Genomic DNA, 57,371 nt, shown 5'->3' with positions numbered 1-57,371 from the left:
TCTGAGCAGCAACATCTCGCCGCTGTTTCTCCCCTCTCCCTCCGACACCTGGGCCGCGGCGATCGAGCTCGCGGAGGATGGCACCCTCGCGAAGTCCATTGTCGCCTCGCTGGCGCGAATTGGCAGCGGCTGGGCCCTCGGCATCATCATCGGCGTGCCGCTCGGCATCCTGATGGGGCATTTCCGCATCATCCGCGAGATGCTCGAGCCCTATATCGAGTTCTTCCGCTTCGTGCCGCCGATCGCCTTCATCACGTTGGCGGTGATCTGGCTCGGACCGGGCGAGGAATCCAAGGTCGCGCTCATCTTCTATGCGACGGTCTTCATCATCGTTGTCAATATGATCGCCGGCGTGCAGGCGGTGAGTGAGCTGCGCCTGCGCGCAGCCGCGTCACTGGGAGCGTCCCCGCTTCGGACCTTGCTGACCGTGGTCGTCCCCTCGACTGTGCCGTTCATGATCACCGGCGCGCGGCTCGCCATGGGCAACTCCTTCCTGACCGTGGTCTCCGCCGAGATCGTGGCGGCGCAGGATGGGCTCGGTGCGCTCATCTGGACAGCGCGCAACTATGGCCGCACGGAATGGGTCTTCGTTGGCATTATCATTCTCGGACTGCTCGGCTATACCTGCGATCGCTTGCTGCGGATCTTCGCCCGCACATTTCTGAAGCGCTACAGCGTAACCGTGTAGGTCGGAATGCCGCGTCCCATACCCTTGCACATTGACGATCTGCCGCCGAGAACATGGAACACGCGTGTCGCGATCCGCTTCAGCCATTGTGACCCGGCGGGCATCGTCTATACGCCGGTGTATTTCGACCTCTTCAACGGCGTCATCGAGGACTGGTTCGCGGATGCGCTGCAGTTGCCGTACCGGCTCTTTATCCGGGACCGTCGGATAGGGCTAGGCTATGCGCATGCGGCCTGCGACTTCTTCCAACCGAGCGAAATGGGCGACGCGCTCGATGTCGCGGTGGTTGTCGCCGAGATGGGCCGCTCATCCTATCGACTCACCCTGCACGCGATGAAGAATGGCCGCGAGGCGGTGCGCGGCCATTTCGTGACGGTTACGACGGGTATGGACGCGCGCAAGCCCTGCCCTATTCCGGACGATCTGCGCGCGGCTTTGACCGCCTATCAGGCCGCGACGGGATGAAACCCGGCGCTGGATGAGATTCGGCACGCTGGGCGCGGTCGTTTATCGCGACAGCAGGAGCGCGATCGCCGCGGTCCAGGAGAAGCTCCCGCCACCCAAGCCTTCGCCGGTGGTCGGATCAAAATATTCCGCGAAGCCCTGGCTGCTGATGAGGCCGCGCGTGTCGGCGCGGATCGCATCCGCCTCCTCAGTCAGTTCATAAGCGGCGAGCCCCTCGGCGATCATGTAATTGACGACGCCCCAGACAGGGCCGCGCCAGTAGCGCTTCGGCTCGAAGCGCGAGTCGAACGGCGATGTGCTCGGCACCCCATGGGCGACCTTGCCGCGCCAACGCACGATTTCCGCCGCCATGCGCCGGGCCTGGTCGGCACTCGGCAGGCCGGCGAAGAGTGGGAGAAAACCCGCCGAGGTCGAAACGTCGATGCGGGCGCCGGAGATCAGGTCAAGCGGCTGGTAGAGGCCTCTTTCCTCGCTCCAGAGCGCGCTCAACGCCCTGGCGCGCTTCTCTATCCGGGCGCGGATCTCCGCCTTCTCGGCTTCGCTCCCGAAGCGCTCGGCGAGATGCGCCAGATCCTGCTCCGCGCGCTGCAGGATCGCGTTGATGGCGAGATCAGCGACCTTGAAAGGCGCTTTCTCCCATAGAGCGGAGGCATCCCAGCCGGCCTCGCGGAAGATATCGACGAGGTGGATATAACGACGATAGTCATCATCGTGGGGGCGCATGGCCGCGCCCACATGGGCCGTGTCTCGCCGGCGGATCTCCGTCCTGGGCTCGGCCGGCACGCGGGCGAAGGCTTCGTCCCAGGCCGGCGAATTGTCCATCCCGGATTCCCACGGGTGGAGGATGGCGACGAGGCCTGTGCCTTCGGGATCCCGCGCGATGGCCCACCAGCGGTGGGAAGCCAGCGCGGCATGATACAGTCCCTCCGCCCGCTTCGCGGCATCGGCGCCCTTCGCATGGTCGAAGACGAATTTGACGGCGCTAGCCAGCACCGGCGGCTGGGAAATGCCCGATGTCGGCGGGCTATGATGCGTGCCCCAGACATCAGGCCCGGGAAAGTAGTCGTCGCTCGGCGCATGAAAGACGATGTGCGGCACCATACCGTCCGCCCATTGCCCCTCGACCAGCCGCTCCAGCTCCCGCCAGGCGCGTTCCTCGTCGAAGGTCGCCCAGCCCATGGCAACGAAGGCCGAGTCCCAGTTCCACTGGAACGGATAGAGCCGGGAGGTCGGTACGGTGTAACCGCCCCGGTCGTTGGCGATGAGGACATCGCGCGCGGCGGCGGTATCAATGCGACGGGTCATGCTGCTGTCTCTTGTGCAAGCGCCTCACCGGAGGCGGCATCCATCCAAACGATGCGGTTGGGGTCAGGCTTCAGGCCAAGCTTGGTGCCTGACGGGAAGTGAGCGTCCGGCGGGGCGACCACGCGCAGCATCTGTCCACGCGACCGGCCGGTCAGGAGGATATGCGAGCCGAGCGGCTCCGCCACCATGACCTCGAAGGCAAGCCCCTCCTGTGCCTCGCCCAAGGTGAAGTCCTCGGCGCGAATGCCGGCCAGCAAATCTCCCTGCTGCCGAGGCGCGCTGAGGGACAGCCCGTCCAGAGCGATATGGCCCGAGGCCACGGTCACCGGCAGGAAATTCATCGGCGGACTGCCGACGAACCCGCCGACGAAGGTGGTGCGCGGCCGGCTGTAGACGGCGGTTGGGTTGTCGATCTGCACGATGCGGCCGCCGTGCATCACCGCGATCCGGTCGGCAAGCCCCATGGCTTCGGTCTGATCATGAGTGACATAGATCGTCGTGGTCCCGGCCTGCCGCAGCACGGCTTTCAGCTCCGCCCGCATTTCGAGGCGCAGCAGCGCATCGAGGTTCGATAAAGGCTCGTCCATGAGCAGCACCGGCGGCTCGACCGCGAGAGCCCGCGCCACCGCCACACGTTGGCGTTGACCGCCCGAAAGCTTGGCCGGGTAGCGATCGAGATAGGGCTCGATGTGCAGAAGCTCCGCGGCTCGCGCCACCTGCGCCTTGACGCGCGCCTCTCCCGCCTTCTGCATGCGCAGGCCGAAGGCGACATTGTCGTAGACGGTCATGTGGGGAAAGACCGCGTAGTTCTGGAACACCATCGCGAGGCCGCGCTGGCGTGTCGGTATGTCACTGATATCGTGTCCACCGATGATCACACGTCCCGCGGATCGCGTCTCGAGCCCCGCGATGATGCGCAGTAGCGTGGTCTTGCCGCAGCCCGAGGGGCCGAGCAGCGCGATGAACTCGCCGTCGGCAATATCAAGCGTGATCTCGTCGAGCGCGCGCGTCCCGCCGAAGGTCTTGGCGATCTTGTCGATCTTTATGTCGGCCATGGCTGAACCTATGTTTCCGGAGCAAATTCAATCATTTGCTCGTCTATTCCTGTTTCCCAGAAAGTCCGCGGCGGCTGGACCTGCCCTGGCGTCTCAGCGGTTGGCGATGCCCCACATCGCGAAGAGATATTTCCTCACCGCGAAAATGAAGACGATGGACGGCACGATGAGAAGGAAACCGCCTGCGAAGCGGAAATGCAGCGGCGATTCCGCAAGCACGGTGAGGAGATAAGCGGTCAGGGTGCGGTTGCGGACGGTCAGCACCGAGGCGGCGAAGACCTCGTTCCAAGAAATGACGAAAGCGAAGATCGCGGTGGCCGCGATGCCGGGAAGCGCGAGCGGCAGCACGACCTTCATGAAGGCCTGCAACCGGGTGCAGCCGAACACCCAGGCGGCCTCCTCCAGTTCGCGAGGAATTGCCTGGAAAAGGCTGGCCGAGACGAGAGCCGCGAAGGGCAAGGCCAGCGCCGTATGGATCAGGGCGACACCGAAGGCCGTGTCATAAAGCCCGATGCGGATGAAGGCGACGGTCAGCGGCAGCGCCAGGATCGCAAGCGGAAAGGCGCGCGTCAGCAAGATCAGGAGGCGATAGGCGTTCTGGCCAGGAAAGGTGAAGCGCGCCAACGCGTAACCGGCGGGAGCGCCGAGGGCGATGGACAACGCCATGGTGATCGCCGCGGCGATGACGCTGTTGACCATCGCCTGGCCAACGCCCTCCACCTGTAGGAAGAGCTGCATCGCGGCGAGCGAAGTATCCCCCGGCCAGATCGACTTCGGCCAGCGGAACACGCCGATGCGACCACCGAAGGCGCCAAGCGCGATGAAATAGATCGGCACGAGCACCCAGGCGCACAGGGCAACAATGCCGGCGATATAGACCGTGCGGCGTAGGGCGATCATGGCTGTTGCTCCGGCTTGGTCCTGAGCGCCCACAGGAAGACGACCGTCGCGGCGAGCGAGATGACCACGATCAGCATGGCATAGGCCGCGGCCACACCCGTATTCTGGTAGTTGCGCTGCCAGTTGTAGGCCTCGCCGACCAACACGGGAAAATTGGTGCCGCCGATGGCGTAGACCACCGCGAAGACCTCGAAGGCCAGCACCGTGCGCAGGATCAGGGCCGTCTGCAGGCTGGGCTTGAGCAGCGGCAATGTGATCCGCGTGAAGATCGTCCAGGGTCGCGCCCCGAAGACCTCGGCGGCCTCCTTGTATTCCTTGGGGATAAGCTGCAGGCCGGCGACCAGGATGACGAGCACGATGGCGGTTGCGCGCCAGACTTCGGCGACGACCACACCGAGAAACAAGGCGACCGGGGTCTCGTAGGTCAGCCAGGCCGTCGGACCGTCGATGAGGCCAAGGCCATAGAGCGCGCTGTTGAGATATCCCCTGTCCTGCAGGATGGCGAGCCAGACGAGGCCGGCTGCGAGATCGGAAATTCCCAGCGGGATCGTCCAGATCCACAAAGCGACATCGCGGCCGCGCGGCAGCTTTTGCAGCATCATCGCCATGGCGAGCGCCATGACGATCTGGATCGGCACCACCGTCAGGACCAGCAGGAAGGTGTTACGGACCGCCGGGCCGAAATTGATGTCGGACACCATCCGGCTGTAGTTCGCGAGCGACGGCGTCCCGTCTTCCATGAAGGATAGCGAGATGGTCTGTACCAGCGGCACGAGGAACAGCGCCGCCAGGAAAGCGACCGAGGGGGCGAGCAGCAGATAGGGCAAAAGCCGGGATCGCAGCGTCATCATCTCTCAGGCTCGATTGCGATTGACCTCGCGGTCACGATCGATCGTCCGGGCGGCGAAAAGGCAGGCCGCCCGGATTGTCTTGCCCGATTACTTGACCGGACAGGCTCCCTGGCTCGGCGCGTCGGGGGCCCAGCACGGCGCCTTGGTCGCCTCCATCAAGCCCTTGAGAACGCCAGCCTGCGAGGCCAACACCGTCTTGATATCCTCCCCGCGCAGGACGATGCGCTGGAAGGTATCGGAATAGACCTTGTTGAACTCGCCGCCCTTGTCGCCAAGCCCGACCGGGAGCAGGGCCGGCAAGGCATCTTTCGCATTCTGGGTCTTGGCGACACCTTCAGCGATGAGCTTGATGCCGGGCGAAAGGTCCGCCGGCAATGTTGCCTTGACGACCGGGAAGAAGCCGACTTCGGCGGCGGTCTTCACCTGCGTCTCCGGCTTGGAGATGAAGGCGATCAGCTCGGCGGCGCCCGTCGGGTTCGGCGCATTCTTCGGAACGGCGAGGCCAGCGATGACCGGCATGTAGCCGCGCCCCTTCGGGCCGGCGGGCGCGGGAAAGGTCACGAACTCCTCAGGGGCCTGCGTCAGCGCATCCTTGACGCGGGCCACGTGGTCGAACGCAACCCACACCTCCTCGGCGAGCAGCGGCTCCTGCATGAAGTCATAGCTCGTGGAGTTCGGGTTGACGAACTGCCAGAGGCCCTTGAACTTGCCCCACATCGCCTCCGCATCCGCCGATTGGAAGGGCGTCACCACGCCGCCCGTGAAGGACGGGTAGAGATAGCCCTGGTAGAAGCGCGGCATCAGCCCCTTCGGGCCGGCAGGAAAGCCGATCAGGCGCTTGCCCGTCTTCTCCGTGAGCGCCTTGCCCCAAGCCTCGAGCTGGTCATAGGTCAAGGCGTTGATATCGGCGCCCGCCGGCAGATACGGCAGGGCCTTCTTGTTGGCGACCATGATGTAGGTGGCCTGCATCCACGGGATATACATCTGGCTGCTCGTGCCAAGCTTGCCGAGTTCCATGAGGTTGGCCGGGATGCCACGGTCGGCCAGCTTCGTCGCGATATCGTCGATCGGGGTCAGGTCCCCCGATGTGACGAGCGGTTGCAACTCACCGTGCAGCGCGCCGGCGACACTGATCGTGCGCTTGCCCGCCTGCCCCTCGGCCTTCATGCGCACGTCGAAAGCCGGAGGCTCCTCAACGAGATAAGTCACTTTCCCGGGAAAGTCCTTGAGGATGACGCTGCGCACTTTCTGCGCTTCCTCGATGGGCCGCAGCTGTGTCGACAGAAAAAGAATGTCCTGCTGCTGGGCGCTGACCGGACCGGCATTGGCAAGCAGCGCGCCGGTCATGAGCGCGGCGCCGATGAGACCGGTGGATCTCAGACTAATCCCTTTATGAATGGCTCTTGTCAAAGTCATGGGCTCCTCCTCCTGGTTGTCGTCAAAGGCTAGCGGACTTATTACCATTGTCGCGCGGGCGGTCGCGCTAGGCCGCTCCCTCGCCCGAGGAACGGCGCGGCATCTGGATGAGACCGTGGATTTCCGTGAGATCACGGACATCGGTACCACCGAGCCGCGCGAGCACCATGTCGGCGAGACGCGCCCCAATGAGCCGTGTCGGCAGTTCCATGGTGGTCAGGGACGGCTGGCAGTAGGAAGCGGCCGGGATATTGTCGTGGCCCGTGATCGCGATATCCGAGCCTACCGTGAAGCCTCGATCCGCCGCGGCGCGTATCGCGCCGATCGCCATCCGGTCGGTCGAGCAGACGAGAGCTGTCGGGCGCTCGTCCCTCTCGAAGAGGCGATGTGCCAGGGCAAAGCCGCCCTCCTCCGTCGGTTCCGCCTCCGCCGCCATGTCGGTGGGAAGACCGGCCGCCTGCATGGCGCCGCGCCAACCGGCGAAGCGTAGGCCCGCGAAGGTGAGATGGGCCGGCGCTGACAGAAAGGCGATGCGGCGATGCCCGCGCGAGATAAGGCGCTTGGTGAGATTAGCGAAGCCCTCCTCACCGTCGCCGTCGACGAAGGCATAAGGCGCGGTCGTGTCGGTGCGCCCGTGGCACACGAAAGGCACGTCCTTCTCCATCAGATAGGCGATGCGTTCATCCTGATGACGGGTTCGCACCACGATGAAGGCATCGGCGCGACGCCCCTCTACGAGGCGGCGGTAGACCGCCATCTCCTCCTTGCCGGGCCGGGCCGCGAGGAGCATCAGATCATGCTCGTGACGCGCCAGTTCCTCACCGACGGTGACAAGAAGCTCACTGAAGACGGGCTCGTGGAAATGCCCAGGGTCGGTTGGCAGGACAAAGGCAACCGTCTCACCGACGCCGCGTCGCAGACGCCGCGCGGCGGGGTTGGGCCGATAGCCCATTTCCTTGGCCGCGCGCTCGACCCGCTCGCGGGTCGCCGCCGCGACGTCGGAATAGCCATCAAGCGCCCGCGATACGGTCGTTATCGACAAGCCGAGATGCGATGCGAGCTTGCGCAGTGAGGTCATGCGTTCCTTCCACTCGTCGTTCCGCGTGGAGTTGGGATGCGCGACGGAATCCAAAACGTTTTGGAAAAAGCCGCCAAAGGGTCCGTCTTGTCAAGACGCAGTGCAGCAAGCTGTGGACGGGAAGGTCTTCGCGGGTGCGAAAAGGGGCTCCCCGCGCGACATGCAGGGGGCGCGGAATGGCGAGCGAATGTGCACGATGAAAGGCTTACGAGAACCACCCATATTCGCGATCGGATGCGATGTCGCGCGCCCGATGCTGGCATTGGCGTCCAAAAGAAAACGCGGGCCGCTCAGGGCCCGCGTATCGCTTTTTCGAGACGGCTGATCGTCGTCTGGATCGCGGCGCTCAGTCCTGCACCCTACTCATGCGCCTCTGACTGCCAGTTCAGCCTGATGGCCAGGATCGTGCAGATCGCGCCAGACAGCAGATAGGCGCCGGCTGACAGCAGGCCGAAATTGCTGGATAGCAGCAGGGCGACAAGCGGGGCGAACCCGGCGCCGAACAACCAAGCGAAATCCGAGGTTAGCGCCGAGCCGGTGTACCGGTAGGCCGTCGAGAAATTGGAAGCGAGCGAACCGGAGGACTGACCAAACGACAGACCGAGCAGGATGAAGCCGAGAATCATGAAGACGGTCTCGCCGACCGCCCCCGCGTCGAGCAACTGGGGAGCGAAGCCACTGAACGCCGCGATCGCGATCGCCGAACCCATCAAGAGGGCGCGACGGCCGACCCGGTCGGCGACAACGCCCGAGGCCAGGATCGCGACGATGCCGAACATGGCGGCAATCGCCTCGATGATCAGGAAGCGAGTCGGGTTTTCCTTTGTGAACAGATAGATCCACGAAAGAGGAAAGACCGTGACCATGTGGAAAAGCGCGAAGCTGGCGAGGGGGGCGAAGGTCCCGCTGGCCACGATGTGACCTTGCTTGCGTAGCGTTTCCAACACAGGCGACGGTTCGAGGGCGCGGCTCTCGAACAGCTTCGTATACTCAGGCGTCACGACGATGCGCAGGCGTGCGAACAAAGCGACCACATTGATCGCGAAGGCGACGAAGAAGGGATAACGCCATCCCCAGCTGTAGAAATCCTCCGCCGACAGATTGCCGACGAAGAAGGCGAACAACATGCTCGCCACGATCAGGCCGAGCGGCGCGCCAAGTTGCGGAAGCATTGCATACCAGCCGCGCCGCTCCTGCGGCGCATTCATCGCGAGAAGCGAAGCGAGCCCATCCCAGGCGCCGCCCAGGGCGAGGCCCTGGCCGATTCGCAATATGGCAAGCACCCAGACGACCGCGATACCGACCCGGTCATAACTGGGAAGAAACGCTATGGCGACTGTGGAGCATCCAAGAAGGAACAGCGCGATCGTCATTTTCGCGCTTTTTCCGTAGGCACGGTCGATCGCGGTGAATATCGCAGTGCCTATCGGTCGAGCAACGAACGCCAATGCGAAGATCGCGAACGAGTAAATCGTCCCCGTTAAGGGATCGACGAACGGAAATACCAATCGTGGAAAGACGATGACGGACGCGATTGCATAGACAAAGAAGTCAAAGAACTCAGACGTTCGTCCGATGACAACGCCGATCGCGATTTCGCCGGGATTGACCACGCCGTCGGGTTGAGCATGCACCCGCCGCGCGTCTCTCTCCAATGTCGATGACGCAGGCGCCATGTTGTTCGCACCGCTAGCCAAATGTCGTTCCTCGCTTGGCATCCTGCCGCTATCTGATAGCGTTCGCAAGTCTAGTCTGAAGTCGCCTTGTGTCTCATGCCGGCCTGACGGGGCATTGGACATTTTGTCCAATGTCCCTTTTGCTGCAGCGCAGCTAGCGGTGCCGGCCATTGATGGATCTGGCTATGGGTAAGCTTGTGAGCAAACTTCGCCTATTCGCCCTGTTGCCGCTCGGGCTTGTGCTCGCCGGCTGCAACTTTGTGGTCATGAGGCCAGCTGGCGACGTTGCCGAGCAGCAGCGTGACCTCATTATAGCGTCCACGATCCTCATGCTGCTCATCATCGTGCCGGTGATGCTGCTCACTGTCATCTTCGCATGGCGATACCGGCATACGAACAAGGAAGCCGACTACGATCCGGAATGGTCGCATTCCACACAGCTTGAGCTCGTCATCTGGGCGGCGCCGCTGTTGATCATCATATGCCTCGGGGCCCTGACCTGGATGGGGACCCATTTGCTGGATCCTTACCGCCCGCTCGATCGTATCGCGCCTGGCGAGCCGGTGGCCCGGGATGTGAAGCCGCTCGAAGTCGAGGTCGTGGCGCTGGATTGGAAGTGGCTGTTCATCTATCCCGAGCAAAAGATCGCGCTTGTGAATGAATTCGCCGCGCCTGTGAATCGCCCGATCAGCTTCCGGATCACCTCATCCTCGGTGATGAACTCGTTCTACGTGCCGGCGCTCGCAGGGATGATCTACGCGATGCCCGGCATGGAGACTAGGCTCCACGCCGTGATCAACAAGGATGGCGCCTATCAGGGGTTCTCCGCCAATTACAGCGGCGCGGGCTTCTCGGGCATGCGCTTCACGTTCCGCGGGCTGTCCGATGCCGACTTCGAGGCCTGGATCGCGCAGACCAGGGCTTCGAGCGAGAACCTCGGTCGGCAGGAGTATCTCGATCTTGAGAAGCCCAGTGAGAACGTCCCGGTTCGCCGGTACGGCGCGGTCGATCCGCAGCTCTTCGCCGCCATTGTCAACCGCTGCGTCGAACCGGGCAAAATGTGCGCCCATGAGATGATGGCCATTGACGCACAGGGCGGCCTCGGACTTGCCGGCGTCGATTTGATGCGCTTGCACTATGACAAAACAGCCAGGCGCGGTGCGGTCTTCGGCCCGACGCCGACCTATCTCGTCAGCATCTGCTCCGTCGAGGAGGCGAACGCCGCGCTCAATCAGGGCGCCGTCAAGCCACTGCCCATCAAGGGGTCGCCCATCGTCGGCGCCGGCCTGCCCCGTCCTTCGTTCACGCCCGCGCCGTCGCCGCGCGCCTCCTGGCTTCTCGACATGCGCCAGTCGCAAAGATCCTGATCGGCTCGATTGATATGACTGATCCTACTGCGAACCACAGCTTTCTTCTTGGACGTTTCAGCCTCGCCTCGCTGCCGCTGAATGAGCCAATCGTCGTCGTGACCTTCATGGTCGTCGCCTTCCTGGGAGCCTGTCTTCTCGGCGCGATCACCTATTTTCGCCTGTGGGGCTACCTTTGGCGCGAATGGTTCACCACCGTGGACCACAAGCGCATAGGGATCATGTATATGATCCTCGGCATCGTCATGCTGCTGCGCGGCTTTTCCGACGCCATCATGATGCGTCTGCAACAGGCAATGGCCTTCAATGGCAGCGAAGGCTATCTCAACGCCCATCATTACGACCAGATCTTCACGGCCCACGGCGTGATCATGATCTTTTTCGTGGCGATGCCGCTGGTCACCGGATTGATGAACTATGTCGTGCCTCTACAGATCGGCGCGCGCGACGTTTCGTTCCCGTTCCTCAACAACTTCAGCTTCTGGATGACGGCAGGCGGCGCGGTCATCGTAATGATGTCGCTGTTTATCGGCGAGTTCGCCAAGACAGGCTGGCTGGCTTATCCGCCTTTGTCAGGCATCCAATACAGTCCGGATGTCGGCGTGGACTATTACATATGGGCGCTGCAGGTCGCGGGCGTGGGAACGACTTTATCGGGCATCAACCTGATCTGCACGATCGTCAAGATGCGCTGCCCCGGCATGACCATGATGAAAATGCCGATCTTCACGTGGACCTCGCTCTGCACCAACGTGCTGATCGTCGCGTCCTTCCCGGTGCTGACCGCCGTTCTCGTGCTCCTGTCGCTCGATCGTTACGTGGGGACCAACTTCTTCACGAATGACTTTGGCGGCAACCCGATGATGTACGTCAACCTCATCTGGATCTGGGGGCATCCGGAAGTCTATATTCTGATCCTGCCGGCGTTCGGCATCTTCTCCGAAGTCGCCTCGACTTTCTCCGGCAAGAGGCTGTTCGGGTACACGTCTATGGTCTACGCGACCGTGTGCATCACCATTCTGTCCTACCTCGTGTGGTTGCACCACTTTTTCACCATGGGGTCGGGCGCCAGCGTGAACTCGTTCTTTGGCATAACGACGATGATCATTTCGATCCCGACGGGCGCCAAGATCTTCAACTGGCTGTTCACGATGTATCGGGGTCGCATCCGGTTTGAGCTGCCGATGATGTGGACCATCGGCTTCATGCTGATCTTCGTCATCGGTGGCATGACGGGCGTGCTCCTCGCGGTTCCACCCGCCGACTTCGTGCTCCACAACAGCCTGTTCCTCGTCGCGCATTTCCACAACGTCATCATCGGCGGCGTGCTGTTCGGCCTCTTCGCCGGCATGACCTTCTGGTTCCCGAAGGCATTCGGGTTCAGGCTGGATCCGTTCTGGGGCAAGATGTCGTTCTGGTTCTGGGTCACCGGCTTCTTCTTTGCCTTCATGCCGCTCTATGTACTTGGCTTGATGGGTGTCACGCGGCGGCTCAGGGTGTTCGACGATCCCTCGCTGCAGATCTGGTTCGTGATCGCGGGCTTCGGCGCTTTCCTGATCCTGTGCGGCATCCTTTCGTTTCTCATGCAGATCGCCGTCAGCATCATGAGGCGAGACCAGCTGCGCGACACGACCGGCGACCCCTGGCACGGCCGGACCCTCGAGTGGGCCACGTCATCGCCGCCGCCGGACTACAACTTCGCCTTCACGCCCGTCGTGCACGACGGTGATGCCTGGTGGGACATGAAGACACGTGGTTATGAGCGGCCCCTGGAAGGTTTCAGGCCCATTCATATGCCGAGAAACACGCCGGCTGGCGTGTTTCTCGCGGGGTTCAGCGTCGTCCTCGCCGTCGCGCTCATCTGGTATGTGTGGTGGCTCGCGGCGCTGAGCTTCGTCGGCCTCATCGCAACGGCCATCGGCCATACCTTCAACTACAAGCGCGATTTCTACATTCCTGCCGACGAGGTTGCGCACACCGAAGCTGCGCGGACGCGCACTCTCTCCGCGCAGGTGTAGGTCATGACAGCAGTACTCAGCACCGCGAAGGCCGAGCAAGGCGCCACAACCTTTTACCTCGTGGAGGATCACAACCATGAGGAGGGGTCGAGCACCCTGCTCGGCTTCTGGATCTACCTGATGAGCGACTGCCTCATCTTTGCGGTCCTGTTCGCGACTTTCGGCGTGCTCGGCGGCAACCTCGCTGCGGGGCCGGGTCCGAAGGATCTCTTCGATCTTCGCCTTGTCGCGCTCAATACGTCGATGCTCTTGTTGTCATCGATCACATACGGCTTCGCCATGCTGACGATGGCGCAGGGGCGCGTTGCCGCCACGCAGGCCTGGCTTGCGGTCACAGGCGTGTTCGGCCTCGCCTTCCTCTCGATCGAACTCTACGAGTTCGCTCATATGTTCCATGTGGGCGCAACCCCGCAGCGCAGCGCATTCCTGTCATCGTTCTTCGCGCTCGTCGGCACGCACGGACTTCATGTGACATTCGGCACGATCTGGCTCGTCACCTTGATGGTCCAGGTTCACAAGCATGGCCTGATTGTCGCCAATCGGCGCCGCCTGATGTGCCTCAGCATGTTCTGGCACTTCCTGGATGTGATCTGGATCGGTGTCTTCACCTTTGTCTATCTCATGGGGATGCTTCGATGAGCACCGACAGCCGCGCCGCTCACGCGCCCACCCACGACCATGGTTACGCGGAACACGAGACGGGTCCCTCCCACGGCACGTTGCGCAGTTATCTTACTGGCTTCGTGCTGTCCGTCATCCTGACAGCCGTTCCGTTCTGGCTGGTTATGGCCCGTCCCATTGCCAGCAACGAGATCACCGCGGTCGCCATCATGGCCTTCGCCATCGTGCAGATCGTGGTCCACATGATCTACTTCCTGCACATGGATTTCCACTCTGAAGGCGGCTGGACGATGATGGCCCTCGTCTTCACGCTGATCATCGTCTTCATTGCGCTCTCCGGCTCGCTCTGGGTCATGTATCACCTCGATACCAACATGATGCCTGGTCATACGACGGGTCAGACCCCGTGACAGGGGTTTCCGGCACGGCACGCGCTCCCGATGTTCATCATCGGGAGCGCGTGCCTGCCGGCAGCCGAACACCAGCGCCCGCCACATCGGTTCCTCGGTCGACGTGGGTGCTTGCCCTTCTCGCTATCCTCACCGTCATCGGCGTTGCCGGCTTCACGTCCCTCGGCATCTGGCAGATTGAACGGCGCGCGTGGAAGCTGGACCTGATCACGCGTGTCGATGGCAGGATCCATGCCCCCCCGGTTGCCGCTCCCGGGCCAGCAGCCTGGCCCCAAGTCAACACCGCCAACGACGAATATCGCCGCGTCACCGTCACGGGGCGGTTTCTCAATGATCGCGAAGCTCTGGTCCAGGCGGTGACGGCACACGGGGGTGGCTATTGGGTGCTGACGCCGCTGCGCGCCACCGACGGCTTCACAGTTCTCGTCAATCGAGGCTTTGTACCGCCGGAACTGCGCGATGCTGGGGCACGCGCCGCCGGACAGATTTCCGGCGAGACGACCGTCACAGGCCTCCTCCGCATCACAGAGCCAAAGGGCGGGCCGCTGCGCGCGAACGATCCCGTCAACGATCGCTGGTATTCGCGGGATACCGCTGCCATCGCCGAGGCGAAGGGATTGTCCGATACGGCTCCCTATTTCATTGACGCGGATCGTGTCGTGGCATCGCCGTCTGCGCCGGTCGGCGGCTTGACCGTCGTCAACTTTCCCAACAACCACCTCGTCTACGCGCTGACCTGGTTCGCGCTCGCGCTGATGGTGCTGGCGGCAGGCATTTTCGTCTTGCGTAGCGAGTACCGGTTGCGCCGCGGCCTGCCGTCGTAGTCAGCTGACCTGCTTTTTCTCGAGCTTGCGCGCCAGTGTGCGCCGGTGCATGCCGAGCCGCCGTGCTGCCTCCGAAATATTGAAATCCGTCTCCACGAGCGTTTCGTGGATACGTTCCCATTCCAGCGTCTTGATAGACGTCGGACGCACGGTCATTGGAACGGTGGGATCGCCCTCCCCTCGGCCCCACGCGGCCTCAATTTCATCTGAATTGGCCGGTTTCGCCAAATAGTGGCAAGCTCCCAGCTTGATGGCCTCCACGGCGGTCGCGATGCTCGCGAAGCCGGTCAGAACCACGATCTTCATCTCCGGATCATGCTGGTGCAACATCTTCACGCATTCGAGTCCGGAACCGCTGACAAGTTTGAGGTCCACCACCGCATAGGCCGGCACGATCTGCTCCAGGGCGTTTCGCGCGGTGTCAATCCCGTCGCTCACGGCCACCTCATAGCCACGGCGCTCGAATGACTTGCGTAGCGCCTTTGCGAAAGACGCATCGTCTTCAATGATGAGAAGTGAGGGCTTAGCGTCCACGGCTTCCTCCGGATGAAAGCGATGCGATCGGCAATGTGAGAGTGACCGACGCGCCGCCACGGGGATGGTTCTCGGCCTTGACGGTGCCGCCGAGCTTGCGCACGACATTCATGACAAGGAACAACCCCAGGCCGCCGCCCGGCCTGTTCTTGCTCGAGCGGTAGGGCTTTCCGAGTTCCGCGAGAATTCTGTCATCGAAGCCTGGTCCCACGTCGCTGACCGTCAGAACGAAATCGTCCTCGTGCCGCCTGACCGTCACCCCGAGCCAGTTTGGCGAGGCCTCGTGGGCGTTATCAAAGATGTTGAAGATGACCTGTTTCAACGCGGGGTCCGAAATGATGGCCACATCCGGGCTGAAGGCGCTGACGTAGTCGATATGCGTGGGTGAGCGACTTGCCCGCCATTCCCCAACCAGGTCATCGATAAAACCGTTCACGGTCGTTCTGACCGTACCCTCACCTCTGGCCTCGCCCGAAGACATCAGGATACCCGAGACAATCTGCTTGCAGCGTTCGACCTGATTTTGCATCTCGCAGATCTCGTCAAGCAAATCACCTTCCGCCCGAAATTCCGGCATGCGATGCCAGTCATTGAGGATGACCGAGAGCGTCGCGAGCGGAGTCCCCAGTTCGTGCGCGGCGCCAGACGCGAGCAGGCCCATGCGCACGATGAGCGCCTCCTCCGCCGATTGCTGGCGCATCGCGGCAAGTCGTGCATCCCGATCCCGCAGATTGCGATTGATGCGCATCGTGAAGAGCACGAGCAGACAAGCCGCCAGGATGAAGCAGACGAACATGCCCTGGATATGCAGGCTGAACAGTTCATGGCCGTCGCTGCGCGGGATGGGCAGCGGGCGATAAAGGCTCGTGAGTGCGAAGAAGCAGCCGCTGGCGATGGCGAGAAGCGCCCAGACGAGGCGCTCCTCCAGCAGCACGGCCCCAAGTGTGATCTGCAGAAGGTAGAGCGAGACGAACGGGTTGGAGGCACCACCGCTGAGAAAGAGCTGTACGGTCAGGGCCGCGACGTCAAGGACCAGCGCCAGAAACAGCTCCGTATCCGACACTTCCGCGCGGAGGCGGTAGCGTATCAGGCTGCCTATATTCAACAGCACCAGACAGGCGAGCACCGCGACCATCGGCGGGAGCGGCAGTGGTATTCCGAACCAGAACTGGACGAAGAGGATAGTGATGACCTGACCGCATACCGCCAACCATCGAAGGTGAATGAGCAGGAGCAGGTTTTTCTTGTTGGTCGTGTCAAGAACGGAAATTGCCGTCTCCTCGCGGATCACTCAAGGCAGAGGCCGGGCGCTCCCGGCGTTGTGCCAGATTGGCGCTTGCGGTGCACGGCCCACGTGGCCGCCTTATAGGTGATCCGTGGCCAAAGATCGACGTTCGTCGTACCCGTCTCAGCGGATGGTGCCGATCCGCAGCCCGGCCGCGGCGCGTTCCAGCTCCGTGGCGAGCCTCTGTGCGGTCTGTCCCATTTCCTCGAGGCGCCCGTTCTCGAAATAGACGGTCGCTCCATTGATGCTGACTGCTATTCGTACTTTGCCGTCGATAAGAAACGTGGACGCAACACCGCAGGTACCGACGTCACATTCGTTGTAGTCGGACGCGAAGTGACGCTCCCGCGCCGCCGTCAGCTCCCGGCGCAATTGCTCCGCGCTCTTTGGTGGATCCGGGGGCAGCTGTTTCAGGAATCCCTTCCAGTCATCTGTCGGCAAGGCACTGACCAACGCCTTGCCCACGGCGGTCAGCAAAGCAGGCGACCGTTGACCCACGAAGGAATTGATCTGCAATTGCCGGTTTCCGGGTGCCCGTTCGATGACCACAATGTCTGTTCCATCGAGGATCGCGAGATGGATGGTGTCCGAAGTCTGCTCGGCATAGCGGATGAGAAGTGGGCGCAGGACCTCGACAAAGCTGAGGCTGCGCTTCTTCTGTTCGCCGAGCTCCAGAAGCCGGTAGCCGAGCGCGTAGCGTCGCGCCTCGAAGGATAGATAGTGATGCTCAACCAGGGTCGCGAGCAATCTGTGAGCTGTACTGCGTGACATATCGGCGGCCGACGCTATTCCGCCGAGGGTATCCGTGCCCGCCGCAACGAGCTCGATCAATTTGATCGCCTTTGTGATGACGAGGCTCATGGGTGCGCCGACCATGCTCTGCCGACGCGCAGGCCGCCCCTGCCGCTGATCTGTCTCAACACAAGCTCCCCCTCTTTTCCCATTCCACGCTCTTACGACAAACGATCAAGGGGATCAATATTCATCCCAATATTTGGGATGCATCTCCTGACTATTGACATGATAGAATGGATGGTGCGATGCTCCTGCCAACGATGAACTGCTGCAGGGGCTGCGGCCAGTTTGCATAAAATTGGTGCGCGATTGCGCAAATAAAAAGCATAGAATTCTGAATCAGAGGGTCTAATGAAGTCGCGCGTTTATATTGGGCGAGACCGCATATCCAATATGCTTGGGCGTAATTTCTGGAATGAACTAACCTTCCCCAAGATATTCAAAGATAGCGCGGATAGTATTGGTCCTGTTCTCATTGAACGTGACGGCAACCCGTCCATGGTGATCGGAGCATTCGACGCAGCCGCATTCCAGTCGGCGACAAAGGCTATACCCTTTGAGACTTACGCCAGTTACTTCAGCTGGAACCATCCCAAGGGGTATCGTCCTCAATCGTTCACGGAAGCGGTTCGCAGACTGGCCGGAGATGACCTGCTTGAAATCGACGCCGATATGCCAATTGGGCGCTTCGAAGCGCTAGCGCAATCCGGTCCTGCGGCGATCGCCGACCCAACCGCGTTGCACCAGCCGAAAGGGCCTTGCTTCCTATACCGCAAGCGCCGGCAGGATATAGAGGCGCAGTGGTGCGCGACCCGCGACGCCGATGTTCCAGCGCTTACCCCCTTCGTGTCTTCGCTGCGTTTCGGCCCTGAACTGCTCCACGGTATGTCGAGTGAGCCGCTAGGATTCGCTGTTCTCGACAGAATTTGCAGAGAATCCGGCCTCGCCTCGATCTATGTGAGCGCTCCTTTCAACGTGGAGATGTTTACAGGGTTGCCCAGCAGCGTTGCCGAACGTTATGGAATAACGGCTCTTTATACGCCTGGCAGCGACGCTATTCTAATCCTCTCTCCTCAGAGCATCGAGCGCCCGGATTTCGCAGCTGCCGGGCACGCGCCGAGCCTCATGGCGGCTCTCAGCGACAGCCGGAATGACAAGCTTGGTATCGAACGTGAGCATCTCGCCGTTGCGATCGGCCGGTCGCTCTCGGATGACGGATTTACTCTTGCCGATGCAACCTATGCCCTGCGCCGCTGGCAGGACGAACGCGCTGGAACGGACCTGCTTTACTTCATCACCGCTGCGAATGCTGTGCTTCACGGTATCGAGCATGCCAGTCAATTCATGAATCGCAGACTGGCTGGCGGTTTGACGGAGAACGAAGTTGCTGCCGTCTATCATCAGGGCGTGCAGAATTTCGCGACGCTGGTCGGTATGGACGGCCGGGTCCACCCGTATTTCGACATCATCCACTCCGGTGAGCGGACGTTGTTACCCGCCATTGCCGGTGACTATCCGCTCAACAGCACCGACAGAACCATCAAGTTCGACATGGGTCTTCTGGTCACCGATGCATATGGCTGCGTGCGCGGCTGCTCGGATATCGCGCGTAGCGTTTCTCCCGATGCGGACCTGCAAGCCGCCCATGACGAACTGCGCCGCCTTTTGGTCGATGAATTGATCCCTTCAATCCAGAGTGGAATGAGCGGCGGGGAGATCCATGCGAACGGCGTTGAGATCCTGCGCCCGATGACGACCTCCCTCAAGCAGGTCGGCTTGCTCCACGAGGGCATGACGATGGATGGCTACACGCGTGATTGCGGCCATACATTGCAACGACAGACCCTTGCGACCGTTCATTTCCTGCCTGATTTCAAGGAACGGCTGCATACTGGAATGCTCGGTTGCACGGAATTCGTCTGGCCTATCGATGACAAGATCATCGCTGCGGAAGACGGATATTACGTGACAGAGAAAGGCGCGGTTCCTTTCACAATATAATTCACTGCAAAATAAAAGGGGAACACGATGAATATTCTTTCGCCATTCAGGGCGCGATCGCTGGCATTCATGCTGTCGATCGGCGCCAGCGCCTTCGCGTTGTCCGGCCAGGCCGACGCGCGCAGCATCAAATTTGCGATGGGGGCGCCCGTCCTAACGCTCGACCCGGGCGTGGCGGCGGGCACACAGGCGCAGACCGTTCGCATCCAGGTCATGGAGCCTCTCGTGCAAATGAACGCCGAGACAGGCAAGATCGAGCCGCTGCTGGCCGAGAGCTGGAGCCTGGCTGACGATAAGAAGACCTGGACTTTCAAATTGCGCCCTGGCGTCAAGTTCCATGACGGTACGCCGTTGACGTCGGCTGATGTCGTCGCCTCGCTCAGCCGGATCATCGATCCGAAGTCCGGTCTCGGCCGCGCCGCGGATCTCCGAGCGATCAGCGAGGTCACGCCCGTAGACGATCTCACGGTCAAGCTCACGACCGCAGCTCCCTTCGGCGCGCTTCTGCAGGTCCTCGCGCTGGATTCCGCGTCCATCCTGAGCGCTGCCTCGCTTAAGGCGGACGCGGCGAAAATCGGCTGGAATCCCGTTGGCACGGGTCCCTTCAAATATGTGTCGCATCAGGCTGAGCAGAGCGTGACGCTTGCCCGCAATGACGCTTATTGGGGCACGAAGCCGGCGGCCGAAGGCATACAGTTCATCACCGTTCCCGAGGCCGCCACGCGGCTCTCCATGCTTGAAACCGGTGAAGCCGACATCGTGACCGACGTTCCCGGATCAGAGATCGAACGGCTTCAGTCGACACCCGACATCGCATTGCTGAAGAAGCCCAATACCCGTGTCGGCCATATCGGCATCAACGTCAGCAAGCCGCCCTTCACCGATGCGCGTGTGCGCCAGGCCCTGAATTTCGCGGTCGACCGGGAAGCCATCGCGGAAGGTGTGTTGCGTGGCCTTGGTATCCCGGCCGAGACGATCATCGCGCCGCCAGTTTTCGGCTACGCGCCACAGAAGCTCTATTCCTACGACCCGAAGAAGGCGAAGGCGCTGCTCACCGAGGCGGGCTTCCCGAATGGGTTCAAGACGACGATCTGGACGCCGCAGGGTCGTTATTACATGGATCGCGAGACGGTCATCGCGGTGCAGGCCCAATTGAAGGAAATCGGCGTCGACGCGTCGGTGGAGATCGTCGACTGGTCGACCTATCTTGCCGCACTGCGCAAGCCGCAAGCCGAGAACAAGTCCGAGCTCTACATGCTTGGCTGGGAGACGGGTACCGCGGATATCCAGATCATTCTGGATACGGTTTTCGACAGCGCGCGCATGCCGCCCAATGGTTGGGACACCATGTTCTACAAAAATCCAGATGTGGATGCCTTGCGTGTCGAGATCGGTCGCGAGGTGGATCCCGACAAGCGCCTGAAACTGGCGGCTGATGCCCAGGCTCTGATTATGAAAGACGCGCCTTGGGTACCTCTGTACAGCTATATTCAGGTCACCGGATACCGCAAGAATATCACCGGCCTCGAATATCTTGCCACGGATGTCTATCGCCTCAAGAATATCAAGTTCAACTGAAACTGCGGCGGCAGCATCTGAAGGAATGGCCCGACTGACCGCCTTTCGCGCAGCCGGGCCAAGCCACAATGCTCACATGCTTGCGTTCCTGACAGGAAGCGCCCAACTGCCGTCCTGTCAGCCGCGGGTTTAGGAAATCGGGCGGTCGTTTGTCATGGATCTCGCGTCGTTCATCACACGCAGGCTGGTCTATGCCGCGCTGGTGCTTCTCGCTCTCTCGGTCCTGGTGTTCTCCATCCTGCAACTCGTGCCCGGCGACCCCGCCGTGACAGTTGGCGGTATGGGGGCCTCACAAGCGGACATCGAGGTCATTCGCCAGCAGTTGGGTTTTGATCAGCCCGTGTGGTGGCAATTTCTGCGTTGGCTTGGAGGGCTCTTCACAGGTGACTGGGGCACGTCCATCGTTTCGCGCGAGCCCGTTCTGCCTATCCTCATCGAACGCTTTCGCATGACTCTGCTGCTGGCCAGCGCCGGCATTCTGTTCGCGGCGGTCGTCGGCGTCACCCTTGGCGTCAATGCGGCGCTGCGCGCCAATTCGGCATCGGACCTTCTCCTGTCGGTCATCGCGCTGATCGGCGTCTCCGCTCCCATCTTCTGGATCGGCCTCATCCTCCAGCTCGTCTTTTCCGTGCGTCTCGGCCTTCTGCCCTCGACAGGCGCCGGCAGTCTTTCGCATCTCATTCTGCCGGCGCTCGCCATCGGCGGCAACTCGATCGGCATCATCATGCGCATGACCCGCGCGAGCCTTCTGGAGGTTCTGCAGCAGGATTATGTCCGCACCGCCCAGGCCAAGGGGCTCAAGCACCGGACGGTGATCTATACACACGCGCTGCGCAATGCCCTTGTACCGATCCTGACAGTTATCGGCATTCAATTCGCCTATCTCATGGGTGGCGCCGTTCTCATCGAGACGGTCTTCGTCTGGCCGGGCATCGGCAAGCTGCTCGCCGACTCCGTATTCCGTCGCGATTTTCCAATCGTCCAAGGCGCCATCCTCATCATCGGAGCCTTTTTCATCCTTGTGAATACATTGGTCGACTTCGCCTATACGATCGTCGATCCGCGCATCAAGGCGGGCTGAGGGATGGTGGCGCTGATGAACCCCGTCGATACCTCCGCTCATGCATCCCAGGCCCCGCGCCGCAGGCTATTGCGCAAGTTCCTGCGTCACAGAATGGGCGTGGCAGGCCTCGTGATCGTGTTGCTCTATATCGTCGTTGCGCTCTTCGCGCCGTGGCTTGCACCCTGGGGGCCGGATACTGTTGATCTGCGCAACGTGGCCAAGCCGCCGAGTCTCGCGCATCCATTCGGCACCGATCAGTTCGGACGTGATGTTCTCAGCCGCACGATCTTCGGCGCGCAGACCTCGCTTGTTCTGGGCTTCTGCGTTGTCGGTATCGCCACGCTGTTCGGCATGCTGTTCGGCGTGCTGGCCGGATACTATCGCGGGCGAGTCGAGCGGGCGGTAATTTTCATGACGGATGTCATGATGACCTTGCCGAGCATCATCACCGCGCTTGCCGTCGTGACCATCCTCGGCCCCGGCCTCGGCACGACCATCATCGCCATCGCAATCGCCAGCCTGCCGCGCCTCGTGCGCGTCGCCCGCGGCGCGGTGCTACAGGTGCGCGAAATGGACTACATCCAGAGCAGCCGTTCGCTCGGCGCGACGGACCGCGCCATTGTGTTGCGTCATGTGGTGCCGAACGCCCTGTCGCCGGTCATCGTCCAGGCCTCTCTGCTGATGGCCGAGGCCGTGTTGGTCGCGGCCGGCCTTGGCTTCCTCGGTGTCGGCGTCAAGCCGCCGCTGGCCGAATGGGGGCAGATGCTCGCCGAGAGCCGCACGCTGCTGCGCAGCGCGCCGCATATTTCGATCTTCCCGGGCCTCGCCATCATCTTTCTGGTGCTCGGGCTCAACCTCTTGGGCGATGGGCTGCGTGACACGCTCGACGTCCGTACACGATAGGAGACACAAGTGATTGACGAGATGAAGGGGCGCGTGCAGCGCGCGCGCGAACTCGCGAGCATGCGCGGCTTTGAGGGCGTGATCGTCGCCGGACGCGCGCCTGATCGCAATGGCGATCTGGCCTATCTCTGCGGCCATATCCCGATGCTCGCGGGCCATCCCAGCCGCTTTGCGATCCGTGGTCGCGGGCTCGGCCTGCTTTACATCCCGACGGATCCGAAGGCGAATCTCGCGATTGCCGTGACGACGCCGTTCTACGTGCCGGCGCATGGCGTCGGGGAGACCGTGGTCAACCCCAATATCGTCGCAGGCATCACGGCGATCCTGGAGCGCGCGGGCGCGCAGCGCGCAACCGTCGGCATCATCGGCATGGACGTCATCTCCGCGATGACCTTCGCCGAGATGACCCATTACAATCCCGGCGTTCGCTTCATCGAGGCCGATGACATCGTGATGAACATGCGCGCGATCAAAAGCGACAAGGAGCTTGAGGCGCTGCGCCAGGGCTCCGCCTTCGCCGATGAAGTCGGCGCATTGCTGCGCAAGGAGATCAAGCCGGGCGTCACCGAACGCGAGCTCGCCAATTTCGTCATTTCCGAGATGACGAAACGTGGCGCCACCAATGCCTTTGCGACCTGCCAGTCCGGTGTCGAGCGCTCGGGAGAGCCCTTTCTGTTTCCGGCCTTCTCCGATCGCGTGCTGGAGGACGGGGATCTCGTCCACATGGAGATCAACGGTCGCTGGCAGGGCTATATGATCGACATCTGCCGGGCGACGATGGTCGGCCGCCCCACGAAGGATGGCGTGCATCTTCTCGAGACGGTGCTGAAGATGCTCGAGGTCAGCATCGATGCCATCGGCCCCGGCGTTCTCGCCGAAGATCTCGAGAAGATCGCCGACGACGTCGCCGTGAATGCGGGCTTCCAAGGCAAGTTCGCCTTCGGCTATGGCGGTGCTGGCACCTATCTCGGCCATGGCATCGGCCTCGGCGTCGACGAGCCACCGGCGATCTGCAAGGGCGAGAAGACCTTCCTGCAGCCCGGCATGGTGCTGACCATCGAACCCGGCCTCTATCGGACGCCGGCGGGCGGTGCGCGCATCGAGGATGAAGTGCTCGTCACCACGACGGGTGTCGAGGTCATCACGAAGCTCGAACGGCGCTGGTGGGCCTGATCATGTCCCCTTCTCCCGTCAGCCAGGAGCTCGCCGCGCTCCTCGGCGATCTCGTTCGCATCAAAAGCCATTCGGGCGAGGAAGGCGCGGTTCAGGCCTTCATCGCACGCTGGTTTGAGGACAACGGCATCCCGGCCCGCATCGAGCCGGCGGCCGGCGGCCTCACCAATGTCGTCGTCGAGATCAGCGGCGGCGTGCCGGGACCGACGCTCTTCATGGGCGGCCATTGCGATACCGTCACGCCGCCCGATGACTGGAGCATGGACCCCTACTCACCCGTGATCCGCGAGGGACGCCTCTATGGCGTCGGAGCCATGGACATGAAGTCGGGTCTCGCGACGGCGATGCACGCTGTCCGCGATCTCGCGCGCCGTCCCGGTGATTGGGCGGGGCGCGTGATCTTTGCGGCACTTGCGGACGAGGAGGCCTATTCCCGCGGGGCGCGCGGCTTTCTCGAACAGGGACATCTTGAACAGGGACATCTTGAACAGGGTCTTGCCATCGACGCGGCGATCATGTGCGAGCCGCATTTCGACATTCCTTCCATTGCCGCCATGGGCAAGATCAATCTGAAGGTCGTGGTCACGGGGCGCTCCGCCCACGGCTCGCATCCGGCTGACGGTGTCAATGCGGTGACGGAAGCCGCGCGCCTGCTCGTCGCCATCGACGGGCTGGCGCGGCCGACGCATCCCGAGTTCGGCACGAGCACCCACTGCGTCCTGAACGTGAGCTCGGGCACCGGCATCTACGAGATCCGCGTGCCGGACCGTTGCGAGTTCCTGATCAACTGGCATTTCCTGCCGACCGAGACCGCCGAAGAAGCTGTAGCGGCGATCGAGGCGCTGGCCCGCGATCTCCATTCACCGGCACGCTTCGATGTGACGATTGCCCAGCCGCGCTACGACAGCTTCGTGATGGACAAGGACCATCCCTTTGTCACCACTTTCGCGGAGAGCTATCAGCGCATTCTCGACAAGGCACCGCCCTTCACGTTCTGCTTCGGTGTTTCCGACGCCAACATCTTCAATGGCGCTGGAATCCCCACGCTCCTGTTTGGCCCTGGCGGCGCGAACATGCACGCCGCCGATGAATGGGCCGATCTCTCCCAGATGGAAAAAGCTCGCGCCGTCTATCTCGACCTTGCCGAGCATTTCCTGGTCGCTCCGACACAAAGGACTGCGTCATGACCTTCGGCTCCGCCAAACTTCCCCATTCCATCAACCACGTGATGGCGCATGTGGATCACATGCGGATCGACACACCCCGCCGCAAGAGCGGCTCCGGCCAGGATGTCAGAGCCGGCCACTATGTGGTCGATACTCTGAAGTCCTACGGCCTCGATGCGGCGCTCCAGGAATTCGAGACCTTCGACAGCGATCCAGGAGAAGCCACTCTCGAAGTTGTCTCGCCGGACAAGCGCGTCATTCGCGCGCTCGCCTGCGCGCATATCGAGCCAACCCCGGCAGGCGGCTATTCCGCCGAGATCGTTGACGTCGGCCCGGGCGGCGAGAGCGACTATGAGGGCAAGGACGTTCGCGGCAAGATTGTTCTTGCCGAAGTGTCTTACGCTCCAGCGACGCCAGAGAAGGCGCGCATCGCTTCCGTCAAGGGTGCGGCGGGCATCCTCCTGATGAACTGGGGCCGCGACGGCGAGCCGGATATCCCCTGGCGTGGGCTGAAGTCTGTCTGGGGGAACCCTACTCCGGAAACCTGGGAGAATATTCCGCGCCTCTTCGGCCTCAGCATCTCACGCGGTGACGGCCAGGCGTTGCGCGCCCTGATGAAAAGCGGTCCCGTTGTCCTGAAGGCCAATGTCACGGCGCATCGGGAATGGCGCAAGCTCAGCCAGCCGATCGGTTGGCTGCACGCCCCCGACACCGCGCCGGAAAGGGACCAATTTATCATTGTCTCCGGACATCTCGACTCGTGGCTGCCGGGAGTGACAGACAACATCACCGGCGACGCTGTGATGATGGAGATTGCCCGTGTGCTGGCGGCCCGCCGCGCGGAACTGCGCCGCTCCGTGGTGTTCTGCTTCTGGAACGGCCACGAAGTCGCAGAAGCAGCCGGCTCCACTTATTTCGTCGATGCGTTGTGGGAAAAAATCAACGGCAATGCTGTCGCCTATCTGAACATCGATTCCGTCGGCATGAAGGACACCACGGAATTTCATGTGAACGCCTGTCCGGAGCTGCGTGAATTCTCGCGGACCATTGCCGAGGCGGCCGTCGGCGAAAGCGTCCCGATCTCCGTCGGCAATCTCGACAGATTCGGCGACCAGTCCTTCTTCGGCATTGGTGTTTCCTCCACCACCGCGCGCCATGGCTTTTCCCGCGAGGTGATCGAGCGGTATCATGGGGCGACAATCGGCTGGTACAACCATACCGAACACGACACGATCGAGATCGTGGATCCCGCGATCCTCGACAGTGATACCGACTATTGGACACGACTTGTCCATGCCCTCGCCACTACATCGATCCTGCCGCAGCGGTTCTCTCCCCGCATCAAGGATCTTGAACGCCGCTTCAGTCTGATGCTGGCCGGCAAGAAGGACCCCGCCCAGTTGTCGCTGATCCACGAGGGGATCGCCGCGCTCGCCCCGGAGCTCGAGTGGCTCGATGCGCGGCTCGACCAGCTGGCGGCCACGAGGGACACGGACCAGAAGGCCGTGCAACGCGCCAATAGGCTCATCCTGCGTCTCTCGCGCCAGCTCACTTTCATCACCGGCTCGGCAAGCGGCAAATATGAGCAGGACAGCTACGGCATCAGCACTTTACACCTGCCGGTTCCCCTGCTCGGCTGCCTGGATGACTTCCAGAAGGCCGATCCGGATGGGCTGGAGGCGAAGCTCCTGACCACGAAGCTGATGCGCCTTCGGCATACGGTGACGGATGCGCTGCAACTCGCGCGCGCCTTCATAGACGATTTCCGCGCTCTGTCGTGAAGGCTCGCCCGGAGCCATGAACGCTCCGGGCTTTCATCTCTTGAGGGAGGCGGCGGTGGCCCGCAAAACAATCTACGTCCTCAACCCGAGCAGCCGCACGGATACGGGCATCACCGAGGACATGCAGCACAGTCTCAAATGGCTGGTGCGTGAGGGTGGTCCGGACATCCGCTGCCTTACCCTGAGCGACGGTCCGAACGGCATCAAGAACGCGCGCGACAGTGACAGCGCGGCGCCAGCCATTCTTCGTTTCATCGAGCGGGAATGCGCGAAGCCCGAAGTTGCGGGCTTCATCATCGCCTGTTTCTCGGACCCCGCGGTCTTTTCCGCGCGCGAGTTGACGGCGAAGCCCGTGATCGGCATCGGCGAGGCCGGGATGATGGCCGCCCTTGCCCTCGGCGATCTCGTCGGCACCATTGGCGTGTCGGGCAGTAACCCGGTCAAGGGCTTGCGCTTCGCCCGTCGCCTCGGGGTCCGGGAGCGTATCGCCGGCCATGTCGGGCTCGGGCTGGACTATGGGCAGCTCAAGGATCCCGCCGTCGTCGAAGACAACCTGATCAAGGCAGGCCTGAGTTTACGCGATGACCATGGCGCGGATGCGATCGTCTTCGCGGGGGCCGGGCTTGCCCGTTATGTCGCGGCACTCAACGCGGCGACGGGATTGCCAGTGGTGGACCCGACACAGGCGGCGGCGGCCTTGGCGCTGACCCAAGCCGCCCTCTGAACAAGCCACCTCTGAGACGGAGCCGGCCCAGGCGCGACTATCTCAAGGCAGCGTAAAACGAAAGAAGGCCCGGGCCGGAGCCCGAGCCTCTCCCGTCTTCCAATCAGGCTGCTTACTCAGCCGCGCGCTTGACGACGCGGGCCGCGATGAGGTCGCCCGTGGCCTGGTCGATGCTCGTCCAATACCAGATGAACCTCTCCTTGATGGCATCGACAGTCAGCGCATTGTATTGGCCAACGAGCGTATCCACGAGCCGATCCCTCTGCTCCTGGGTGAAAACCTTACGGATCAGGGTTCCCGCCTGGCCGAAATCATCGTCGTCGCTCCGCAGCGTATAGGCTGAGCGTACGAATTCGCCATCCGCTTCCCAGCCCTTGCCCTCCGAAGCGCGTGCCGGATCGGCTGTCGGCCCACCGAATGAATTCGGCGCATAGACCGGTTTGCTGTGGCCGGCGAAGCCATGCCGCATCGGACCGTCCTTGGCATAGGAATGAACCTCCGAGACCGGACGGTTGACCGGCAGCTCGTTGTAGTTCGGACCAATGCGATAACGATGGGCGTCCGCATAGGAGAACACACGGGCGAGCAGCATCTTATCGGGGCTGACATCGACGCCCGGGACGAGATTGGACGGCGCGAAGGCAGCCTGCTCGATCTGGGCGAAGTAATTTTCCGGATTGCGGTTCAGCACGAACTCGCCGACCGGGATCAGCGGATAATCCGCGTGCGGCCAGACCTTGGTGAGATCGAACGGATTGAACCGATAGGTCTTGGCGTCCTCATAGGGCATGATCTGCACGGAGACCTTCCAGCGCGGGAAGTCGCCGCGCTCGATCGCCTCATAGAGGTCTCGGATATAGTGATCCGCATCCGTGCCGGCGATGCGCGCCGCCACGTCGCCATCGATGTTCTGCTCGCCCTGCTGGTTGTGGAAATGATACTTTACCCACACGCGCTCGCCAGCGGCGTTGATCCACTGGTAGGTATGTGACGAGTAGCCGTTGAGATGGCGCCAGGATGACGGCAGACCGCGATCGCCCATGAGATAGGTGACCTGATGGGCGCTCTCCGGCGAAAGCGTCCAGAAATCCCACTGCATGTCGGCATCGCGCAGGTGGCTGCCGGGCAGACGCTTCTGCGAGCGGATGAAATCCGGGAACTTGATGCCATCGCGGATGAAGAACACCGGGGTGTTGTTGCCGACGATGTCGTAATTGCCTTCCGTCGTATAGAACTTGAGCGCGAAACCGCGCACGTCGCGCCACGTGTCGGGCGAGCCGAGCTCGCCGGCCACCGAGGAAAAGCGCAGCAGCATCGGCGTCTTCACGCCTTTCTGGAACAGCGCGGCCTTGGTGTGGCGTGACATGTCCTCCGTAACGACGAGCTCGCCGAAGGCCCCGCCGCCCTTCGCGTGCACCACGCGCTCGGGCACGCGCTCGCGATTGAACTGCGCCAGCTTTTCGACGAGATACACGTCGTGCAGGACGACCGGCCCATCGGGGCCCACGCTGCGGGAATGCTCATCAGACGCGACAGGCGCGCCAGCGTTGGTGGTCGTGAAATTCTTACCCGTCATAGCCTTCTTCCCCAAACAATCGAGCATTAAGGCACGCATCCTAGCGAAGCCCGGGAGGCCTCGATACGTCCTGGAATTTTTCTAAGAAAACTTCTGGCATAGGACGTCCATAGGATCAAATTGCATTTTCAACAATCTATGATAGTTTTTTCCTATTGTGGTGACGATCAAGCAGATGAGATATTTCGACGCCTTGGTCCAGACCCGGCATTTCGGCCGGGCGGCTCAACTCGTGCATGTCAGCCAGCCGGCCTTGTCGGCGCAGATCATGGAACTCGAGGCGGCGCTGGGGACCAAACTGGTCGAGCGCAACCGAACGCGTATTCTTCTGACACGCGAAGGAGAGGCCCTTCTCCCACGCATGCAGCACATTCTCGCCGAGGTCGCCGAGCTTGAGCAGGCGAGCCAGCACAAGCACAGCCCGCTGTCCGGCATAGCGCGCATCGGCGCGATCCCGACTGTCGCGCCTTATCTCGTACCAAGGCTCGTCCCCTATCTTCGGGCCGCCTACCCGCGCATCGAGATCGAGCTGCGCGAGGCTATCACCGACAAGCTGCTCCTGGACCTGGAGGAAGGGCGGCTGGACGCGGTGGTTGCCGCACTCCCCGTCGTGGGGGACAGCCTGTCCGCGCGGCCACTCCTGAAGGACCGTTTCTTCATGGCCATGGCGGATACCAGCCGGGATGTCCTCGCCTCCCCTCTGACAGGGGCGGAAATCGATCCAGGGCGGTTGCTGCTGCTGGAGGAAGGGCATTGTCTACGCGATCAGGCGCTTGATGTCTGCAGCGCCGCACGCCCGAACAACGTGATCAACATCGGCGCGACATCGATGACGACGCTGCTCCAGATGGTGACCCACGATCTCGGGATGACCCTCGTGCCGGAGATGGCCCTCGAGGCGGAGACCGTACACCACCGGCTGCGTGTCGTGCCCTTCGCGCCACCCGAGCCTGCACGTGAGATCGGGCTCATATGGCGGCGCAGCAATCCGCATATCGCCGATATCGACGCCCTCGCCGAGGCGATCATCGCCACGACGCCACGGGTGGGAAATCTGGATCGCGCTTAAGCTCAGGGGCTAACAAACCCTCGCAACTGTGATCGCAGATCGCTACAATATCCGCCCGCATATACTCCCATTATCTCGATAATTAATAAGTAAAAATGCGCTTTTCTCGCATCACGGGATATTTGGCCGTCGCTCAGCGTCGCCTGCATCAATGCGGCACAGCGATTTCAGCAGCACGGCTGTCTGGTGCAGCCGAAGGACCGACCTAGCCACTGGACTCAGAGACGTACATTTCCGTAACTATTGGAATATCGCGCCTTCCATTCCCAGAATGCTCATTGTACCGCGCAGATTGACACATATATGTGGTAGATATTTTTCAGGAATCCGTCATGGATAGGCCAAGCGCAGCTTAGATTACCGCCAAGCCGCGCCTTAACTTTACACGTTCGATGAATGATGTCCGTTCGTCGCGAGTGTCGGATCGAAAGAGGCGTGACAAATAAGCGCGACGGTCCGGAAATAATTCTCCAAGCAGCGCACCGCTGACATCCATCACATTCCGGAGTACATGATCATGGCGCGCGGCACCATCGCCGACTTTATTAATGAGCTCGGCCTATACCATTCAAAAAATCGCTACGATGCCATCAATGCGGATAATCAACTTGGACGCTTCGCTTTGAGCGAAGCCGCCCTCATCGAAATCGGCATGGTCGGCACCGACGGCGATCCCCATAAGAACGATTACGCGGGCGGTTGGACGGGCAAGCACGGTATATACAGCAAAGAGGAATTCCTAAACTCACCCGATGCACAAGACAGGGCCATTCATAACGTCCTGCGCAAGCTGCGCGATGATGCCGGGGATCTTGTCCATTATGATGGCCAGATTGTCGATGGCTACGAAATTAGAATCTCGGGCATCCTTGGAGCCCTCGCGAGTATCGACGCTCGCGAGATCAGGCATTTCATCGCATTCGGCGGAGAGTACAACCCGAAGTGGCCCAACGCACCGCGGATTAGCGAAATCATCCGACGGTTCAATGATTATGACCTGCCATACAAGCTTGATCAGAACCATAACTATACGTTCACAGGCAGCGAGGGTCCTGACGCCATCCACGGTTACGCCGGTAACGACCACTTCACGGCGAAGGGTGGCGACGACACATTTGACGGCGGGGACGGCGTCGACACTATCGTGCTGGCAGGAAAAGTGTCGGAATTCACGATCACCCGCGGGCTCGATACAGCCACTCTCATCATCAAGCGTAAGCTGGACAATGGCCGCGTCGAGCACAAGGAGATGCGGAATGTCGAGTTGGTCAAATTCGCGGACGAGAAGATCGTCGATTTGCGTAATATGCCGCTCGACGCGTGGAACGAAGAGCCCACCACCGAAGCCACGGTGCACATCGCGACAATGCCGGTACCAATTGTAATTCCGCTGGCACCGTCGGGACTGGGTGCGCAAGAGGACGGCATTTCGGTAAAAGATTCAGAAATGGGCATGATCGGCGTGAGGAAAGAAGACGAGCCCAGCGACACGCTCGACATTTGACGATTGCCTCCCCGATATCAACTACTAGCGGTTTCCACCGTTCAGACTTCTCCCTACCAAATCCTCCTGATATCACGGATGGCGATCAGCCCGGCTGGCATTACAAAAATTGCCGCGCCGCTCGATAATCCATCACGCGCTATTCATGCAGAAAAAGCCGCGCTTATTGCATCAAACGACGTGCTCGCCAATCGCATATATATCATAACGATCGCGAGATTTTTTATAGTATCGGAGCTAAGCGATGAGTGACAGCACATTCGAAGATTTTATCAGCGATCTCGGCTTATATCATTCCTCGAATCGCTACGATAACGTCAACAAAACTAACCATCTGGGACGCTTTCAGTTTGGTGAGGCAGCGCTCATCGACATCGGAATGGTGCGGAACGACGGAAAGCCTTTCAACAACGACTTCAGCGGCGGCTGGACAGGAAAACACGGAATTTACAGCCGCGAAGCTTTTCTCGCATCGCACGAAGCTCAAGACAACGCAATCCGAGACTTTCTCGGCAAGCAGACCCATTTCCTCCGCGATTTCATCCACTATGATGGTCAGACCATTAATGACCATCAAATCTCGATTTCGGGACTTCTTGCCGCCGCGCATCTCGCGGGCGCAGGTGGCGTCAGGCGCTTCCTGAAATCGGGCGGCGAGTACAATCCCAAGGATTCTAGCGGCACCGCACTCACCGACAGTCTCGACTGCTTCCATGGCTACGATGTCCCGTATAAGGTCGACGAAAGACGCGACTATACCTTTATCGGCAGTGAAGGGCCTGACACCATCTTTGGTTATAGCGGCAAGGATCTCTTCGTCGCACGGGGCGGCGACGACAGGTTCGACGGCGGAGAGGGTGAGGATACCATAGAGCTGCCAGGCACTCGCCCCGAATTCGCGCTAACGCGTGAGCCGGATTCCTCCATATGGTGGATCAAGCATCGAACTGACGCGGGATGCGACGAATACAAAGTCATTCGGAATGTCGAACTGATCAAGTTCGCGGATGGCGAGATTGTCGATCTGCGCACGCTACCGTCGACTGCAACCAGCCGCGAACCCATCGTCGTGTATGAACCTCATCCGGCAGAAGGATTGGCTGGAGTAGTAACGGAGCCATCTTCAACCCCGATTGACCATGACGTCGTCGAGAGCGCGCCAGTGATGCCTGTCGGCCTACCCGCCGCACCAAGCGCGAGCGACGTCTCAAGCCTCTGAACTCGGACGCTGGAATGGCGTCCGTTGAGGCAGGGCTGACAATCACGTCAAACGCTCGGCGTCATCGCCGTGCGTCATCGGTCATTCGCGAAACAAAGACCTGGGATGCGGTTGTGGAGCGCTCCGTCAGCGTCACTTTCTGGCGGAGTGTTCGTTTGCGTAGCGACCGGCGCCCGTTGCCATTCAACGACGGATCTCTCTCGCTAGCTTGCAGAGATGTCTTCCCGCGTTGCATACGCTGACCGACATATTCTCTGGATATTATTGCATCGGCCGCACATGAATATTGGATGCTTTCGGAGTTTGAGTTATGACTGTCCGTACGTTCAGTGAGTTTATCAGGGATTTTGGTGAATACGTCTCGCAAAATCGCTACGATTGTATCGGCGCGGATTCTCGCTTGGGACGCTTCCAGTTCGATGAGCTCTCGCTCTGGCAAATTGGCCTGATGCGGGAAGACGCCCCCTTCAACAACGACTACAGCGGTGAATGGACAGGAAAATATGGAGTAAACAGCCGGGAGGAATTCCTTGCTTCTCCCAGGGCTCAGGATGAGGCTTTCGAAGACCTGATCGTCAGGCAGCTCCATCTCCTCCAAGATGTACTGCACTACGTTGGTCAAACGATCAACGGACAAGCGATCTCGTTGGCAGGCCTCGTCAGCGCCGCGTCTGTCACCGACGCGCACAAGGTCCATTGTTTTCTGTTGGGAGATAAAAGCCACCCCGATTATCCTGACACCAGTGGCGTTGCGGAGGCCCTCGCTCGATTTCGTGATTATGAGATGCCATACGAGGTAGCGACCCACTCGGCTCTGGGGCTCCACGTCGTGGGAAGCGAAGGCCCTGACGTTATCCGCAGTAACGGAAGCAACTATTTCTTCGAGGCGAGAGGCGGCAACGACACATTTGAAGGCGGTGAAGGCATAGATGCGATCAAGCTGGCGGGCCAGTTGGACGACTTCGTGATTACGCGAGGGCCCGTGCGCGGTGCATGGGACATCAAGCGTAGGCTGGACGATGGCACCGAGGAGCACAAGAAAATCGAAAACGTCGAACTGATCATGTTTTCGGACGGTGAGCACCTCTCCCAACTTGACCTCCGTGAGGTGCCAGCTGAAGCGTCCGCCGAGGAACTTACCCTCGCGATGAAATTGGCCTTGTGGGATTTGACGCCATTTGCTTTCCACGCGCCCACCACCGCCGACAGTGACCAGTTGGAACTGGTCTCCGTGATGGATGATGATCGGCCAAGCGCCGCGCCAGACTTCTAATGTGCGGCGCTCAAAGTCACCGCACACATACCATACGGGAGCGGTCCCGCGTACCAAGCCTAAATGCTCAAATGCGGGTTCGCTAGCCGATAGCTTTTTCCAGAAGGGCCATGGCGCGTGCGCCATCGGCCGCGTTGGGGAACGATACCTGTTCGCCACGTGCCGCGCGCACGAATTCCCCGAGAATCGCGTGATAGCCCTTGTGATCCTCGTTCGCGGCGGCGGTGAGGTTCGGCTCCCAGACGAGGGTGTCCTCGCTGTCGACAAGGCTGGCATCAAGCTTCGACACCTTGAAGGGCGGATGCCGGAAATAGCGGACCTCATGGACGTTGCGCACCTCGACGCGGCGATGGTCGCCCATCACCTGCCACCATTCCATCGGTGTACCGCGTGACTGGTGGGTGCCCATCACCAGGGTTCCAATGCCGCCGTTGGCGAAGAGAAAATCGACATGGAGCAGCAGCTTGCCCGGTTCGATCTCATGGCGACGCGCGCTGATATCCGCGACCCCTCCCATCAGATGAGGCACCAGATCGAAATAGTGAACGCAGTGATGGAGGTAGAAACCGGTATAGTCGACGTCCTTTGCGAAATAGGTCGGCGCCGTCATGTATTGGCCAAGAAAGCTCGCGGTGACACCGAACTCCGCCGAGTGAATGACATTGGCCGCGATGCGATTGGCCGTCGAGTAGCGCTTCATGAAGCCGAGGACCACGGGCACGCCGCGGGCCTTGGCTGCATCCGCGAGTTCCTGTGCCTGGGCAGCCGTGGGCGCCGGCGGCTTCTCGATAAAGACCGGCAGGCCGCGGTCGATGGCGGCAAGGCCGATATCGTAGTGCAGTTGCGGACCGACCGCGAGACCCAGCGCGTCGATATCGTCGCGCGCCAGCAAAACCCGCCAGTCCGTGAGCTGGTTCTCTGGCGCGACGCCATAGCGTCGCCCCGTCGCGGCCAGCCGCTCGCGGGAGGTGTCGCACAGCGCCTCGATAACGACATCATGGCGGGTGAGCTGCGGCAGGAGCATCTCGTTGGCGTGCGTTCCACAGCCAATCCAACCGATGCGAAGGGGGGAGGTCATGTCAAGTCTCACGCGACAGGTTGAAGGAACAGATCAGGCCGTCTGGCGGGCAAAGGCGAGCGCGGCGTTGAGATAGGCGATGCTGGCGGCGAGTTCGCCATCCTCGTTCACAGTGGGCGCGCGCCATTGGGCGAGTGTCACACCGGCCCCCTCATCGGAGCGCCGGAAGGGTTCCAGCACGATCGGCCCGGTATAATTCACATCGCGGATGGCGCGGGCGACGCTTGCCCAGTCGATATGGCCGGCGCCGACGAAGCCACGGTTGTTCTCGTTCGCCTGGAAGTGAACGATCCGCGACCCCGTCTTGCGGATGGCATCGGCGATATCGAATTCCTCCATATTCATGTGGAAGGTATCCAGCATGACACCGACGGACGGATTATCCACCCGCTCGACGATCTCCAGCGCATGCCGGGCCGTGTTGCAGACGTCGCTTTCGAAGCGGTTGAGCGGTTCGACGCCAAAGGCGATACCCTGGTCGGCAGCCCGTTTGCCTGCCTGCTTCAGCCCCGCCACCACCGCATCGACGCGGCGCTTGCGTTCACCGGCGTCGATCGGCGCTGGAGCACGGCCGGCGAAGACCATCGGCGCACCGTAGAGCGGGCCACCGACGATCGTGGCGCCGAGCGCGGCCGCCGTATCGACTGTGCTCTCGAGATAAGCGACGCCGCCCTTGTAAGCCGCCTCATCCGCGCTGGAGAGATCACGCGTCAGATTAACGCGCGCGGCGAGCACGCAGGAGAGGCCGGCGTCGGCGATGGCAGCCCGTGTCTCGCCGAGATCGAGCTCGCCCGGCTCCGGCACGAGCAGTTCCACCACATCCGCCCCCGCCTTCTTCATGCGGTGGAAGCAATCGAAATGATCGCGCGTGAAAGGGCGCGCATAGAACATCGAAATAACACCGATGGCGTTCTTGGTCTCAATCATGATTTCACCGCACCAGCCGTGAGCCCGCCCACGAGCCGCTTTTGCACCACAAGGAAGAGAAGCGTAACGGGCAAGGCAATCAATGTGCCGCCCGCGGTCAGAAGCCCCCACTGAACCGTGAACTCGCCGATGAAGAGCTGCAGCGCGACAGTCACCGTCCGCACCGCCTGCCCGGAAAGCATCATCGCGAAAAGATATTCGTTCCAGGACGTGATGAAGATATAGATGCCCGCTGTTATCAGCCCGGGCAGGATAAGCGGGAGGACCACCAGACGGATCGTCTCCATGCGGCTCGCGCCGTCAATCATGGCAGCCTCATCAAGGTCCTTCGGTATGGCGTTGAAATAGCTCGTCAGCATCCAGATCGCGAAAGGGATGGCGAAGGTGGAATGTCCGACGACGACGCCGAGATAGGTGTCGATAAGGCCCAAGTTCCGCATCATCAGAAAAAGCGGAATGATGAGCAGCACGATCGGAAACATGTTGATGACCAGGAAACCCGTCATCAATCCGGTTCGCGCGCGGAAGCGAAAACGCGAGAAGGCGTAAGCCGCTGGAACGGCAACACCGAGCCCGAGCACGACGGCCCCGCTGGCGATGATCAGGCTGTTCACGAGGCTTCCGGCGAAGGACGTCCTGGCGATCAGATCCCGATAGTGGTCCAGCGTCGCGCTTTTCGGCAAATACTGGACGGGGAAGACCGCGAGCTCTGCCTGCGGCTTGATCGAGGTGAGGATCATCCAGACATAAGGAGCGATCGCGAACAAGACGATCAGCAGGATCGGGATTTCGACTTCGATCAGTCGGCGTTTGTAGGAGCGGCGTTCAATCATCGCGAAAGGTCCCGTGACGCGCGCCGGACGTAGGCCCAGACGACGGCCATGAGCAGGAACGTCAGAATCAGGGCAAGCGCCGCGCCGTAGCCGAATTCCATGCCCGTGTAGGCCCTGATGAAGGCATAGAGCGGCAAGGTATGGGTATCGTATCCCGGCCCGCCTCCCGTCATCACCAGAATGACGTCGAGGGAATTGGCGACCCAGATGGTGCGGAGCAGCAAGGCGGTCGCGATGACATCGGCGATGGACGGCAGGGTAATGGAGAACAGCTGCTGCCGCGGCGTCGCCCCGTCGATCTCGGCCGCCTCATAAAGCTCCTGCGGAACCGTCTGCAAGCCGGCGAGGATCGTCACCGCGAAGAACGGGAACCCCTGCCAGATCAGGGCGAACATGACGGCGTAAAGGGCTGTCGAGGGGTTGGCAAGCCAGGCGATCGGCGTCTCGATGAGACCAAACCGCAAGAGCATGTCATTGATCACACCGACATTGAAATCATACATCCAGGTCCACATCAGCCCGATGATCACGCTGGGCAGGGCCCATGGAATGATCACCAGCGAGCGGGCAAGGCTGCGCCACCAGAAGCTCTGGTTGAGCAGAAGCGCGGTTCCGAGCCCCAGAAGAAACTGCAGGCCCACGACGCCAACGATCCAGATGAAGGAGTGACCGAGCGATATCCAGAAAACCTCATCGGCGAAGATCGCGGCGAAATTGCCGAGGCCGATAAAACGCGCGTCATCGGGCGCATATAGCAGGTAGTCGTGAAGACTGAGCCAGAAAGTCTGAAGGACCGGAACCAGCACGACGGCAGAGGTCACAACCAATGCCGGTAGAAGAAACCACAGGGGGGTGAAGTTGCGCCGCTGTCGCGGCGCAACGGTTTCAGCATAAGATGACGCGATGCTCGCCATTGAATCGATCAGCCGTAAAAGTGCTGTTCAATCGCCTTCATCATGTCGTCAGGCGATATCTGCCCGGTAAGGGCGCGCTGCATGTTGGTCGGCCAGATACGGCCGATGAAATCCGGCGTCTTCGGGCTGTCCGGCAGCGGCCCGGCGATTGAAACCGACGCCCGGCTCGCGTCGACGAAACGCTTGGGAACCCAGTCAGCATTGGCCTTTGAGGAAACGGGCAGCTGTCCGGTGAGCTTCGTCAAGGCCGAGTTATTCTCGCCGGTGGAGAGGAAGCTGATCCAGCGGAAGGCGGCTTCCTTGGCTTTGCTGTTGGCGAAGACCGCATTGGACTCATCACCGAAATAGGTCCAGCCCTTTCCGTCAGGACCGACCGGCACCCGCTTCGCGCTGACCTTGTCGCCAAGCGCGGCTTCAATCTCCGCAGCTGAGCCGACATGGTGGATCATCATGCCCGTGCGGCCGGCCTTGAAGGCGTCCACGATCTGCCGGAAGCTGTCGGTGGCCGCTGAAGCCGGCACCACCTTGTCCTTGGTCGCGAAGTCGACATAGGCGCGATTGGCGGCAAGCGCCTTCTCGCTCACCATGCCGCCCTTCTCAAAGCTGGCGCCGCCGCCAAGAACGAACGGCCCCCAATTGTCGAAGCCACCGGCACCGCCGCGCATGCCAAAGCCCGCGACATCGCCCTTGGTCAAGGCCTTGGCGACCGCGCGGAAATCCTCGAACGTCTCCGGCGCCTTTAGGCCCGCCTGCTGCAGAAGATCCTGGCGATAATAAAGGTAAATCACGACATACTGCAGCGGGAGATAGTATTTCTGCTGCGATCCGCCGCCGACGATCTTCCAGATATTGTCGTCAATATCCTTGCGATCGTCCCATTTGGCGAGGAATGCATCAAGCGGCTCAAGCGCTTTCATCGTCTGCAGCCGGGCCGCCCACGACAGACGCACCATCGCGCAATCGGGTGCGTTGCCGGCCACCAGGGCCGCGAAAAGCCTGGTCTGGTAGTCGTTGCCGCCGCCCCACGGGATAGCCTCCGCCTGGATCTTGATGCCAGGGTTTTCCTTCTCGAACTTGGCGACGAGCTCCGCCGGGGAGTTCTGGGGATTATCGAAATGATACCACCAGCGCACGGTGGCGGCGCCTTGGGCTATCGCTGGCGCGGCCAATGCGGAGCCGAGCGGCGCTCCAAGCGCGGCGGCACATGCAAGCTTGAGGAATTCTCTACGTTCCATAGGTATTCTCTCCCATCCTATTCTTCTTTACTGACCAGGCATCCTCGGATTTTCCCGAGACCCTCCGGATACTTTCACGAGAGGTGACTGTGTTAACTCCGTTCCTTGGGAGCACGGCTGTTACGCGTTCACCTCCGCCGGATCCTCCTCGAGGACGATTGTATCGATATGCAGTCCGAGCTCCTCCGCAAGCCCGGGTCCATCACGGGCCACGAGACGCTCGATCAGGACGTCGTGCCGACGCGCCGTCTCATCGAGCGGCCTGCGGTGCCGCGGCGCCCAGAGCTTGGAGCGATGGGTGTGCATAATGCACCGGGCGAGGATCTGTTCTAGGGCTTCAAGCCGTGACAGCCGGAAAATCGCAAGATGAAAATCCTTGTCGGCCTCGATAAGCTGAAATTCGTCACCCGCTTCCGCTGCTTCATTCATCGTCTCGCGGATCGCCATGATCGCGTCGAGCGAGCGCGCATCCACGTTGCGGGTCGCGCGTTCCGCGCCACGCATTTCCAGACGCCGCCGGAGCGCCAGCATTTCCTCCGCTTCCTCGTCCTCCAGGCGCGTGACGACAGTGCCTCGCCGCCCCGTGCGAATGACCAGGCCATCCTCCTGCAACCTGAGCAGGGCCTCCCTAATCGTGCCCTGACTACAGCCAATTTCATGCGCGAGGCCAAGCTCGGTGAGCACGGCCATCGGTTTCAGCTCGTTCAGCATGATACGCCGCTTGACGATTCCATAAACGTGGTCGGCTGGACGAACGAGTTTAACGGCTGGGTTATTCATCATTATAGATATCGATAATGACATTGAGAACGATCGTCAAGATGCTCGCAACTTGCGTCACACGAATGTGCAGCCCCTCCCCTACCCTCTACGTTTAACGGCTCATGAAACAGGCCGGTGCATGGCCGTCGGCACGTGGCTCGACCGTCGTTGTGCCGCGGTGGCTAACGGGGGAAAGGCATTCTGACGAGGGGAGAGTGGCGCCAGCGCGTTTCCGGAGGCGGATGCCCTCAAGCCTGTACGCGCGCGCGCACCATATGCAGAACTGTTTCCAGATGGTCCCGAATGGCGGCCTCGGCGCGGACGGAATCGCGGTCCGCGAGCGCTGCCGCGATGGCGACATGCTGTTTCTGTAGTTGAGCCACCTCGGCGGCGTTACCAGCGGGGGCCAGCTCACTGTCTGAGTACTCGTAGAATTCCTCTATGAGGTTCGCCAGACGCGTGCTTGCGGACAATTCCCCGAGACTAAGGTGGAATTTTCGATCGAGATTGGCGCGCTGCTGCACGGCCATCGTTGGCAGAGCCTTCAGAATGGCTTCGCATTCAGCGCGAAAAGCCGCGAGTTCCGCGTCGCTCGCGCGCACGCATATCAAACGTGCGGCAGCTCCTTCCAGGCTTTGGCGCAGCACGATGACTTCCGACAGCTTCGAGCTGGTATCCTCGACCACCACCCCTCCACCGGGCAGCCGCCGGACGAGCCCTTCGAGCTCTAATTTGGAAATCGCCTCGCGAACTGGTGTGCGGCTGACATTGAGGAGCTTCGCTATAGCCGTCTCGACCAGTCGGGACTCGACCGCAAAACGCCCCTGCAAGATGGCGCGCCTGAGCTCACGATGGACATGCTTGACCACCGGCTCGCGTTGCACTGCCTGCAAAAGCTCGATCTCATCATTCATAGAGAGCCGAACCCCAATCCTTCGACACCACCGTCATAGAAAGCCATAGCTTCCCCGCCCGTCTCGGGCCAGCCCCAAATTTGAGCCGCCGCGCATGGGTTCTTCATCAAGCCCGTGACGAGAGCTTCTGGATGAACGCGACGAGCCACAATCCAAAGACGGAAATGACGGTCATCAGCGTCGAAACAGCCGCGATTGTCGGATCGATGATCTGCTGGACATTAACCCAGATCTGGCGCGGCAGCGTCGGCGCTGTCAGTTTGGTCAGAAAAAGGCTGAGAATGATGTCATCAAACGAGGCGATGAATGCGAACAGGGCCGCGCTGATGATCGCGGGGCGCAGCATGGGAAAAGTGACATGTCGCAGCGCCCCAAGCGGCGAGGCGCCGAGCCCGCGCGCAGCCCATTCCAGCCGCCTGTCAAAACTGTACAGCGCCGCAGAGATGATCATCACGACATAGGGCATGGCAATCAGAGTATGCGCGGCGACCAGCCCAAAGGTCGTCCCCAAAATCCGCATGCGGACATAGAGAAAATAGAGCCCGACCGCGATGATGATCTTTGGAATGATCAACGGGCTCATGAGAAAGATGCGAACCGCATTCTTACCGGGGAAACTTGAACGCACCAAGGCCACCGAAACCATAAAGCCCAGAACCAGAGACAGAATAGCCGTCAAGGTCGCGACCAGGAAGCTGATCCGCGTCGCGGTCATCCACATCGGATTGGAGAAATATGCTATATACCAGCGCAGCGAGAAGCCCTGCGGGGGAAACTCCATGATGTCGCTCGGCGAGAACGACACAACGATGATGACGACGATCGGCGCGAACAAGAACGCCAGAACCGTGATCGAGAATGCGGCAAGCAGGATGCTGACCGGTGACATGCGGGAAGACGCCGCAGCCGTGCGTTGCGTGCTCATCGCGCGCCTCCCCACATCTTGTCGAGATCGACATATCGATTGGCAAATACTTGTATAGCGACGGATACGATCAGCAGGATCATCGACAAGGCCGCGGCCAGTGTCCAATCCAAGGCCTCGTTGATCTGCAGGGCGATGACCAACGGCAACGTCGTCTGATCTGGCCCGCCGAGCAAGGCCGGCGTGATATACATCCCAACGGCCAGCATGAAAACAAGGAAGCTGCCAGCGAAAACCCCGGGCTTCGTCAACGGGACAAAGATCGCGAAGAAGGCGCGTATGGGCGAGGCTCCGAGATTGCGCGCCGCAAGCATAAGATTGCGATCGATATTGTTCATTACGCTGAACAGGCAAAGTATCATGTAAGGCAAGAGATAATATGTCAGGCCGACAAGCACCGCCGTATGCGTGCCCAGGAACGGGAGAGGCTCGTCTATGAGCTCAAAGCGCATCAGGGTCGTATTCACAAGGCCCTGCCGGCCGAGGATCACCAGCCAGGCATAGGTACGCACCAGTCCGCTGCTCCAGAACGGGATGAGCACGAAGGCCATGAGCACGACCATCCAGGTCTTGTTGAGACCAACGAGCCAATAGGCGACCGGATAGCCGACGGCGAGAGTCAAGACCAGCGTCACCACGCCGATCAGCATCGTGTAGCCAAGAACCCACCAGTACACGGGATCGCTGAAGAATTCCGTGTAACCTGCAAGAGTGAAGCCATCACTCCAGATGCTGCTCCACAGCATCTGGACGAGCGGCCAACCAAAGAAGACAAGATAGAAGATGACGGCCGGCGCCATGAGCCAGGGAAAGCGCCCCTTGAAGCGGCCAGGCCCTCGACCGGCTGCGGCAGGGAGTGGGAACGTGGTGTCCGTCATCGGCTGTCCAACCTCATGGAGATCCGGCGCGCCAGGGCAATACGAAACGCTGGCATCGTTACGTCACAGGCATCCCGCAAAGCCGCTGGCGGCGTCCCGGTCCGGATCGCTCAATTGAGACCCGCGAGACCTTCCGCATTTCCGGATCGCCGGCCATGTCTTTGCTTTGTTGCTGCACTATTCGGGCTGCCGCAGGACCCGCTGAGACAGCCCTAACGAACGGCCATGCGTGCCCAACCCTTGGCAATGTCGGGACGAGCCTTGCTCAGGAAAACGGTATCGATGGGACGTCCGAGAGCAACCGTTTCCGGATTGCCGGGCAGGAGCCTGGCAACATCGGCGGGTATGAACTTATAGGCATCCACATTGATCGGGCCATAGTTGGTCGGCGCGGCAATCTTCGCGAGCACTTCAGGCTGGCACACATAGCCCAGGAACTTCATCGCATTGTCCTTGTGCGGCGCTCCCTTCGGGATCGCGAAGAAGTTCGGGAAGGTGAGGTGCTGGTTCCAGTTGATCGCAACGGGGCGACCAGCGGCGACGAGGGGCCCGACGCGGCCGTTCGGGATGATCGCCATGTCGGCCTCGCCGTCAGCGAGATATTGCGCGACCTGGGCGTAACCATCGGCGAAGATGATGGCGTTGCCGAGCGATTTGATCTTGTCGAAAGCCGCGTTCAAATCAAACGGATAAAGTTTCGCAAGATCCCCGTTGATCGCAAGGGTGGCCTGCTCCACCGGGGGGCGGGTCGCGCCGATCGAGGCTCGCTTGCCCGGGAAGGCCGTGACATTCCAGAAGTCCGCCCACGTCTTCGGGGCCTTGTCCTGCGGGACCTTGCTCGTGTTATAGGCCATCACCATCGCCCACTGGATGATGGGGAAGGCATAGTCCTTCTTCATATCAGCCGGGATTCCGGCTTGGCACTCCGCGGGGATCTTCGACCAGTCGATCTTCTCGAGCAGACCAGCATCCGCCAGGGCGGTCATCGTATCCGCGGAGATATCGACAACATCGGCCTCGACATTACCGGACTCAATCATGACCTTGAGCTTGGCGAAGTTATAGCCGGACGCTTCGGATACCTTGACGCCGCTCTTTTCCGCGAACGGCTTGAACCATTCCTTGCTTTGCGCGTCCTGATAACTGCCGCCGAGGGACAAGACAACGAGTTCTCCGGCGTTCTTGTCCTGTGCGCTAGCCGCACCTCCGCCGACCAGCGCCACTGATAGGGAGATGGCGGCTAAGCCAAGCCTGACACCGCCGGGAATCTGACGTGCTTGCAACATGCGTAAAGCTCCTCTGGATTATGTTTCGTGAACTTATTCGGCGCGGCTTCTTATCTTTTTAGCCACCTTGGTCAGCTCTGAAGAACGACACTGTCACTGGTTTGCCAGCCGATCATCAGTTCATCGCCTTCACCGATACGCATTCCGACACCGCGGTTGGGGCGCTTGACCTTGACCTCAATGCCTTCTGCTATGCGAACGCGGTAGAGAGAAGAGTCGCCCAGGTAGATCTCACCAGTTATCCGGCCCGGAATTTTGTTGGGTAGCGGATCATCCTGCTTGCACAGCCGCAGACGTTCCGGCCGCAGGAAGATGACGGCCGAAGATCCAGCCGGTGCATCCGTCGGCGCGACTGCGACGGAATGGCCAGATATGAGTTCGCAGCGACGTTCTGCGCCATTCTCGCCAAGTGCAACATTCTCGCCAAGACGGCAGGGGATGAAATTGGACTCGCCGATGAAATTGGCGACAAAACGATTCTGCGGCCGCTCGTATATCTCACGCGGGCTGCCGTAACTGGAAATACGCCCGCCATCCATGACCGCGACGACGTCCGACATCGTGAGCGCTTCTTCCTGGTCATGGGTGACATAGATGACGGTGAGGCCGAGCTCGCGCTGAATACCTTTAATCTCTTCCTGCATCTGCAGGCGCAAACGGCGGTCGAGCGCGCCGAGCGGTTCGTCCATCAACACCAGGGAGGGGCTGAACACCATGGCGCGCGCCAGCGCCACGCGCTGCTGCTGGCCGCCGGACAACTGCTGCGGATAGCGCTTGGCCAACGCCTCCAGACCAACGAGCTTCACGAAGGTGGCGATCCGATCGTTGGCCTCCGAGCGAGCAATGCCCCGCATCTTGAGCGGAAATCCGACATTCTCCGCCACGGTCATATGAGGGAAAAGGGCATAGCTCTGGAACACCATGCCCATGTCGCGCTTGTGCGCGGCGACGCGCGTGACCGAGCGACCGTTGACAAGGATCTCGCCGGCTGTGGGGTCGACGAAGCCGGCGACCATCATCAACGTGGTCGTTTTTCCCGAGCCGCTCGGTCCGAGCAAGGTAAGGAACTTGCCCGGCTCCAGATCAAGCGACACACCAAGCACGGCCCCGCTGCCGTCATAGAACTTCGCAAGATCGCGGAGGGAAAGACTGGCACCCTGGGGCATCGTACTCTCGTCATTCATGGTATTCGGACAGGTGAACCGAGCCTGGCGGTCGGTTCAGGCCACCGCTGGCGAGGGCTCGCGCGCGAAGCCGAGATCCGCCCAGGTCTTCGGCTTGTCGACAAGCGCGCCGTATTTCTGCTTCGGCGCATACTGCCCGGCCACGTCGGCGTCGGCGACGAGACGGAGCAGCTGCGATGCACGCGTATGCAGAGATGCGGTGCGGACATCGCGCCACAGGCGCTCCAGCGGCGCGGTCTTGAAGAGCGCCCGGGTCCCGACCATGTCGAACACCTTGGTAATCACGTGGATCGCCGTCTCCCGCGCGGTGTGATGGGCGCGCAATGACGCGAGCGCCGCCTCGCCGAAGCGCTCCTGCTCCCACAGGGCGTTGGCGATGAGGCAGGACCCACGGGATGCCTGGACTTCGCCGGAAAGCTCGCCGAGCGTGACCATCAATCCTTCTTCGTTTTGAAGGAACGGCCTCGCCCTGAGCACCTCGAGCACGTAGTCGAGCGCGCCCTGGGCCGCGCCGAGCAGGTGGAAGGCCTGCGAGAGTTCTAGCGTATAGGGATCCTTCTGGACGAAGTCACCAGGCTCGCCGAGAACATTGTCCCAGGGAATGAAAACGTTGTCGAGCTTGGCGCTCCAGCTCACCGAACTGCGCAGGCCGATGATGTCCTCCCACCCGTGGCGAGAAAACGTGAGGCCGGGGCTGTCCTTGGTCACGATGGACAGCGTCAGCCCGTCCGTCGCGGCATTGGCGCCCGGCGCGATGCTCCAGTAGAGCATGTAGTCGGCAACCGGCGCGTTCGAGCAGAAATGTTTCGAGGCATTGGCAAGGAAGCCGCCCTTCACCGGCGCCATTTCTGCTTGGAAGATCAGCTTGCGTGATGCGTCCTTGCCGGCCGTCTGTTCCTGATGGTTCACCTCGCTGCCAAGCGAGCCCATGATGGCGCCCTTGTTGACGACATCGCCTAGAATGCGGCGCTTCTGCTCTTCATTGCCGAGGCGCGCGACCGCACCGCACTGGTGATAGTGAATGATCAGGTCCCAACCGGTGGCAGCGCATGCGCGCGAGACCTGTTCTGTCACCAGATAGGCGGTCAAATGAGCATTGCCGCTGGCCGGCCCTTCTCCGCCGAATTGCTTGGGAACGGCGAGGTTCAAAAGTCCCGCCTTGCGCAGCAGCGCGAATGTCTCAGTGGGGAAGGCCGCCGCTTCATCGTCACGGCGCGACGCCTTCGCGATGTCCGGCGCGAGAGAACTGGCGACGTCGACCCAGCGCTGTTGCTCTGCGGTAAGGGTGAAAGCCATGACACATCCTTTTCGATAGCGGCGGGTCGAGCGCGCATTGCCGAGGCGCTGTTTTCTGGGAAGCTCGCCGGTTCACTGCATGCAGAATGCAGGACTTTTGGTTCAAGTCAAATCGGAATTGCACGGATCCTGTGCGAAAGCCGCATCATCGGGCGCCTACAAAAGCGGCGCCTCCCGTGATCCTGGAAGTCATCGGTCTGGTATTGCGGCGCTTTTCTAAGTTTTCCCGCCGACGTCCGCGCTCGAAAATTGAGCAATGCGATCGATGAGGCGAACATATGCCTCCTGTCCCCGGCGGAAGTTGTGGAGCCGCAGGAATTCGTTCGGCGCGTGAAAATTCTCGTCCGGAAGCCCAAATCCGAAGATCACCGTGTAGGCGCCGAGTTCCTGACGAAAGAGATCAAGGATCGGGATGGAGCCGCCGGAACGCGTGTAATACGGCTCGCGTCCGTAAATTTCGACGAGCACGTCACGTGCCGCCCTGTTGGCTGGATGGTCCATAGGGATGAGATAGGGCCTCGCGGCATTGGGCAAGATCTTGACCGAGATCTCGATTCCAACAAGCGGCTGGCTTTCGAGGTGCTTCTTGACCGCAAGTGCTACCGTCTCAGGCGTCTGGTCCGGCACCAGGCGGCAGGTGATGACGGCACGCGCGGACGCGGGAATGATGGTCTTGACCCCTGGCCCCGTATAGCCGCCGGAGATTCCATTGATCTCAAAGGTCGGCCGCATGCCGATTCGCTCCCGCGTGGTGTATCCGGCCTCGCCTGCCAAAGCATTGACACCGACCGCACTGCGATAGCGCGGTTCATCGAACGGAATTGCCGCCAGTTGCTGCCTCCCGTCCTCGCTTATCGCGCGCACGCCGTCATAAAAGCCGGGGATGGTTATCCGCCCGGACGCATCACGAACGCTTGCGAGCAGACCCGCGAGGCCCTGGATCGGATTGGCGACGGCACCCCCATAAAGACCCGCGTGAAGGTCGGTCGTGGGCCCCCTGGCCACGACTTCAAGCGCACAGAGGCCGCGCAACCCGACCCGCAGGTCCGCTTCGGTCTCACTCCACTGCCATCCGTCCGCACTGATCGCCATGTCACAGGCAAGGCGATCCCGGTGGAAGGCCACGAATTCCGGCAGGTCCGGGCTCAGGATCTCCTCCTGTCCCTCAAACAGCACTTTCACATTCACCGGCAAATGCCCGCGCGTGCTTAATAATGCCTCCAACGCCAGTATTGGCGCCAGCATATTGCCCTTGTCGTCGGAGGCACCGCGCGCATAGATCCGCCCGTCACGAATGACCGGCGAAAAAGGTGGATCGACCCAGGCTTCGATGGGATCGACCGGCTGCACGTCGAAATGGCCGTAGATCAGGACGGTGGGCTGGCCCGGCGCTCCAAGCCAGTCCCCATACACCATCGGATAGCGTCCGGCGCGCAGCACATCCACATGGCCAAGACCAGCCGCCCGAAGGCGGGAGGCTACCCATTCGGCGGCGCGATCGACATCCGGCAAGTGGGCCGGATCGGCGGAAATGCTTGGAATACGCAGGAAGTCCTTGAGCTCCTCGACGAAGGCCGCCTGATGCGCGCCGAGATAGTGCCGCCAATCCGTCATGTCACAGTCCTCAAGCCGCGTCGTCGAGTTGGCGCTGCAGCACGAGGCTGTCGCGCAGCACCCAGCTTTCCTGGATCTGTCCATCAGCGACCCTGTAGATCCCGATGCCCGGCACCGTCACGGCGCGGCCGGTCGCGGCACGGCCCTGAAAATCCCCTCGGTGAGTGGCGAGCATGGTGTAGCGAACGACGACCTTGTCGCCGTCGACGAGGATGTCATCCAGCGTGAACCGCACGTCGGGGAAGGCGCCGATGAGCGAATCGTAGTTCTTGCGAATGCCCGCCGGGCCAGCGAGCACGCCGCGCGCGCCTGCGTGGTTGAGGTATCCCGACGCGAACAGACTATCGATAGCCTCGGGCTGGCGCTTGTCCCAGACCAGGTCGTAATACTTCAAAATGACGGAGCGGGGTGTCTGGGTCTCGTTCATGATGTTCTCCGGAAGAAACTGATGAAGACAGTTACGGGCGCTTGACAACCGAGCGGCCACAGCTCCACAGTAAGCGCACTGCATGCAGCATGCCATAGCCAATTAGCTGCGGGTATTTTCAATCCTCATTTGGCGACAGCATGACCGCGGCGAAAGTTTCCCCACGAGAGTCTCCTGATGTCCGAACCGTTTTCCGCGCGCCGCGATCAGGCCCGCCACGCCATGCGATCCGCTGGTCTTGATCTGCTTCTTCTTGGGCCAGGTTCGGGCTTCCGCTATTTCACCGGGCGAAACGCGATCGCCACGGAGCGGTTCGTCGCGCTGGCGATTGCGCGCGATGGTCATGATCGCATCTTCACACCACGTCTGCAGGAGCCCCTTTACGCCGGCATTCGCTGTGTGGACACCGTGATCTGGGACGAAGCGGACAATCCCCTCGCGCGGGTCGCCCAGTTCGCACAGGAGGCAAGCGCCAGGACAGTCGCCGTCAATCCCGAATTCTGGAGCGGCTTTCTGATCGCGCTGAAGTCTCTTCTACCGAACATCGCGCTGCATTCGGGCTCGACGATCATAGACGGCCAACGCCGTATCAAGGGCGCAGAGGAAATCGCGGCCCTCGAGGCGGCCGCCGCGCACATCGATGCCGTCTGGGCCCGCTTCTGCGAGGCGACCCCAACCATGGCCGGTCGCACGGAGCTTGAGCTGCGAGCGGACATCGACAGATTGATGCGGCAGGAAGGCTTCAGCGAGGTCAGCTGGGTCGATGTCGGGGCCGGCGCCAATGGCGCCTCGCCTCTTCACCACGGCAGCGATCATGTGATCAGCGCCGGCGAGCCCGTGGTCTTCGACTTCGCGGGCTGCTTCAACGGCTACTACGGCGACATTTGCCGCGTTGCCGTTTCCGGCGCGCCAACCCCGGATTTTCAAGCGATCTATGATGTCGTCCATGAAGCGCAGGAAGCAGCCTTCCAGGTGGTGCGCCCTGGCGTTCCCGCTGAAGAGATCGACGCGGTCGGCCGGCGTATCATCACTGAGAAGGGCTTCGGGTCGTATTTCACCCATCGCCTGGGGCACGGCATCGGCCTTGCGGCGCATGAGGAACCCTACATCGTTGCCGGCAACTCAACGCCGCTCGAAGCGGGAATGGTGTTCTCCAACGAGCCCGGCATTTACATACCGGGGCGCTGGGGGGTTCGCATCGAAGATATCGTTGTCGTAACGGCCGGCGGCGCCCAGCGCCTCACTCAATCGCCCCGCCATCTCGTTCGTCTCGACTGAGCCACCGAAAGTATCGCCATGTCCACGACCAAAGTCTTCGCCTTTCCCCTGGAGGAATATGCCGCGCGCGTCGACGTGTTGCGGAAGCGCATGGCAGATCTCGACGCCGACGTTCTCATCATCGATGAATTCGAGCACCTCGCCTACTTCACCGGGCATATTCCAACGGCGGCGATGTATCAGTGCTGCTTGATGCCAAGGGCTGGCGAGCCCGTGATGATCGTGCGATCACTCGACGGGCCTATGCTCGAAGAGATGAGCTGGACCAGCGACCACGTGTTGTTCAACGACGGCGAAGATCCGATCGCGATCGTCATCGCCGAATTGAAGCGCCGCGGTTATGGCAAGGGCCGGATCGCGGTGGAGACGGACTCCCATATCCTCCTCCCCCAGCGCCTCGAGGCATTCAAGGCTGGCTTGGGCGACGCGACCTTTGTCGATTTCGCCGGCTACATGTGGGAACAGCGGCTGCGGAAATCGCCGCGCGAGATCGACTATCTCAGACGTTGCGCCGGCATTTGCGATGTCGCGACGCTCGCGGGCGCCGAGGCCTCGCGCGCCGGCGTGCCCGAGCGTGAAGTCGCGGCCGTCATCACCGGCGCCGCTCTGAAGGCGGGAGCGGACAATACCCGGCTCCTCCTGATGCAATCGGGCCCGCGTTCCAGTACCCTGCACGGCGGACTGGGCAATCGCATCCTGGCCAATGGCGATATCGTGCATATTGAAATGGTTCCGCATCTGCGCGGCTATACCGCGCGCTCCATGCGCCCTGTCTCGGTCGGGGCGCCCAGCACGCGCCAGCAGGAGGCCGCGCAGGCACTCATCAGTCTGCAGGATGCGCAGTTCAAGGCCATGCGGCCGGGCGCCCATGCCGGCGAGGTCGATGCCATCCTGCGCGACGGCGTTCTGAAGGCAGGCCTGCGCGAGAGCTACACCAACATCACGGGCTACACCCTCGGTCTCGTGACGATCCCGCGCACCAGTGATTTCACCCGCGTCTTCCTGGCGAATTCCGGGTGGATTCTCGAAGAAGGCATGGTCTTCCATATGTATACATGGGCGGAGGGAATGGCCTTCAGCGAAACCATGCTGGTGACGACCGACGGCGCTGAAAGATTGACGCGGATGGACAGGAAACTTTTCGTTTCCTAAACGCTGAACAAGCCGGGACAACGGCCGGCACGCCGCGCCGAGGAAACTGTGGAGCGACAGTATGGACCCTGTTTCTTTTCCCCCGGTCGACAGCGCCAGCTTCCGCCGCGCGCTCGGGCAATATGCAACGGGGGTCGCGGTCGTCACGGGCCTCGGTGACAATGATGAGCGTTTTGGCCTGACCGTCAGCTCCTTCAATTCGGTGTCCCTCGACCCGCCGCTCGTCCTCTTCAGCATTGATCGCTCCGCGCGCAGCCTCCCATCGCTTTTGGCGGCGGAAGGCTATGCGGTGAATATCCTATGTCGACACCAGGACCATCTGTCGAACCGCTTCGCCAAATATGGCGCGGACAAATGGGCGTCTGTCGAGCACGCCCTCGGCCATGCGCGGGCGCCGCTGTTGCCAGATACACTCGCGCATTTCGAATGTGCTCACTACGCCCATTACGATGGCGGAGATCATGTGATCTGTGTTGGGCGGGTGCTGTCATTCTCCTGGAATGAAGCGGAGCGTCCCTTGATCTTCTTTCGCGGTGCCTATCGCGATCTTCATCTTGAGGTCTCATAAGAGTCATTCCGCGAAAGCTGCGGTTGCCGTCCGTCCATTAAACGGCGCTGTCCAGCATGGGCTGCGTGACGTGCCTCCGAAGCGCACGCCGCCATGCGCCGGCCGCCTGAAGGCCAGGGGCGCCTGTGGACAACGCGCGGGCTCGTCAAACACAGATGAGATAACCGTTTCTCGCCAAGCGCCGGCAATCGGCTTATCCCTAAATAGATACCATTTTGCCACGGATTAGACATTTTCGTCGATGTGAGCTATATAGCTTCGACATCGGAAGGATGAGCGACAAAAGTTGCAATCGCCGGGCGGCGATCGCGATCAATTATTACTTACAAGATGGATCATCGCATTCGTACTTTACTGATCTATTTGAATAGATATCGTGGAAATTACATTAAGAAATAACGACAAGTGATTTTCGCAAATAAAAAGACCTTTCTCTGGGAGGGGAACATGGATGATTCGACCATCCGATATCGAACGATGATCGTTGCGCGGCAGCACTGGATATATGCAGCACGATGACATGATTAAAGGAGATGATCCAGAGCAATGACTCGGGATAGCAAGATTAATATTGTAGATTTTGCAAATTTTTCTCGCACTCATGTTGCGGTTATTGGTGGAGGCGCCTGGGGAACGGCGCTCGCCATGACATCAGAACGCGCGGGGCGGTCGGTTTCACTCTGGATACGCGAGGCTGAAGTTGCCGCCGTGACCGCCGAAACGCGTGAGAACGCGGTCTTTCTGCCAGGCTGTTCCCTGCCCGCTTCGATCAGCGTGACGGCCGACCTAGCCACTGCCGCGCGGGACGTCAGTATCGCGCTCCTCGTCGTTCCATCGCAGCATATTCGTGCTGTTGCCGCGCGTCTGCGCGGCGTATTGCCCGACCAGGCCACAGTCGTCATCTGCTCCAAGGGCGTCGAGCAAAGGACCGGCGCGTTGTTGTCGACAGTGGTCGCGGAGGAGCTTCCAGATCATCCCCTCGCCGTGCTCTCGGGTCCCACATTCGCCGCTGAGGTCGCCGCGGGCATGCCGACGGCAGTGACGATCGCATCAGCTGATGCGGCCTTGAACCCGTCGCGTTCCCAGGCTGCCCGGGTGGCGCGCGCGCTTGGCACACGCACGTTCCGGCCCTATGTGTCCGATGATGTCATCGGGGTCGAGGTCAGCGGCGCGGTCAAAAATGTCATCGCCCTCGCCAGCGGCATGGCGACCGGATTGGGGTTCGGAGCCAATACGCGAGCGGCCCTGATCAGCCGTGGCCTCAATGAAATCCAGAAACTTGGCGCTGCGCTCGGTGGCCGCCGGGATACCGTCACCGGCCTGTCGGGCGTGGGCGACCTCACGCTGACCTGCTCAAGCGAGCAGTCCCGCAATATGCGTTTCGGCATGGCACTGGCGGCCGGTCGCTCTCCGGCCGATGTCTTCGAAGGCCGTCCCGTGGTCGTCGAGGGCGTGGACAATGCCGTGTCCGTCACCGATCTGGCGCGCGGGCTCGGCGTCGATATGCCGATCTGCGAGGCCGTTCGCGCCGTCGTCGTTGATGGCCGTCCGATCCCGGACATGATGGACGCATTGCTGCGGCGGCCCTTCAAGGGCGAGCCGACGGATCTCGGCCTATCCATTCCCCATGATGTGAGCGGCATCATAGTCAAGCACATCGCCGGAGCCTGATGCATGCAGGACAATCTGGAAAGACGCCGCCTGGTTCTGGCAACGGACCTTGACGGCACGTTTCTTGGCGGATCAGTGGAAATTCGGGAACTGCTCTATAGTTGGATCAAGAGCAACAGATCGGACATCACACTCATCTTCGTGACCGGTCGGGATTTGCCTTTCGTGCGTGCACTTGTGCGTGACACATCCGTTCCCCAACCGGATTTCGTCATCGGCGATGTCGGCACGACAATCGCGGGCGGCCCGACTATCAAGCCGATCGAGGAATTGGAACGGCCGATCGCCAGCCTCTGGGGCAACAGCGGCGCGCGCGTCATGGCACTCCTCGCGGAGGAGCCGGGCCTGCAGCTTCAGGACACTGCCTTCCGTTACAGGCTCAGCTACTTCTACGATCCGCAGACCCTTTCACCGGATGCCGCCGAGAAGGTGCGCGCGGCGGGCCTCGATTGCCTCCTGTCCGCCGATACTTTCTTCGATGTGCTGCCGCCCGGTGTCTCCAAGGGGCCGACGCTCGTTCGTCTCATCGAGCATCTGCGGCTTGATCCAGGTGATGTCCTCGTCGCCGGTGACACGCTGAATGACCTGTCGCTGTTCGAGACTGGCTACGCCGGAGTAGCTGTCGGCAATTCCGAGCCGGCCCTGCGCGCCGGCATCGCCGATCTCGCCACCGTCCATTTCAGCAAGGAGGCCGGCGCCGGCGGCATTCTCGATGCGATCGCGCGCCGGACGCGTAGCGGGGGGACCGCACCATGAGCCAATCCAATCTCGTCATCGTCTATCATCGCCAGCCCTACGAGGAGATGGTGGAGAACGGCAAGACGATCTACCGTGAGCATGCCAGCCCGAACGGTATCGTGCCGACCTTGAAAAGTTTTTTCAGCACGGTCGACCATGCTTCCTGGGTCGCCTGGAAGCAGATCGATCCATCGCGGAGGAAAAAATTCGACCGTGTTGTCGATATATCCGATTCCTATGGGACCTATACCGTCTCGCGCCTGCCCTTGACGGCGCAGCAGGTCAAGAGCTTCTATCACGTCACGTCGAAGGAAGCGCTCTGGCCCATTCTTCACTCGTTCCCCGAGAAATATAACTACGACCCGGTGGACTGGGCGACCTTTCGTGAAGTGAACCGACTATTCGCGGAGGCCGCGGTCGAGGAAGCGGCCGAAGGTGCGACGGTATGGGTGCATGACTACAATCTGTGGCTCGTGCCGCTCTATGTCCGGCAGATGCGGCCGGACCTGCGCCTCGCCTTCTTTCACCACACGCCTTTCCCGGCACCCAGCATGTTCAACATCCTGCCGTGGCGTGAGGAGATCATCGATAGCCTGCTCGCCTGCGATCTCATCGGCTTTCACATTCCCCGCTATGCGGCGAGCTTTGTTTCCACGACACGCAGCCTCAAGGATGTCGAGATCCTGGAGGAGACGCCGGTCGAGGAGAGCCTGACACCGTGCGGCGCGGCCTTGTCCGAGCCGGTGATGCCGACACGCCTGCGGCACGGCGGCCGTGAGATCCGGATCGATGCCTTTCCCGTGGGTGCCAACGCCTCGTATATTCGCGAGCTCTGCCAACGGGAGGTCACGCGACAGCGCGAGGAGGCCATTCGGAAGGACCTCGACGGCAAGCGTTTCATCATATCCGTGGGTCGCACCGACTACACGAAGGGCACGCGGGATATGCTGCTCGCTTTCGAGCGACTGCTGGAACGGCGGCCGGAGCTTCTGGGTACTCTCCAGCTCCTTGTCACCTCCGTCTCGTCCAACCCCGGCATGGGTGTCTATCGCAACGTGCAGCGCGAGATCGAGCAGATCGCGGGTCGCATCAACGGCCGTTTCGCGACGCTCTCCTGGCAGCCGCTCCTGCTGTCCACGCGCGCCCTGCCCTTCGAGGAGCTCGTCGCGTATTACCGTTGCGCTGATGTGTGCTGGATTACGCCGCTACGCGACGGTCTCAATCTCGTGGCCAAGGAATATGTCGCGGCGAGACGAGGGATGGGGGGCGCCCTCGTCCTGTCCGAGTTCACCGGCGCGGCGGTGGAGCTCTCCAGCGCGGTTCTCACCAATCCCTATTCGACCCGCGCCATGGATGCGGCCATCGATTCCGCGCTCGACATGTCCGAGGACGAGCAGAGACGGCGGATGGATGCCATGTGGAAGAGCGTCGAGAAATATGACTCGACCAATTGGGCAAGACATATCGTGAGCCGTTTCGAATTGCCCCGTCACGCCAACGACGCTCACGCCGTGGCCGCGGAATAGACGACACGACGCCCCTCGTCGCTTGCATCTGCGTCGGCGTCCGGCAGCCTCGCGGACAGCCGGCGGGAAACCGTTTCGCCGATCAAGCATTTACGTTGCAGCGGCGAAGTCAGGTTCAATGGCCGGGCCTTTGCGCGGCCAGGCTTCGACACGATGCTTCAACCCGAGCTGACGGGATAAGATAAAGGAGGATAAGCCATGGAGTGGAAGCGACTTCCATTGTGCTTCGCCCTGTTTGCAGGTCTCGCCTTCGGGACGACCACGCATGGTGAGGCCACCGATATCGCCATTTCCTGCGGCGCGGTCGGCCAGGAGCTCGAACTCTGCCGCACGGGAGCCGAGGCCTGGGCAAAGACAACCGGCAATACGGTGAAGGTGGTCTCCTCACCCAATTCCGCGACCGAGCGGCTGGCGCTTTACCAGCAGCTTCTCGCCGGTGGCGCCTCCGATATCGACGTGTTCCAGCTCGATGTCGTCTGGCCGGGCATTCTCGCGAGCCATTTCATCGACCTCAAGCCCTACAGCAAGGGCCAGGAGGCCGAACATTTCAAGTCGATCATCGACAACAACACCGTCGACGGCAAGCTGATCGCAATGCCGCTCTTCACTGATGCCGGCGTACTCTACTACCGCAAGGATCTTCTCGACAAGCACGGCATCAAGGTGCCCGAGACATGGGAGGACATGACAAAGGCCGCCGAGACGGTCCAGAAGGCGGAGCGTGATGCGGGCAACAGCTCGCTCTGGGGCTTCGTGTTTCAGGGGCGCGCCTATGAGGGCCTCACCGTCAACGCCCTCGAATGGATCGACAGTTTCGGCGGCGGCACGATCGTCGATGCCGAGGGCGCCATCACGGTCAACAATCCCAAGGCCCAGGCAGCCCTGGCGCTGACCCAGCAATGGGTCAAGAGGATCGCGCCCGAGGGCGTGCTCAATTATGCAGAAGAGGAAGCACGCGGAGTCTTCCAGTCCGGCAACGCCGTCTTCATGCGTAACTGGCCCTACGCCTGGGCGCTCGCCAATGGCCAGGACAGCCCGGTGCGCGGCAAGGTCGGCGTGACGGCCCTGCCCCGTGGGGGTGATGGCGGCAAGCACTCGGGCGTGCTTGGCGGCTGGAACCTGGCTGTCTCCCGCTATTCCAAGCACCAGAAGGAAGCCGCCGACCTCGCCATGTTCCTGACCGGCCGGGAGGAGCAGAAGCGACGGGCGGTCATTGCCTCCTACAATCCAACGATGCCCACGCTCTATGAGGATGCGGAGGTTCTCAAGGCCAACCCATTCTTCAAGACCTTGTATTCCACGTTCACGAACGCGGTGGCGCGTCCATCACGCGTGACGGGACAGAACTACAATCGGGTCTCCTACGCATTCTGGGGTGCCGTGCATGAGGTGCTGTCCGGCCAATCCGAAGCGAGCCCCGCCTTGGCGCGCCTTGAGAGCGAGCTGAAGCGCATGAGCCGGCGCGGCTGGTAGCGGGGATGGCCGATCAGCAGGCAAGCCCCGCCTGGCCAAGGGGGATCAGCGATCCGCGTGCCCCGGCGGCCAGGATGGGGCTGACATCGATGGCCTCGGCATCGGCGGATCCCGGGCGAGCGCGCGTCCGAACCGCGTGGATGTTCCTGGCGCCGACGCTGATCGCGCTCGCCGTCGTGGCGGGCTGGCCGCTGGCGCGCACCATCTGGTTCAGCTTCACGGACGCCCGGCTCGACGACCTCACCCGCTATGGCTTCGTTGGGCTCGACAACTATCTGGCCTTCGACGACGGTGAATGGTTCGGCGTGCTCGCCGAGCCGGACTGGTGGAACGCCGTCTCGGTCACACTCTGGTTCACGGTCGTCTCCGTGAGC

General features: G+C 61.3%; 52 protein-coding genes (2 of these 52 only partly in view). 27 read left to right on the top strand and 25 right to left on the bottom strand.

Going from position 1 to position 57,371, the window contains the following annotated elements:
- Both KIO74_RS21890 and KIO74_RS21885 read left to right on the top strand, forming a co-directional pair.
- Window positions 1-688, top strand: the 3' portion of a protein-coding gene (locus KIO74_RS21890) for an ABC transporter permease (RefSeq protein ID WP_213336616.1). 137 nt of this gene lie to the left of the window's left edge; only the last 688 of its 825 coding nucleotides appear in the window; the start codon falls outside the window, past its left edge; the stop codon is at window positions 686-688.
- Between the two features lie 6 nt (window positions 689-694).
- Window positions 695-1,153 carry an acyl-CoA thioesterase gene (locus tag KIO74_RS21885; protein ID WP_213336613.1) on the top strand — a complete coding sequence of 153 codons (459 nt, stop codon included), beginning with the start codon at window positions 695-697 and terminating at the stop codon, window positions 1,151-1,153.
- A 42-nt stretch (window positions 1,154-1,195) separates the two neighbouring features.
- On the opposite strand, the gene KIO74_RS21880 is transcribed toward KIO74_RS21885, so the two are convergent.
- From KIO74_RS21880 to KIO74_RS21850, 7 genes are all read right to left on the bottom strand, one after another.
- Window positions 1,196-2,458 carry an amylo-alpha-1,6-glucosidase gene (locus KIO74_RS21880; protein ID WP_213336610.1) on the bottom strand — a complete coding sequence of 421 codons (1,263 nt, stop codon included), beginning with the start codon at window positions 2,456-2,458 and terminating at the stop codon, window positions 1,196-1,198.
- Window positions 2,455-3,513, bottom strand: coding sequence for an ABC transporter ATP-binding protein (locus KIO74_RS21875; protein ID WP_213336607.1), 1,059 nt, complete (start codon window positions 3,511-3,513; stop codon window positions 2,455-2,457). The genes KIO74_RS21880 and KIO74_RS21875 overlap by 4 nt, the downstream gene beginning before the upstream one ends.
- A 93-nt stretch (window positions 3,514-3,606) precedes the next feature.
- Window positions 3,607-4,413, bottom strand: a complete 807-nt coding sequence (locus KIO74_RS21870; RefSeq protein WP_213336604.1) for a carbohydrate ABC transporter permease — start codon at window positions 4,411-4,413, stop codon at window positions 3,607-3,609.
- Complete coding sequence (locus KIO74_RS21865; RefSeq protein WP_213339129.1) at window positions 4,410-5,261, bottom strand: carbohydrate ABC transporter permease; 852 nt, start codon at window positions 5,259-5,261, stop codon at window positions 4,410-4,412. The genes KIO74_RS21870 and KIO74_RS21865 overlap by 4 nt, the downstream gene beginning before the upstream one ends.
- A 90-nt stretch (window positions 5,262-5,351) precedes the next feature.
- Window positions 5,352-6,680, bottom strand: a complete 1,329-nt coding sequence (locus KIO74_RS21860) for an ABC transporter substrate-binding protein (protein ID WP_502762124.1) — start codon at window positions 6,678-6,680, stop codon at window positions 5,352-5,354.
- Between the two features lie 67 nt (window positions 6,681-6,747).
- Window positions 6,748-7,758 carry a substrate-binding domain-containing protein gene (locus KIO74_RS21855; protein WP_213336601.1) on the bottom strand — a complete coding sequence of 337 codons (1,011 nt, stop codon included), beginning with the start codon at window positions 7,756-7,758 and terminating at the stop codon, window positions 6,748-6,750.
- Between the two features lie 359 nt (window positions 7,759-8,117).
- Complete coding sequence (locus KIO74_RS21850) at window positions 8,118-9,434, bottom strand: MFS transporter (protein WP_213339125.1); 1,317 nt, start codon at window positions 9,432-9,434, stop codon at window positions 8,118-8,120.
- A gap of 197 nt (window positions 9,435-9,631) precedes the next feature.
- On the opposite strand from KIO74_RS21850, the gene cyoA reads away from it, so the two are divergent.
- The 5 genes from cyoA to KIO74_RS21825 are packed head-to-tail and all read left to right on the top strand — an operon-like array spanning window position 9,632 to window position 14,674.
- Complete coding sequence (gene cyoA / locus KIO74_RS21845) at window positions 9,632-10,801, top strand: ubiquinol oxidase subunit II (protein ID WP_213339124.1); 1,170 nt, start codon at window positions 9,632-9,634, stop codon at window positions 10,799-10,801.
- Between the two features lie 14 nt (window positions 10,802-10,815).
- Complete coding sequence (gene cyoB / locus KIO74_RS21840) at window positions 10,816-12,819, top strand: cytochrome o ubiquinol oxidase subunit I (protein ID WP_213336598.1); 2,004 nt, start codon at window positions 10,816-10,818, stop codon at window positions 12,817-12,819.
- A 3-nt stretch (window positions 12,820-12,822) separates the two neighbouring features.
- Window positions 12,823-13,458, top strand: coding sequence for a cytochrome o ubiquinol oxidase subunit III (gene cyoC, locus KIO74_RS21835; RefSeq protein WP_213336595.1), 636 nt, complete (start codon window positions 12,823-12,825; stop codon window positions 13,456-13,458).
- Entirely contained in the window at window positions 13,455-13,850 is a 396-nt protein-coding gene (gene cyoD, locus KIO74_RS21830) for a cytochrome o ubiquinol oxidase subunit IV (protein WP_213336592.1), read from the top strand. Before cyoC ends, cyoD begins: the two co-directional genes overlap by 4 nt.
- Window positions 13,847-14,674: an SURF1 family protein gene (locus KIO74_RS21825; protein ID WP_502762123.1), complete on the top strand. Its 828-nt coding sequence runs from the start codon at window positions 13,847-13,849 to the stop codon at window positions 14,672-14,674. The genes cyoD and KIO74_RS21825 overlap by 4 nt, the downstream gene beginning before the upstream one ends.
- Here the strand turns inward: KIO74_RS21825 and KIO74_RS21820 are convergent, their stop codons facing one another.
- The 3 genes from KIO74_RS21820 to KIO74_RS21810 all read right to left on the bottom strand — a co-directional run bounded on the left by KIO74_RS21820 (window position 14,675) and on the right by KIO74_RS21810 (window position 17,354).
- Window positions 14,675-15,208, bottom strand: a complete 534-nt coding sequence (locus KIO74_RS21820; RefSeq protein WP_291959203.1) for a response regulator transcription factor — start codon at window positions 15,206-15,208, stop codon at window positions 14,675-14,677.
- Window positions 15,198-16,499 (bottom strand): ATP-binding protein, encoded by a 1,302-nt coding sequence (locus KIO74_RS21815; RefSeq protein WP_291978322.1) that lies wholly within the window; start codon window positions 16,497-16,499, stop codon window positions 15,198-15,200. Before KIO74_RS21815 ends, KIO74_RS21820 begins: the two co-directional genes overlap by 11 nt.
- A gap of 117 nt (window positions 16,500-16,616) precedes the next feature.
- Window positions 16,617-17,354 carry an IclR family transcriptional regulator gene (locus KIO74_RS21810; RefSeq protein ID WP_213336586.1) on the bottom strand — a complete coding sequence of 246 codons (738 nt, stop codon included), beginning with the start codon at window positions 17,352-17,354 and terminating at the stop codon, window positions 16,617-16,619.
- A 285-nt stretch (window positions 17,355-17,639) separates the two neighbouring features.
- Here KIO74_RS21810 and KIO74_RS21805 point away from each other — a divergent pair, with 285 nt between their 5' ends.
- The 8 genes from KIO74_RS21805 to KIO74_RS21770 all read left to right on the top strand — a co-directional run bounded on the left by KIO74_RS21805 (window position 17,640) and on the right by KIO74_RS21770 (window position 27,677).
- Window positions 17,640-19,289 carry a M24 family metallopeptidase gene (locus KIO74_RS21805; protein WP_213336584.1) on the top strand — a complete coding sequence of 550 codons (1,650 nt, stop codon included), beginning with the start codon at window positions 17,640-17,642 and terminating at the stop codon, window positions 19,287-19,289.
- A 27-nt stretch (window positions 19,290-19,316) separates the two neighbouring features.
- A complete protein-coding gene (locus tag KIO74_RS21800) occupies window positions 19,317-20,867 on the top strand; it encodes an ABC transporter substrate-binding protein (protein WP_213336581.1) in 1,551 nt (516 codons plus the stop codon).
- A 154-nt stretch (window positions 20,868-21,021) separates the two neighbouring features.
- Window positions 21,022-21,948, top strand: a complete 927-nt coding sequence (locus KIO74_RS21795) for an ABC transporter permease (protein WP_213336578.1) — start codon at window positions 21,022-21,024, stop codon at window positions 21,946-21,948.
- 15 nt (window positions 21,949-21,963) lie between these two features.
- Window positions 21,964-22,833 carry an ABC transporter permease gene (locus KIO74_RS21790; RefSeq protein ID WP_213336575.1) on the top strand — a complete coding sequence of 290 codons (870 nt, stop codon included), beginning with the start codon at window positions 21,964-21,966 and terminating at the stop codon, window positions 22,831-22,833.
- A gap of 9 nt (window positions 22,834-22,842) precedes the next feature.
- On the top strand, window positions 22,843-24,006 hold the full coding sequence (locus tag KIO74_RS32525) for a M24 family metallopeptidase (RefSeq protein ID WP_213336572.1): 1,164 nt from the start codon (window positions 22,843-22,845) through the stop codon (window positions 24,004-24,006).
- 2 nt (window positions 24,007-24,008) lie between these two features.
- A complete protein-coding gene (locus tag KIO74_RS21780) occupies window positions 24,009-25,193 on the top strand; it encodes a M20 family metallopeptidase (protein ID WP_213336569.1) in 1,185 nt (394 codons plus the stop codon).
- On the top strand, window positions 25,190-26,953 hold the full coding sequence (locus KIO74_RS21775; RefSeq protein WP_213336566.1) for a M28 family peptidase: 1,764 nt from the start codon (window positions 25,190-25,192) through the stop codon (window positions 26,951-26,953). Before KIO74_RS21780 ends, KIO74_RS21775 begins: the two co-directional genes overlap by 4 nt.
- Before the next feature lie 55 nt (window positions 26,954-27,008).
- A complete protein-coding gene (locus tag KIO74_RS21770; protein ID WP_213336564.1) occupies window positions 27,009-27,677 on the top strand; it encodes an aspartate/glutamate racemase family protein in 669 nt (222 codons plus the stop codon).
- A gap of 112 nt (window positions 27,678-27,789) precedes the next feature.
- On the opposite strand, the gene KIO74_RS21765 is transcribed toward KIO74_RS21770, so the two are convergent.
- On the bottom strand, window positions 27,790-29,253 hold the full coding sequence (locus KIO74_RS21765) for a catalase (RefSeq protein WP_213336560.1): 1,464 nt from the start codon (window positions 29,251-29,253) through the stop codon (window positions 27,790-27,792).
- Window positions 29,254-29,428: 175 nt separating this feature from the next.
- On the opposite strand from KIO74_RS21765, the gene KIO74_RS21760 reads away from it, so the two are divergent.
- The 4 genes from KIO74_RS21760 to KIO74_RS21745 all read left to right on the top strand — a co-directional run bounded on the left by KIO74_RS21760 (window position 29,429) and on the right by KIO74_RS21745 (window position 34,318).
- A complete protein-coding gene (locus tag KIO74_RS21760) occupies window positions 29,429-30,322 on the top strand; it encodes a hydrogen peroxide-inducible genes activator (RefSeq protein WP_249731431.1) in 894 nt (297 codons plus the stop codon).
- Window positions 30,323-30,839: 517 nt separating this feature from the next.
- Window positions 30,840-31,826: a hypothetical protein gene (locus KIO74_RS21755; protein ID WP_213336554.1), complete on the top strand. Its 987-nt coding sequence runs from the start codon at window positions 30,840-30,842 to the stop codon at window positions 31,824-31,826.
- A gap of 244 nt (window positions 31,827-32,070) precedes the next feature.
- Complete coding sequence (locus KIO74_RS21750) at window positions 32,071-33,045, top strand: hypothetical protein (protein WP_213336551.1); 975 nt, start codon at window positions 32,071-32,073, stop codon at window positions 33,043-33,045.
- Between the two features lie 310 nt (window positions 33,046-33,355).
- The gene (locus tag KIO74_RS21745) at window positions 33,356-34,318 is read left to right on the top strand and encodes a hypothetical protein (RefSeq protein WP_213336549.1); all 963 of its coding nucleotides are present in this window, start codon (window positions 33,356-33,358) and stop codon (window positions 34,316-34,318) included.
- Between the two features lie 82 nt (window positions 34,319-34,400).
- Here the strand turns inward: KIO74_RS21745 and KIO74_RS21740 are convergent, their stop codons facing one another.
- From KIO74_RS21740 to KIO74_RS21675, 14 genes are all read right to left on the bottom strand, one after another.
- Window positions 34,401-35,396: a Gfo/Idh/MocA family protein gene (locus KIO74_RS21740; RefSeq protein ID WP_213336546.1), complete on the bottom strand. Its 996-nt coding sequence runs from the start codon at window positions 35,394-35,396 to the stop codon at window positions 34,401-34,403.
- Window positions 35,397-35,429: 33 nt separating this feature from the next.
- Window positions 35,430-36,323: a sugar phosphate isomerase/epimerase family protein gene (locus KIO74_RS21735; protein WP_213336543.1), complete on the bottom strand. Its 894-nt coding sequence runs from the start codon at window positions 36,321-36,323 to the stop codon at window positions 35,430-35,432.
- Entirely contained in the window at window positions 36,320-37,156 is an 837-nt protein-coding gene (locus tag KIO74_RS21730; RefSeq protein ID WP_213336540.1) for a carbohydrate ABC transporter permease, read from the bottom strand. Before KIO74_RS21730 ends, KIO74_RS21735 begins: the two co-directional genes overlap by 4 nt.
- A complete protein-coding gene (locus KIO74_RS21725; protein ID WP_213336537.1) occupies window positions 37,153-38,070 on the bottom strand; it encodes a carbohydrate ABC transporter permease in 918 nt (305 codons plus the stop codon). Before KIO74_RS21725 ends, KIO74_RS21730 begins: the two co-directional genes overlap by 4 nt.
- Before the next feature lie 8 nt (window positions 38,071-38,078).
- Entirely contained in the window at window positions 38,079-39,305 is a 1,227-nt protein-coding gene (locus KIO74_RS21720; protein ID WP_213336534.1) for an ABC transporter substrate-binding protein, read from the bottom strand.
- Window positions 39,306-39,425: 120 nt separating this feature from the next.
- The gene (locus KIO74_RS21715) at window positions 39,426-40,088 is read right to left on the bottom strand and encodes a GntR family transcriptional regulator (protein ID WP_213336531.1); all 663 of its coding nucleotides are present in this window, start codon (window positions 40,086-40,088) and stop codon (window positions 39,426-39,428) included.
- 227 nt (window positions 40,089-40,315) lie between these two features.
- Window positions 40,316-40,981 carry a GntR family transcriptional regulator gene (locus KIO74_RS21710; protein ID WP_213336528.1) on the bottom strand — a complete coding sequence of 222 codons (666 nt, stop codon included), beginning with the start codon at window positions 40,979-40,981 and terminating at the stop codon, window positions 40,316-40,318.
- Between the two features lie 106 nt (window positions 40,982-41,087).
- Window positions 41,088-41,906 carry an ABC transporter permease gene (locus tag KIO74_RS21705; RefSeq protein WP_213336525.1) on the bottom strand — a complete coding sequence of 273 codons (819 nt, stop codon included), beginning with the start codon at window positions 41,904-41,906 and terminating at the stop codon, window positions 41,088-41,090.
- Window positions 41,903-42,784: an ABC transporter permease gene (locus tag KIO74_RS21700; protein ID WP_213336521.1), complete on the bottom strand. Its 882-nt coding sequence runs from the start codon at window positions 42,782-42,784 to the stop codon at window positions 41,903-41,905. The genes KIO74_RS21705 and KIO74_RS21700 overlap by 4 nt, the downstream gene beginning before the upstream one ends.
- Before the next feature lie 212 nt (window positions 42,785-42,996).
- On the bottom strand, window positions 42,997-44,070 hold the full coding sequence (locus tag KIO74_RS21695) for an ABC transporter substrate-binding protein (RefSeq protein ID WP_213336518.1): 1,074 nt from the start codon (window positions 44,068-44,070) through the stop codon (window positions 42,997-42,999).
- Window positions 44,071-44,141: 71 nt separating this feature from the next.
- On the bottom strand, window positions 44,142-45,236 hold the full coding sequence (locus tag KIO74_RS21690) for an ABC transporter ATP-binding protein (RefSeq protein ID WP_249731430.1): 1,095 nt from the start codon (window positions 45,234-45,236) through the stop codon (window positions 44,142-44,144).
- A 54-nt stretch (window positions 45,237-45,290) separates the two neighbouring features.
- Window positions 45,291-46,550, bottom strand: a complete 1,260-nt coding sequence (locus KIO74_RS21685) for an acyl-CoA dehydrogenase family protein (protein ID WP_213336512.1) — start codon at window positions 46,548-46,550, stop codon at window positions 45,291-45,293.
- Between the two features lie 216 nt (window positions 46,551-46,766).
- Entirely contained in the window at window positions 46,767-48,164 is a 1,398-nt protein-coding gene (locus KIO74_RS21680) for a dipeptidase (RefSeq protein WP_213336509.1), read from the bottom strand.
- Window positions 48,165-48,174: 10 nt separating this feature from the next.
- On the bottom strand, window positions 48,175-48,591 hold the full coding sequence (locus tag KIO74_RS21675) for an ester cyclase (RefSeq protein WP_213336506.1): 417 nt from the start codon (window positions 48,589-48,591) through the stop codon (window positions 48,175-48,177).
- Window positions 48,592-48,768: 177 nt separating this feature from the next.
- Between KIO74_RS21675 and KIO74_RS21670 the strand changes: the two genes are divergently transcribed.
- From KIO74_RS21670 to KIO74_RS21635, 8 genes are all read left to right on the top strand, one after another.
- Complete coding sequence (locus KIO74_RS21670; RefSeq protein ID WP_213336503.1) at window positions 48,769-49,869, top strand: M24 family metallopeptidase; 1,101 nt, start codon at window positions 48,769-48,771, stop codon at window positions 49,867-49,869.
- An 18-nt stretch (window positions 49,870-49,887) separates the two neighbouring features.
- Entirely contained in the window at window positions 49,888-51,021 is a 1,134-nt protein-coding gene (locus KIO74_RS21665) for a M24 family metallopeptidase (protein ID WP_213336500.1), read from the top strand.
- A gap of 61 nt (window positions 51,022-51,082) precedes the next feature.
- On the top strand, window positions 51,083-51,589 hold the full coding sequence (locus KIO74_RS21660) for a flavin reductase family protein (RefSeq protein WP_213336497.1): 507 nt from the start codon (window positions 51,083-51,085) through the stop codon (window positions 51,587-51,589).
- Window positions 51,590-52,135: 546 nt separating this feature from the next.
- Window positions 52,136-53,260 carry an NAD(P)H-dependent glycerol-3-phosphate dehydrogenase gene (locus tag KIO74_RS21655; RefSeq protein ID WP_213336494.1) on the top strand — a complete coding sequence of 375 codons (1,125 nt, stop codon included), beginning with the start codon at window positions 52,136-52,138 and terminating at the stop codon, window positions 53,258-53,260.
- Between the two features lie 3 nt (window positions 53,261-53,263).
- A complete protein-coding gene (locus tag KIO74_RS21650; protein WP_213336491.1) occupies window positions 53,264-54,016 on the top strand; it encodes an HAD family hydrolase in 753 nt (250 codons plus the stop codon).
- On the top strand, window positions 54,013-55,524 hold the full coding sequence (ggpS, locus tag KIO74_RS21645) for a glucosylglycerol-phosphate synthase (RefSeq protein WP_213336488.1): 1,512 nt from the start codon (window positions 54,013-54,015) through the stop codon (window positions 55,522-55,524). The genes KIO74_RS21650 and ggpS overlap by 4 nt, the downstream gene beginning before the upstream one ends.
- A 198-nt stretch (window positions 55,525-55,722) precedes the next feature.
- On the top strand, window positions 55,723-56,997 hold the full coding sequence (locus KIO74_RS21640; RefSeq protein ID WP_213336485.1) for an ABC transporter substrate-binding protein: 1,275 nt from the start codon (window positions 55,723-55,725) through the stop codon (window positions 56,995-56,997).
- 74 nt (window positions 56,998-57,071) lie between these two features.
- Window positions 57,072-57,371 carry the start of a carbohydrate ABC transporter permease gene (locus KIO74_RS21635; protein ID WP_213339119.1) on the top strand. It continues 645 nt past the right edge of the window, so 300 of the gene's 945 nt are visible here — the first part of the coding sequence; the start codon lies at window positions 57,072-57,074; its stop codon lies beyond the right edge, outside the window.

The organism is Chelatococcus sp. HY11, assembly GCF_018398335.1.
Lineage (GTDB): Bacteria > Pseudomonadota > Alphaproteobacteria > Rhizobiales > Beijerinckiaceae > Chelatococcus.
Note: the sequence above shows the minus strand (reverse complement) of the source record. Positions and strands in the feature narration are given on the sequence as shown.

What these genes read in the sequence shown, in the direction of transcription:
- KIO74_RS21655 (WP_213336494.1), top strand. Translation starts at nt 52,136, where the DNA reads ATGACTCGGGATAGCAAGATTAATATTGTAGATTTTGCAAATTTTTCT.
- KIO74_RS21725 (WP_213336537.1), bottom strand. Translation starts at nt 38,070, where the DNA reads ATGGCGAGCATCGCGTCATCTTATGCTGAAACCGTTGCGCCGCGACAG.
- KIO74_RS21740 (WP_213336546.1), bottom strand. Translation starts at nt 35,396, where the DNA reads ATGACCTCCCCCCTTCGCATCGGTTGGATTGGCTGTGGAACGCACGCC.
- KIO74_RS21670 (WP_213336503.1), top strand. Translation starts at nt 48,769, where the DNA reads ATGTCCGAACCGTTTTCCGCGCGCCGCGATCAGGCCCGCCACGCCATG.
- cyoB (WP_213336598.1), top strand. Translation starts at nt 10,816, where the DNA reads ATGACTGATCCTACTGCGAACCACAGCTTTCTTCTTGGACGTTTCAGC.
- KIO74_RS21750 (WP_213336551.1), top strand. Translation starts at nt 32,071, where the DNA reads ATGAGTGACAGCACATTCGAAGATTTTATCAGCGATCTCGGCTTATAT.
- KIO74_RS21735 (WP_213336543.1), bottom strand. Translation starts at nt 36,323, where the DNA reads ATGATTGAGACCAAGAACGCCATCGGTGTTATTTCGATGTTCTATGCG.
- KIO74_RS21695 (WP_213336518.1), bottom strand. Translation starts at nt 44,070, where the DNA reads ATGTTGCAAGCACGTCAGATTCCCGGCGGTGTCAGGCTTGGCTTAGCC.
- KIO74_RS21790 (WP_213336575.1), top strand. Translation starts at nt 21,964, where the DNA reads ATGAACCCCGTCGATACCTCCGCTCATGCATCCCAGGCCCCGCGCCGC.
- KIO74_RS21850 (WP_213339125.1), bottom strand. Translation starts at nt 9,434, where the DNA reads ATGGCGCCTGCGTCATCGACATTGGAGAGAGACGCGCGGCGGGTGCAT.
- KIO74_RS21875 (WP_213336607.1), bottom strand. Translation starts at nt 3,513, where the DNA reads ATGGCCGACATAAAGATCGACAAGATCGCCAAGACCTTCGGCGGGACG.
- KIO74_RS21730 (WP_213336540.1), bottom strand. Translation starts at nt 37,156, where the DNA reads ATGATTGAACGCCGCTCCTACAAACGCCGACTGATCGAAGTCGAAATC.
- KIO74_RS21650 (WP_213336491.1), top strand. Translation starts at nt 53,264, where the DNA reads ATGCAGGACAATCTGGAAAGACGCCGCCTGGTTCTGGCAACGGACCTT.
- KIO74_RS21710 (WP_213336528.1), bottom strand. Translation starts at nt 40,981, where the DNA reads ATGAATGATGAGATCGAGCTTTTGCAGGCAGTGCAACGCGAGCCGGTG.
- KIO74_RS21775 (WP_213336566.1), top strand. Translation starts at nt 25,190, where the DNA reads ATGACCTTCGGCTCCGCCAAACTTCCCCATTCCATCAACCACGTGATG.
- cyoC (WP_213336595.1), top strand. Translation starts at nt 12,823, where the DNA reads ATGACAGCAGTACTCAGCACCGCGAAGGCCGAGCAAGGCGCCACAACC.
- KIO74_RS21705 (WP_213336525.1), bottom strand. Translation starts at nt 41,906, where the DNA reads ATGAGCACGCAACGCACGGCTGCGGCGTCTTCCCGCATGTCACCGGTC.
- KIO74_RS21800 (WP_213336581.1), top strand. Translation starts at nt 19,317, where the DNA reads ATGAATATTCTTTCGCCATTCAGGGCGCGATCGCTGGCATTCATGCTG.
- KIO74_RS21745 (WP_213336549.1), top strand. Translation starts at nt 33,356, where the DNA reads ATGACTGTCCGTACGTTCAGTGAGTTTATCAGGGATTTTGGTGAATAC.
- KIO74_RS21680 (WP_213336509.1), bottom strand. Translation starts at nt 48,164, where the DNA reads ATGACGGATTGGCGGCACTATCTCGGCGCGCATCAGGCGGCCTTCGTC.
- KIO74_RS21810 (WP_213336586.1), bottom strand. Translation starts at nt 17,354, where the DNA reads ATGAGCCTCGTCATCACAAAGGCGATCAAATTGATCGAGCTCGTTGCG.
- KIO74_RS21870 (WP_213336604.1), bottom strand. Translation starts at nt 4,413, where the DNA reads ATGATCGCCCTACGCCGCACGGTCTATATCGCCGGCATTGTTGCCCTG.
- KIO74_RS21760 (WP_249731431.1), top strand. Translation starts at nt 29,429, where the DNA reads ATGAGATATTTCGACGCCTTGGTCCAGACCCGGCATTTCGGCCGGGCG.
- KIO74_RS21665 (WP_213336500.1), top strand. Translation starts at nt 49,888, where the DNA reads ATGTCCACGACCAAAGTCTTCGCCTTTCCCCTGGAGGAATATGCCGCG.
- KIO74_RS21660 (WP_213336497.1), top strand. Translation starts at nt 51,083, where the DNA reads ATGGACCCTGTTTCTTTTCCCCCGGTCGACAGCGCCAGCTTCCGCCGC.
- cyoD (WP_213336592.1), top strand. Translation starts at nt 13,455, where the DNA reads ATGAGCACCGACAGCCGCGCCGCTCACGCGCCCACCCACGACCATGGT.
- KIO74_RS21755 (WP_213336554.1), top strand. Translation starts at nt 30,840, where the DNA reads ATGGCGCGCGGCACCATCGCCGACTTTATTAATGAGCTCGGCCTATAC.
- KIO74_RS21805 (WP_213336584.1), top strand. Translation starts at nt 17,640, where the DNA reads ATGAAGTCGCGCGTTTATATTGGGCGAGACCGCATATCCAATATGCTT.
- KIO74_RS21700 (WP_213336521.1), bottom strand. Translation starts at nt 42,784, where the DNA reads ATGACGGACACCACGTTCCCACTCCCTGCCGCAGCCGGTCGAGGGCCT.
- KIO74_RS21865 (WP_213339129.1), bottom strand. Translation starts at nt 5,261, where the DNA reads ATGACGCTGCGATCCCGGCTTTTGCCCTATCTGCTGCTCGCCCCCTCG.
- ggpS (WP_213336488.1), top strand. Translation starts at nt 54,013, where the DNA reads ATGAGCCAATCCAATCTCGTCATCGTCTATCATCGCCAGCCCTACGAG.
- KIO74_RS21885 (WP_213336613.1), top strand. Translation starts at nt 695, where the DNA reads ATGCCGCGTCCCATACCCTTGCACATTGACGATCTGCCGCCGAGAACA.
- KIO74_RS21880 (WP_213336610.1), bottom strand. Translation starts at nt 2,458, where the DNA reads ATGACCCGTCGCATTGATACCGCCGCCGCGCGCGATGTCCTCATCGCC.
- KIO74_RS21640 (WP_213336485.1), top strand. Translation starts at nt 55,723, where the DNA reads ATGGAGTGGAAGCGACTTCCATTGTGCTTCGCCCTGTTTGCAGGTCTC.
- KIO74_RS21780 (WP_213336569.1), top strand. Translation starts at nt 24,009, where the DNA reads ATGTCCCCTTCTCCCGTCAGCCAGGAGCTCGCCGCGCTCCTCGGCGAT.
- KIO74_RS21715 (WP_213336531.1), bottom strand. Translation starts at nt 40,088, where the DNA reads ATGATGAATAACCCAGCCGTTAAACTCGTTCGTCCAGCCGACCACGTT.
- KIO74_RS21765 (WP_213336560.1), bottom strand. Translation starts at nt 29,253, where the DNA reads ATGACGGGTAAGAATTTCACGACCACCAACGCTGGCGCGCCTGTCGCG.
- KIO74_RS21690 (WP_249731430.1), bottom strand. Translation starts at nt 45,236, where the DNA reads ATGCCCCAGGGTGCCAGTCTTTCCCTCCGCGATCTTGCGAAGTTCTAT.
- KIO74_RS21720 (WP_213336534.1), bottom strand. Translation starts at nt 39,305, where the DNA reads ATGGAACGTAGAGAATTCCTCAAGCTTGCATGTGCCGCCGCGCTTGGA.
- KIO74_RS21795 (WP_213336578.1), top strand. Translation starts at nt 21,022, where the DNA reads ATGGATCTCGCGTCGTTCATCACACGCAGGCTGGTCTATGCCGCGCTG.
- KIO74_RS21685 (WP_213336512.1), bottom strand. Translation starts at nt 46,550, where the DNA reads ATGGCTTTCACCCTTACCGCAGAGCAACAGCGCTGGGTCGACGTCGCC.
- KIO74_RS21855 (WP_213336601.1), bottom strand. Translation starts at nt 7,758, where the DNA reads ATGACCTCACTGCGCAAGCTCGCATCGCATCTCGGCTTGTCGATAACG.
- KIO74_RS21675 (WP_213336506.1), bottom strand. Translation starts at nt 48,591, where the DNA reads ATGAACGAGACCCAGACACCCCGCTCCGTCATTTTGAAGTATTACGAC.
- KIO74_RS21860 (WP_502762124.1), bottom strand. Translation starts at nt 6,680, where the DNA reads ATGACTTTGACAAGAGCCATTCATAAAGGGATTAGTCTGAGATCCACC.